The sequence below is a fragment of the Gordonia sp. (in: high G+C Gram-positive bacteria) genome, from assembly GCF_047606305.1.
GTDB lineage: Bacteria > Actinomycetota > Actinomycetes > Mycobacteriales > Mycobacteriaceae > Gordonia.
In genome coordinates this window covers 1-53,986 of record NZ_JASGER010000124.1, presented here as the reverse complement: position 1 = coordinate 53,986, position 53,986 = coordinate 1, and the positions used below count along the sequence as shown (strand labels likewise).

The 53,986-nt window shown below is 67.8% G+C and carries 68 protein-coding genes and 2 tRNA genes (1 of these 70 cut by a window edge); 8 read left to right on the top strand and 62 right to left on the bottom strand.

Annotated features, from left to right (window positions below; translation table 11 throughout):
• The 10 genes from QM634_RS16035 to QM634_RS15990 all read right to left on the bottom strand — a co-directional run.
• Positions 1-1,194, bottom strand: partial view of a cation:proton antiporter gene (locus QM634_RS16035; RefSeq protein ID WP_415043769.1) — the 5' portion only. Its footprint begins 540 nt before the window's first position; only the first 1,194 of its 1,734 coding nucleotides appear in the window; its start codon is at positions 1,192-1,194; its stop codon lies off the left edge, out of view.
• A gap of 64 nt (positions 1,195-1,258) precedes the next feature.
• A complete protein-coding gene (locus QM634_RS16030; protein ID WP_415043768.1) occupies positions 1,259-1,927 on the bottom strand; it encodes a hypothetical protein in 669 nt (222 codons plus the stop codon).
• Positions 1,928-1,944: 17 nt separating this feature from the next.
• Positions 1,945-3,333 (bottom strand): UDP-glucose dehydrogenase family protein, encoded by a 1,389-nt coding sequence (locus tag QM634_RS16025; protein WP_415043767.1) that lies wholly within the window; start codon positions 3,331-3,333, stop codon positions 1,945-1,947.
• Positions 3,334-3,455: 122 nt separating this feature from the next.
• Positions 3,456-4,823 carry an MFS transporter gene (locus QM634_RS16020; RefSeq protein WP_415043766.1) on the bottom strand — a complete coding sequence of 456 codons (1,368 nt, stop codon included), beginning with the start codon at positions 4,821-4,823 and terminating at the stop codon, positions 3,456-3,458.
• 1 nt (position 4,824) lies between these two features.
• Positions 4,825-5,391, bottom strand: coding sequence for a dCTP deaminase (gene dcd, locus QM634_RS16015; RefSeq protein WP_415043765.1), 567 nt, complete (start codon positions 5,389-5,391; stop codon positions 4,825-4,827).
• Between the two features lie 51 nt (positions 5,392-5,442).
• Complete coding sequence (locus tag QM634_RS16010; RefSeq protein ID WP_415043764.1) at positions 5,443-6,225, bottom strand: ABC transporter permease; 783 nt, start codon at positions 6,223-6,225, stop codon at positions 5,443-5,445.
• A complete protein-coding gene (locus tag QM634_RS16005) occupies positions 6,222-6,956 on the bottom strand; it encodes an ABC transporter ATP-binding protein (RefSeq protein ID WP_415043763.1) in 735 nt (244 codons plus the stop codon). The genes QM634_RS16010 and QM634_RS16005 overlap by 4 nt, the downstream gene beginning before the upstream one ends.
• The gene (locus tag QM634_RS16000) at positions 6,953-7,426 is read right to left on the bottom strand and encodes a hypothetical protein (RefSeq protein ID WP_415043762.1); all 474 of its coding nucleotides are present in this window, start codon (positions 7,424-7,426) and stop codon (positions 6,953-6,955) included. Before QM634_RS16000 ends, QM634_RS16005 begins: the two co-directional genes overlap by 4 nt.
• Before the next feature lie 13 nt (positions 7,427-7,439).
• Positions 7,440-7,922, bottom strand: coding sequence for a hypothetical protein (locus QM634_RS15995; protein WP_415043761.1), 483 nt, complete (start codon positions 7,920-7,922; stop codon positions 7,440-7,442).
• Between the two features lie 86 nt (positions 7,923-8,008).
• On the bottom strand, positions 8,009-8,488 hold the full coding sequence (locus QM634_RS15990) for a hypothetical protein (RefSeq protein WP_415043760.1): 480 nt from the start codon (positions 8,486-8,488) through the stop codon (positions 8,009-8,011).
• 97 nt (positions 8,489-8,585) lie between these two features.
• Here QM634_RS15990 and QM634_RS15985 point away from each other — a divergent pair, with 97 nt between their 5' ends.
• Positions 8,586-11,159 (top strand): ABC transporter ATP-binding protein/permease, encoded by a 2,574-nt coding sequence (locus QM634_RS15985; RefSeq protein WP_415043759.1) that lies wholly within the window; start codon positions 8,586-8,588, stop codon positions 11,157-11,159.
• On the top strand, positions 11,156-12,853 hold the full coding sequence (locus QM634_RS15980; protein WP_415043758.1) for an ABC transporter ATP-binding protein: 1,698 nt from the start codon (positions 11,156-11,158) through the stop codon (positions 12,851-12,853). Before QM634_RS15985 ends, QM634_RS15980 begins: the two co-directional genes overlap by 4 nt.
• On the opposite strand, the gene QM634_RS15975 is transcribed toward QM634_RS15980, so the two are convergent.
• Positions 12,850-13,851 (bottom strand): malate dehydrogenase, encoded by a 1,002-nt coding sequence (locus QM634_RS15975; RefSeq protein WP_415043757.1) that lies wholly within the window; start codon positions 13,849-13,851, stop codon positions 12,850-12,852. The two genes, QM634_RS15980 and QM634_RS15975, sit on opposite strands and share 4 nt — an antisense overlap.
• Positions 13,852-13,876: 25 nt before the next feature.
• Positions 13,877-14,245 carry a VOC family protein gene (locus tag QM634_RS15970; protein ID WP_415043756.1) on the bottom strand — a complete coding sequence of 123 codons (369 nt, stop codon included), beginning with the start codon at positions 14,243-14,245 and terminating at the stop codon, positions 13,877-13,879.
• 62 nt (positions 14,246-14,307) lie between these two features.
• Between QM634_RS15970 and QM634_RS15965 the strand changes: the two genes are divergently transcribed.
• A complete protein-coding gene (locus QM634_RS15965) occupies positions 14,308-14,745 on the top strand; it encodes a MarR family winged helix-turn-helix transcriptional regulator (RefSeq protein ID WP_415043755.1) in 438 nt (145 codons plus the stop codon).
• 58 nt (positions 14,746-14,803) lie between these two features.
• Positions 14,804-14,877: transfer RNA gene (locus QM634_RS15960), tRNA-Gly, on the top strand.
• Between the two features lie 272 nt (positions 14,878-15,149).
• Here QM634_RS15960 and QM634_RS15955 read toward each other — a convergent pair.
• Genes QM634_RS15955 through QM634_RS15915 form a run of 9 tightly spaced genes read right to left on the bottom strand, consistent with a single transcriptional unit; the run spans position 15,150 to position 22,252 of the window.
• Positions 15,150-15,716 (bottom strand): hypothetical protein, encoded by a 567-nt coding sequence (locus QM634_RS15955; RefSeq protein ID WP_415043754.1) that lies wholly within the window; start codon positions 15,714-15,716, stop codon positions 15,150-15,152.
• Positions 15,717-15,718: 2 nt separating this feature from the next.
• Entirely contained in the window at positions 15,719-17,479 is a 1,761-nt protein-coding gene (locus QM634_RS15950) for a hypothetical protein (protein ID WP_415043753.1), read from the bottom strand.
• Positions 17,476-17,760, bottom strand: a complete 285-nt coding sequence (locus QM634_RS15945; RefSeq protein ID WP_415043752.1) for a hypothetical protein — start codon at positions 17,758-17,760, stop codon at positions 17,476-17,478. Before QM634_RS15945 ends, QM634_RS15950 begins: the two co-directional genes overlap by 4 nt.
• Positions 17,761-19,827: a hypothetical protein gene (locus QM634_RS15940; RefSeq protein WP_415043751.1), complete on the bottom strand. Its 2,067-nt coding sequence runs from the start codon at positions 19,825-19,827 to the stop codon at positions 17,761-17,763.
• Positions 19,824-20,066 (bottom strand): hypothetical protein, encoded by a 243-nt coding sequence (locus tag QM634_RS15935; protein WP_415043750.1) that lies wholly within the window; start codon positions 20,064-20,066, stop codon positions 19,824-19,826. Before QM634_RS15935 ends, QM634_RS15940 begins: the two co-directional genes overlap by 4 nt.
• Positions 20,066-20,395, bottom strand: coding sequence for a hypothetical protein (locus QM634_RS15930; protein ID WP_415043749.1), 330 nt, complete (start codon positions 20,393-20,395; stop codon positions 20,066-20,068). The genes QM634_RS15935 and QM634_RS15930 overlap by 1 nt, the downstream gene beginning before the upstream one ends.
• Positions 20,392-20,811: a hypothetical protein gene (locus QM634_RS15925; RefSeq protein ID WP_415043748.1), complete on the bottom strand. Its 420-nt coding sequence runs from the start codon at positions 20,809-20,811 to the stop codon at positions 20,392-20,394. Before QM634_RS15925 ends, QM634_RS15930 begins: the two co-directional genes overlap by 4 nt.
• On the bottom strand, positions 20,808-21,560 hold the full coding sequence (locus QM634_RS15920) for an N-acetylmuramoyl-L-alanine amidase (RefSeq protein WP_415043747.1): 753 nt from the start codon (positions 21,558-21,560) through the stop codon (positions 20,808-20,810). Before QM634_RS15920 ends, QM634_RS15925 begins: the two co-directional genes overlap by 4 nt.
• On the bottom strand, positions 21,557-22,252 hold the full coding sequence (locus QM634_RS15915; protein ID WP_415043746.1) for a C39 family peptidase: 696 nt from the start codon (positions 22,250-22,252) through the stop codon (positions 21,557-21,559). The genes QM634_RS15920 and QM634_RS15915 overlap by 4 nt, the downstream gene beginning before the upstream one ends.
• Before the next feature lie 114 nt (positions 22,253-22,366).
• Here QM634_RS15915 and QM634_RS15910 point away from each other — a divergent pair, with 114 nt between their 5' ends.
• Both QM634_RS15910 and QM634_RS15905 read left to right on the top strand, forming a co-directional pair.
• On the top strand, positions 22,367-22,582 hold the full coding sequence (locus QM634_RS15910; RefSeq protein WP_415043745.1) for a hypothetical protein: 216 nt from the start codon (positions 22,367-22,369) through the stop codon (positions 22,580-22,582).
• Positions 22,579-22,890: a hypothetical protein gene (locus QM634_RS15905; protein WP_415043744.1), complete on the top strand. Its 312-nt coding sequence runs from the start codon at positions 22,579-22,581 to the stop codon at positions 22,888-22,890. The genes QM634_RS15910 and QM634_RS15905 overlap by 4 nt, the downstream gene beginning before the upstream one ends.
• On the opposite strand, the gene QM634_RS15900 is transcribed toward QM634_RS15905, so the two are convergent.
• From QM634_RS15900 to QM634_RS15890, 3 genes are read right to left on the bottom strand one after another with little or no spacing between them, the layout of a single operon-like run.
• Positions 22,887-23,201, bottom strand: coding sequence for a hypothetical protein (locus QM634_RS15900; protein WP_415043743.1), 315 nt, complete (start codon positions 23,199-23,201; stop codon positions 22,887-22,889). The two genes, QM634_RS15905 and QM634_RS15900, sit on opposite strands and share 4 nt — an antisense overlap.
• Positions 23,198-24,889, bottom strand: coding sequence for a hypothetical protein (locus tag QM634_RS15895; protein WP_415043742.1), 1,692 nt, complete (start codon positions 24,887-24,889; stop codon positions 23,198-23,200). Before QM634_RS15895 ends, QM634_RS15900 begins: the two co-directional genes overlap by 4 nt.
• The gene (locus QM634_RS15890) at positions 24,886-25,788 is read right to left on the bottom strand and encodes a hypothetical protein (RefSeq protein WP_415043773.1); all 903 of its coding nucleotides are present in this window, start codon (positions 25,786-25,788) and stop codon (positions 24,886-24,888) included. The genes QM634_RS15895 and QM634_RS15890 overlap by 4 nt, the downstream gene beginning before the upstream one ends.
• Positions 25,789-25,877: 89 nt before the next feature.
• On the opposite strand from QM634_RS15890, the gene QM634_RS15885 reads away from it, so the two are divergent.
• Positions 25,878-26,156 (top strand): DUF2510 domain-containing protein, encoded by a 279-nt coding sequence (locus QM634_RS15885; protein WP_415043741.1) that lies wholly within the window; start codon positions 25,878-25,880, stop codon positions 26,154-26,156.
• Here the strand turns inward: QM634_RS15885 and QM634_RS15880 are convergent, their stop codons facing one another.
• The 25 genes from QM634_RS15880 to QM634_RS15760 form a co-directional block, all read right to left on the bottom strand.
• Complete coding sequence (locus tag QM634_RS15880) at positions 26,157-30,335, bottom strand: hypothetical protein (RefSeq protein ID WP_415043740.1); 4,179 nt, start codon at positions 30,333-30,335, stop codon at positions 26,157-26,159.
• Complete coding sequence (locus QM634_RS15875; RefSeq protein ID WP_415043739.1) at positions 30,336-30,617, bottom strand: hypothetical protein; 282 nt, start codon at positions 30,615-30,617, stop codon at positions 30,336-30,338.
• Between the two features lie 152 nt (positions 30,618-30,769).
• Positions 30,770-31,249 carry a hypothetical protein gene (locus QM634_RS15870; protein WP_415043738.1) on the bottom strand — a complete coding sequence of 160 codons (480 nt, stop codon included), beginning with the start codon at positions 31,247-31,249 and terminating at the stop codon, positions 30,770-30,772.
• 112 nt (positions 31,250-31,361) lie between these two features.
• A complete protein-coding gene (locus QM634_RS15865; RefSeq protein ID WP_415043737.1) occupies positions 31,362-32,300 on the bottom strand; it encodes a hypothetical protein in 939 nt (312 codons plus the stop codon).
• Positions 32,301-32,393: 93 nt separating this feature from the next.
• Complete coding sequence (locus QM634_RS15860) at positions 32,394-32,864, bottom strand: hypothetical protein (protein ID WP_415043736.1); 471 nt, start codon at positions 32,862-32,864, stop codon at positions 32,394-32,396.
• Positions 32,865-32,866: 2 nt separating this feature from the next.
• Positions 32,867-33,193, bottom strand: coding sequence for a hypothetical protein (locus QM634_RS15855; RefSeq protein WP_415043735.1), 327 nt, complete (start codon positions 33,191-33,193; stop codon positions 32,867-32,869).
• Positions 33,186-33,533, bottom strand: a complete 348-nt coding sequence (locus QM634_RS15850) for a hypothetical protein (protein ID WP_415043734.1) — start codon at positions 33,531-33,533, stop codon at positions 33,186-33,188. The genes QM634_RS15855 and QM634_RS15850 overlap by 8 nt, the downstream gene beginning before the upstream one ends.
• On the bottom strand, positions 33,530-33,913 hold the full coding sequence (locus QM634_RS15845; protein ID WP_415043733.1) for a hypothetical protein: 384 nt from the start codon (positions 33,911-33,913) through the stop codon (positions 33,530-33,532). The genes QM634_RS15850 and QM634_RS15845 overlap by 4 nt, the downstream gene beginning before the upstream one ends.
• Positions 33,913-34,194 (bottom strand): hypothetical protein, encoded by a 282-nt coding sequence (locus QM634_RS15840; RefSeq protein WP_415043732.1) that lies wholly within the window; start codon positions 34,192-34,194, stop codon positions 33,913-33,915. The genes QM634_RS15845 and QM634_RS15840 overlap by 1 nt, the downstream gene beginning before the upstream one ends.
• Positions 34,194-35,099 carry a major capsid protein gene (locus QM634_RS15835; RefSeq protein WP_415043731.1) on the bottom strand — a complete coding sequence of 302 codons (906 nt, stop codon included), beginning with the start codon at positions 35,097-35,099 and terminating at the stop codon, positions 34,194-34,196. The genes QM634_RS15840 and QM634_RS15835 overlap by 1 nt, the downstream gene beginning before the upstream one ends.
• A gap of 10 nt (positions 35,100-35,109) precedes the next feature.
• Positions 35,110-35,484, bottom strand: a complete 375-nt coding sequence (locus tag QM634_RS15830) for a capsid cement protein (RefSeq protein WP_415043730.1) — start codon at positions 35,482-35,484, stop codon at positions 35,110-35,112.
• A 15-nt stretch (positions 35,485-35,499) separates the two neighbouring features.
• Positions 35,500-36,090, bottom strand: a complete 591-nt coding sequence (locus tag QM634_RS15825; RefSeq protein ID WP_415043729.1) for a hypothetical protein — start codon at positions 36,088-36,090, stop codon at positions 35,500-35,502.
• Between the two features lie 77 nt (positions 36,091-36,167).
• Positions 36,168-36,246 (bottom strand) — tRNA-Tyr (locus tag QM634_RS15820).
• 89 nt (positions 36,247-36,335) lie between these two features.
• Entirely contained in the window at positions 36,336-37,874 is a 1,539-nt protein-coding gene (locus QM634_RS15815; protein WP_415043728.1) for a hypothetical protein, read from the bottom strand.
• A 40-nt stretch (positions 37,875-37,914) separates the two neighbouring features.
• Entirely contained in the window at positions 37,915-39,381 is a 1,467-nt protein-coding gene (locus tag QM634_RS15810; protein ID WP_415043727.1) for a phage portal protein, read from the bottom strand.
• 10 nt (positions 39,382-39,391) lie between these two features.
• Positions 39,392-41,050, bottom strand: a complete 1,659-nt coding sequence (locus QM634_RS15805; RefSeq protein WP_415043726.1) for a terminase — start codon at positions 41,048-41,050, stop codon at positions 39,392-39,394.
• Positions 41,022-41,447, bottom strand: a complete 426-nt coding sequence (locus QM634_RS15800; protein ID WP_415043725.1) for a hypothetical protein — start codon at positions 41,445-41,447, stop codon at positions 41,022-41,024. Before QM634_RS15800 ends, QM634_RS15805 begins: the two co-directional genes overlap by 29 nt.
• Before the next feature lie 119 nt (positions 41,448-41,566).
• Positions 41,567-41,881 carry an HNH endonuclease gene (locus tag QM634_RS15795; protein WP_415043724.1) on the bottom strand — a complete coding sequence of 105 codons (315 nt, stop codon included), beginning with the start codon at positions 41,879-41,881 and terminating at the stop codon, positions 41,567-41,569.
• Positions 41,878-42,075, bottom strand: a complete 198-nt coding sequence (locus QM634_RS15790; protein ID WP_415043723.1) for a hypothetical protein — start codon at positions 42,073-42,075, stop codon at positions 41,878-41,880. The genes QM634_RS15795 and QM634_RS15790 overlap by 4 nt, the downstream gene beginning before the upstream one ends.
• 319 nt (positions 42,076-42,394) lie before the next feature.
• On the bottom strand, positions 42,395-42,820 hold the full coding sequence (locus QM634_RS15785) for a hypothetical protein (RefSeq protein ID WP_415043722.1): 426 nt from the start codon (positions 42,818-42,820) through the stop codon (positions 42,395-42,397).
• Positions 42,817-43,569, bottom strand: coding sequence for a hypothetical protein (locus QM634_RS15780; RefSeq protein WP_415043721.1), 753 nt, complete (start codon positions 43,567-43,569; stop codon positions 42,817-42,819). The genes QM634_RS15785 and QM634_RS15780 overlap by 4 nt, the downstream gene beginning before the upstream one ends.
• Positions 43,566-43,814, bottom strand: a complete 249-nt coding sequence (locus tag QM634_RS15775) for a hypothetical protein (RefSeq protein WP_415043720.1) — start codon at positions 43,812-43,814, stop codon at positions 43,566-43,568. Before QM634_RS15775 ends, QM634_RS15780 begins: the two co-directional genes overlap by 4 nt.
• Positions 43,811-44,050: a hypothetical protein gene (locus QM634_RS15770; protein WP_415043719.1), complete on the bottom strand. Its 240-nt coding sequence runs from the start codon at positions 44,048-44,050 to the stop codon at positions 43,811-43,813. Before QM634_RS15770 ends, QM634_RS15775 begins: the two co-directional genes overlap by 4 nt.
• A 1-nt stretch (position 44,051) precedes the next feature.
• Complete coding sequence (locus QM634_RS15765) at positions 44,052-44,423, bottom strand: hypothetical protein (protein WP_415043718.1); 372 nt, start codon at positions 44,421-44,423, stop codon at positions 44,052-44,054.
• A complete protein-coding gene (locus QM634_RS15760) occupies positions 44,420-44,716 on the bottom strand; it encodes a hypothetical protein (protein WP_415043772.1) in 297 nt (98 codons plus the stop codon). Before QM634_RS15760 ends, QM634_RS15765 begins: the two co-directional genes overlap by 4 nt.
• Between QM634_RS15760 and QM634_RS15755 the strand changes: the two genes are divergently transcribed.
• Positions 44,603-44,905, top strand: coding sequence for a hypothetical protein (locus QM634_RS15755; protein WP_415043774.1), 303 nt, complete (start codon positions 44,603-44,605; stop codon positions 44,903-44,905). The two genes, QM634_RS15760 and QM634_RS15755, sit on opposite strands and share 114 nt — an antisense overlap.
• Before the next feature lie 41 nt (positions 44,906-44,946).
• Here QM634_RS15755 and QM634_RS15750 read toward each other — a convergent pair whose 3' ends face one another.
• The 13 genes from QM634_RS15750 to QM634_RS15690 form a co-directional block, all read right to left on the bottom strand.
• Positions 44,947-45,369, bottom strand: coding sequence for a hypothetical protein (locus tag QM634_RS15750; RefSeq protein ID WP_415043717.1), 423 nt, complete (start codon positions 45,367-45,369; stop codon positions 44,947-44,949).
• Between the two features lie 253 nt (positions 45,370-45,622).
• The gene (locus QM634_RS15745) at positions 45,623-47,887 is read right to left on the bottom strand and encodes a bifunctional DNA primase/polymerase (RefSeq protein WP_415043716.1); all 2,265 of its coding nucleotides are present in this window, start codon (positions 47,885-47,887) and stop codon (positions 45,623-45,625) included.
• Positions 47,884-49,524 (bottom strand): DNA cytosine methyltransferase, encoded by a 1,641-nt coding sequence (locus QM634_RS15740; protein WP_415043715.1) that lies wholly within the window; start codon positions 49,522-49,524, stop codon positions 47,884-47,886. Before QM634_RS15740 ends, QM634_RS15745 begins: the two co-directional genes overlap by 4 nt.
• Positions 49,521-49,805 (bottom strand): hypothetical protein, encoded by a 285-nt coding sequence (locus tag QM634_RS15735; protein WP_415043714.1) that lies wholly within the window; start codon positions 49,803-49,805, stop codon positions 49,521-49,523. Before QM634_RS15735 ends, QM634_RS15740 begins: the two co-directional genes overlap by 4 nt.
• Positions 49,802-50,995, bottom strand: a complete 1,194-nt coding sequence (locus tag QM634_RS15730; RefSeq protein WP_415043713.1) for a hypothetical protein — start codon at positions 50,993-50,995, stop codon at positions 49,802-49,804. Before QM634_RS15730 ends, QM634_RS15735 begins: the two co-directional genes overlap by 4 nt.
• Positions 50,992-51,219, bottom strand: a complete 228-nt coding sequence (locus QM634_RS15725) for a hypothetical protein (protein ID WP_415043712.1) — start codon at positions 51,217-51,219, stop codon at positions 50,992-50,994. Before QM634_RS15725 ends, QM634_RS15730 begins: the two co-directional genes overlap by 4 nt.
• 107 nt (positions 51,220-51,326) lie before the next feature.
• Complete coding sequence (locus QM634_RS15720) at positions 51,327-51,923, bottom strand: hypothetical protein (RefSeq protein WP_415043711.1); 597 nt, start codon at positions 51,921-51,923, stop codon at positions 51,327-51,329.
• A 69-nt stretch (positions 51,924-51,992) separates the two neighbouring features.
• Complete coding sequence (locus QM634_RS15715) at positions 51,993-52,748, bottom strand: PD-(D/E)XK nuclease family protein (protein WP_415043710.1); 756 nt, start codon at positions 52,746-52,748, stop codon at positions 51,993-51,995.
• On the bottom strand, positions 52,745-53,059 hold the full coding sequence (locus tag QM634_RS15710; RefSeq protein ID WP_415043709.1) for a hypothetical protein: 315 nt from the start codon (positions 53,057-53,059) through the stop codon (positions 52,745-52,747). The genes QM634_RS15715 and QM634_RS15710 overlap by 4 nt, the downstream gene beginning before the upstream one ends.
• Positions 53,056-53,355, bottom strand: a complete 300-nt coding sequence (locus QM634_RS15705; RefSeq protein ID WP_415043708.1) for a hypothetical protein — start codon at positions 53,353-53,355, stop codon at positions 53,056-53,058. Before QM634_RS15705 ends, QM634_RS15710 begins: the two co-directional genes overlap by 4 nt.
• Positions 53,352-53,606 (bottom strand): hypothetical protein, encoded by a 255-nt coding sequence (locus QM634_RS15700; protein ID WP_415043707.1) that lies wholly within the window; start codon positions 53,604-53,606, stop codon positions 53,352-53,354. The genes QM634_RS15705 and QM634_RS15700 overlap by 4 nt, the downstream gene beginning before the upstream one ends.
• On the bottom strand, positions 53,603-53,791 hold the full coding sequence (locus QM634_RS15695) for a hypothetical protein (protein WP_415043706.1): 189 nt from the start codon (positions 53,789-53,791) through the stop codon (positions 53,603-53,605). The genes QM634_RS15700 and QM634_RS15695 overlap by 4 nt, the downstream gene beginning before the upstream one ends.
• 8 nt (positions 53,792-53,799) lie before the next feature.
• Positions 53,800-53,986: hypothetical protein (locus QM634_RS15690; protein ID WP_415043705.1), on the bottom strand; the 187-nt coding region annotated here is incomplete at its 5' end.

Genomic DNA, 53,986 nt, shown 5'->3' with positions numbered 1-53,986 from the left:
GTCCAGGTCGCGCTCGGCGTGCTGGAGGTCGCGCTCGGCGTGCTTCTCGACGCGGTCCGCCCTGCTCGACCGCCGCTTGCGGCGACCCGGTTTGCCGTCCCGACGCGACTGGATCCGCTCGAGCGCCTCCTGCCGCCCGTCGGGCGTGCTGAGCTTCTCCTGGAACCCGCTGAACTTCGGCTGCATCGCCTCGTAGCGGCGTTGCTTGCGCCGCAGGATGCCGAGCCAGGGCGCGACGTAGGCGGCGCGCACGAGCAGCGTGATCAGCAGGGCGGCGACGGCGATCAGCACGGCCAGCACGATCCCGCTGTGCTCCTCCTGCACCTTGGTGACGACGCCCTTGATCTGCAGGCCCATCGTGAGGAAGACGATCCCCTCGAGGACCAGCTCGACGGTCCGCCAGTTCTGCGAATCGGAGAGGCGGTGCTGCGGGGAGAGCTCTCGCGGCGCGCGGTACCCGGTGACGAGCCCGGCGCAGACGGCGGCCACCAGACCGGAGGCGCTGAGCAGCTCGGCGGGCACCGCGGCGATGAACGGAACGGTGAAGGAGATGACGGTGTTGACCGTCGAATCGGTCAGGCGCTTGCGCACCGCGAGGTTCGCGATGCCCACGACGATGCCGATCAGGACGGCCACGACCACCGAGTAGGCGAACGTCCCCACCGCACCCCAGAAGGAGAACGTGGCCGCCGTCGCGACGATCGCGGTGCGCAACACGACCAGGGCGGTCGCGTCGTTGAGCAGGCTTTCGCCGTCGAGGATGGCGATCGCCCGTTTGGACACCGGCGCCTGTTTGACGATCGAGGTGGCGACCGCATCGGTGGGGCTGACGATCGCCCCCAGCGCCACGCCCCAGGCGAAGCCGACCTGCGGGATGACGATCATGAAGAACAGGCCCAGGATCAGGGAGGTGGCCAGGACCAGGACCACCGACAGACCACTGATCGCGGTGAGTTCGCGGCGGAAGTTCATCGACGGGATCGAGACCGCCGACGAGTACAGCAGCGGCGGCAGCAGACCCTCGAGGATCCACTCGGGCTCGATGGTCACGCCGGAGAAGGCGGGCAGCAGACTGGCCAGCACGCCGATGGCCACGAGGAGCAGCGGGGCGGCCAGGCCGATACGCGGTCCGAGCAGTGTCGACACGCAAATGGCCAGCAACATCGTGACCATCACCACGAGCAGTTCAACCATGCTGATGAGTGTGCCGCACCGGCGGGCGGCCCGACAGGCTCACCCCCCGCCGAAGGGGTGGGAGTCAGGGCAGGGGGATGGCCGGAAGCCCGGGAATCGGGTTGGGCAGGTACCGCTTGCGCGGTGCCGGGACGCTGCGCCGGGCCCGCTGCGGCGACGTGCCGCGCTGCTGCCCGGTGCCCTGCGTCTGAACCGGCTGCGTCACCTGACGGACCGGCTCCTTGAGCGTCGGCACCGGCGCCGGGGCCGGCGGCTGTGGCTGCACGGGGGCTTGCGGGGCCTGCGTCTCCGCGGTCGCCGCCGGCTTGGGGCCGGGGGTCGCGTGCTGGGCGTCGTGATGGCCGTTCAGGAAGCCGAACAGGCCGACGCCCGCGGCGAGGGTGACGGCCAGACCGCCGAGCGGAAGCGCCCACCGCATGATGTCGTTCTGCCGCGCGGCGGCGGTGGGGACCACAGCCGGCGTGGCGGCGACGACGTCGGAGTCGTCGATGATGTCGGTGTAGGAGTCGAAGGCCTCGTGCAGCTCGAAGTAGTCCTCCCCCGGTTCGAAGGGGTGGTACTCGGAGTCCGCGTCGGCGTCGACGACCGCATGCTCGCCGGACTGCGGCGCTGCCGCATCCTCGAGTTCTTCGGCCCGGACGACCCACGGCGCCTCAGGCTGATCGGCGGTGGGCACGACCATCGGCGTCGGGGTGGCAGAGGGCCGCACAGCGGGGCTGTTCGTCGTCTGCATCGGCCTAAAATAGCATGTCAGATCAACGATTCCCGCTTCGCTGTGACTCCGCTCACATTCACCGAGGGGAGGGTAACGCCGCCGGCGGCCGAGCCGATTGCCCGATATTCCCAGCCCGCCGCGGACCACGTCGGCCCGTCCAGGCAGCGCCGCGCATCGATGATCAACTTGCGGGAAACGGTGTCCGACAGTTCGTCGGGGGCCATGTGGACGAACTCGGCCCACTCGGTGGCGACGATGACGACATCGGCGTCGCGCGCCGCCGCCGGCGCCGAATCCGCGTAGCGCAGCGTGGGGTGCACCCGCGCAGCGTTGCCCATCGCCTTCGGGTCGAACACCGTCACCCGGGCACCGCGCAGCGCCAGCTGGGCGGCGACCGCCAGCGCCGGCGAGTCGCGCACGTCGTCGCTCTCCGGCTTGAAGGCCGCCCCCAGTACCGCGATGTTGCGACCGAGCACCGATCCGTCGCAGGCCCGTTCGGCCATCGCGACGACCGCCGCCCGGCGGCGCATGTTCACCTCGTCGACCTCCCGCAGGAACGACAGCGCCTCACCGACGCCGAGTTCCTCGGCGCGCGCGGCGAAGGCCCGGATGTCCTTGGGCAGGCAGCCGCCGCCGAAGCCGACGCCGGCGTTGAGGAAGCGGCGTCCGATGCGGGTGTCGTGGCCGATCGCGTCCGCCAGCGCGGTGACGTCGCCGCCGGCGACCTCGCAGATCTCGCTGATCGCGTTGATGAAGGAGATCTTGGTGGCCAGGAAGGCGTTGGCCGAGACCTTCACCAGCTCGGCGGTGGCCCAGTCCATGGTCAGGTAGGGCGTTCCGTCCTCGAGGATGGTGCGGTAAACGTCGGCGAGCTTGTCGGCGGCGCCGGAGTCCGAGCGTCGGGGATCGGTGCCGACGACGATGCGGTCGGGCCGCAGGGTGTCGTCGACGGCAAAGCCCTCGCGCAGGAACTCGGGGTTCCAGGCGAGTTCGATCTGCGCGTGCCGGCCGAGGGCCTCGATCTCCGCGGTCAGTTCGGCGCAGGTGCCGACCGGGACGGTCGACTTGCCGACGATGAGGTGCTCGCCGCGCAGGTGGCCGACGAGCTCGCGGACCGCGGTGCGCAGGGCGGTCAGGTCGGCGGCATTCGAGGACGCCTGCTGGGGTGTGCCGACGCCGATGAAGTGCACCCGGCCGAAGCGGGCGGCCTCGGCGAAGTCGGTGGTGAAGCGCAACCGCCCGGCGGCGATGTTGCGGCGCAGCACGTCGTCCAGCCCCGGCTCGAAGAAGGGGACGGTGCCGGCGGTGAGGGATTCGATCTTGGCGGTGTCGACGTCGACCCCGAGCACCTCGTGTCCGAGTTCGGCCATGCATGCCGCGTGGGTCGCACCGAGGTAACCGCAGCCGATGACAGTCATCTTCATGACCCCATGGCTACCGGGGGCGGGCGGCGCCGCGGTGGCGACCTTCCCACCGTCGGGCTAACCGATGGTGAACATCGGGCGCCTGCTGAGATCGACACGCCTACGCCCCCGGCGTGCAGGTCTCAGTGGTTCACCTCGCCGAGCGGCCTGCCCGTCGTGCGCGGTCCGAGACTCCCGACGGCGATCGCGACCATCGCCATCGCCGCCGCGACCGCGCTGAAGAGCGCGACCGGGCCGAAATGGTCGAGGACGGGCAGGAGGAGGAACGGCATCATTGCGCTGGAGAGCCGAGAGAGCGAATACGCCCAGCTCGACGCCGTGCCGCGCACCCGTGTGGGGAAGACCTCGGCCTGATAGACGTGATAGGCGTTGGAGAAGACGTTGCTGACCGCCGTGTAGGCGAACCCGACGGCGATGATCATCGGCGCCCCGCGGGCGAAGCCGAAGGCGATCCCGAAGGCCGCCATCAGTGCCACCGAGCCGACGATCAGGTGTTTGCGCTCGACCCGGTCGATCAGCGGCAGCGACAGCAGCGATCCGACCGGGTAGCCGAGATAGGTGACGCCGAGGAACGCCAGGCTCGTCACGATGCCGTAGCCCTTGGCGGCCAGCACGATCGGCACCAGCGTGCCGAATCCGTAGTACCCCCAGGTCTGGAAGAACTGCATCACGACCATCATCGCGGTGCGGCGACGCAGGGCGGGTGCGAAGAGTTCGCGCACCACGCCGCGATCGGTGGACTCCTCGACGGCGACGGGCAGCAGCTCGGGCAGGGGCCGTCCGGTCCGAAGCGCCTCCTGCTCCATCGCCGTCACGATCGCGTCGGCCTCCTCACCCCGCCCGACCGTCGCCAGCCAGCGGGGCGACTCGGGGAGCCGGCGGCGCAGGAAGAACATGAGGACCGCGCCCGCCGAGCCGAGCAGGAACATCCACCTCCACCCCTCGATGCCCAGCGGTGCCCTCGGCACCAGGTAGTGGCCGCCGAAGCCGGCGGCCGGGACACCGAGGAAGGCGACCGTGTAGGCCCACGCGGTGAACCGACCGCGATAGCGGGCGGGCAGCATGTCGCCCAGGTAGGTGTCGCTGACGGGCGGTTCGGCGCCGATCCCCACGCCGGCGAGGAAGCGGCTCGCGACGAGCGCGCCCGCATTCGGCGCCAGCGCGCCGAGGAAGGTGAAGACCGAGTAGACCGACATGCTCAGCAGGAAAGCCGGACGGCGCCCGGCGCGATCGGAGACCCGCCCGATGAGAACGGCACCGAGGAACATGCCCAGGAACGCCGACGACAGCAGGAGCGTCAGTCCGGTGCCGCCGAGGTCGAATTTCTTCTTCAGCACCACGCCGAGCGTTCCCGCGAGGAAGACCTCGTACAGGTCGAAGAACAGGCCGAGCCCGATGATCGCGGTGACCCGGCGGTGCGTCGCGGTGATGGGCAGCCGGTCCATCCGCGCGGCGATGCTCCCCGCGGTCACGGCATCGTCGGCTCCCACGTCACTTCTGGAAGTTCAGGTACGCCTTCGACGGCGTGGGGCCGCGCTGTCCCTGGTACTTGGAGCCGACCTCGGAACTGCCGTAGGGATGCTCGGCCGGACTGGAGAGTTTGATCAGGCACAGCTGCCCGATCTTCATCCCCGGCCACAGCGTGATCGGCAGGTTCGCGACGTTGGACAGCTCCAGCGTGATGTGACCGGAGAACCCCGGGTCGATGAAGCCGGCCGTCGAGTGCGTCAGCAACCCGAGCCGGCCGAGCGACGACTTGCCCTCCAGGCGCCCGGCCAGGTCGTCGGGCAGGGAGCACACCTCCAGCGTCGAGCCGAGGACGAACTCACCCGGGTGCAGCACGAACGGCTCCCCCTCGGCGGGCTCGACGAGCGTGGTCAGCTCGTCCTGCCGCTGCGCCGGGTCGATGTGCGTGTAGCGGGTGTTGTTGAAGACGCGGAACAGGCCGTCCAGGCGCACGTCGACGCTCGACGGCTGGACCAGTTCGGGCGCGAACGGATCGATCTGGAGGCGGCCGGAATCGAGCTCGGCGCGGATATCGCGATCGGAGAGCAGCACGGTTCACCAGGCTATCGGATGGGTGGGGGACGGCAATCCCGAGTCGGAAGGTCAGTCGCCGGACACGTCGCGGAACGTCAGTCGCGCGAGCCCGACGCCGAAGACGACGACGGCGACCGCCGCGAAGTAGGCCATCGATCCGGCGGGGCCGCCGAAGAGGCTCGCGAACGTCGGCGCCTGACCGGCACCCTGCTCCCCGTTCTTGAACAGTGCGATGCGTTGCAGGAAGGTGCCGAACCCACCCGGGATGAAGCCGATGAAGACTTCCACGCCCCACTTCCACAGCACCACGATCATGATCGCCACACCGGGCCGCGGCACGAGCATCGCCACCCCAAGACCGAGCGCCACGATCAGGAACGCCAACACCGGGGTGCCGATGAGCAGATGGATCCCGTCGGCGTCGAGAGGATCCACCCGGTCCCAGATCTGGGGGAAGACCTTCGGCAGGACGGCGAGGTTGGCCAGTGTGGCCACGAAGACCGTCGCCATGGCGATCGCGCCGTAAACGGCCAGCTTGGCGACGGGCAGGCGCCACCGGGCCGGCGAGATGCCGAAGACGATGTCGGCGGTTTGGTCCTTGAGTTCGGCGCAGTAGGAGGTCACCGCACCGGCCATCACGATGAACGTGGAGAAGACGATCACCCAGTAGGCGGCGTTGTCGGTGTCCATGCCGCCGGCACCGTTGAACTTGTTCATCTGGGCGGCCGCCGCAATGGCGGCGTTGATGGCGATCGGGATGAGGATGGCCAGCGGCACCAAGGCGTACACGACGGGGCTGCGCCAGGAGATCTTCGCCAGCTCCGACCGGATCGAGCGCATCAACGACCTCACGCGTCCTCCCCGGCCACGTATTCGACGCTGTCGCGGGTGATTGCGAGATACGCCGATTCGAGCCTGCGCGGCCCGCTACCGACGGCGACGACGTCGTCGCGGCTGGTACTCGACAACACCCGCCCCTGCCCCATGATGACGATCCACGACGCGGTGATCTCCACCTCGCCGAGGCTGTGCGAGGCGACGAGCAGGGTCTTGCCCGCAGCGGCGAGCCGTCCGAACAACTCGCGCAGCCACAGCACACCCTCGACGTCGAGGCCATTGGCCGGCTCGTCGAGCACGAGGACCTTCGGGTCGCCCAGCAGCGCCGACGCGATCCCCAGGCGCTGCAGCATGCCGAGCGAGAATCCCCCGACCGGCCGGCGGGCCACTTGCTCGAGCCCCACCTCGTGGAGCACCCGTCGTGCCTCGTCGTCGCCGAGGCCGGCGAGACGAGCCTGCCAGCGCAGGTGGGTCATCGCGGTGTGATTGGGGTTGCGCGCGTGCGCACTGAGCGAGAACCCGATCTCCCGCTTCACTTCAGCGAGGTCGCGCAGCCCGCGGCCGTCGACGGTGATCGTGCCCGCGTCGGGTTTCACCAGGCCCGCGATCATCCGCATGATCGTCGTCTTGCCCGCCCCGTTGGGGCCGAGCAGATAGGTCACGCCACCGGGTTCGGCCCGCAGCGAAACGTCGTCGACCGCCAGTTTGTCCCCGTAGGACTTGGTGACTCCGTTGACCTCGATCAAACGAACTTCGCCGGCATGCCGTTGGTCTTGGCGTTCTGCTTCCAGTTGTACTTCCAGAGCTTGCCCTCGCGGACGTAGAAGTAGGTGAAGCTCTGCGCCGGGAATCCGGCCATCGTGCCGTGGAAGCGGGCGGTCATGGTGTTGCCGGTGACGTTCACCGCGACCACGTCGCCCTGCATCGAGAAGAAGTCGTACTGGCGCGACTGGTTGAGCATCCGCTGCAGTTCACCGCGGTTCTGGGCGCCGTTGACCGAGACCTCGAGCTTCGGCCCGATCGGCAGGCTCGGGTTCATGAACGCGGCGTAGGACTTCTTGACCTCGAGCTTGGACGGCTTGTCCGCCCGCATGTAGAGGTCGGCGGTCTTCGCTCCGCGGATGGTGACGTCGGCCTCCGCAGCAGGGGCGGCCACCCCGGTGGCGAGCAGCGCGGCGAACAGGGCGCCGGTGATGGTCTTCATCGTCTTGGACATGGTCGTCTCCTGATCAGTAACCGAAGTTGGGGTTGCCCTGGCACTTGAACTCCGAGCAGATGCGCTTCCAGTCGAACTTCCAGAGTCCGGCGTCGCGGAGGTAGTAGTAGCGCATGGTCTGGGCCGGGAATCCGGCCATCACTCCGTTCACCGTGACCGCCATCCGGTTGCCGTTGATGGAGATCGGACCGGTGGCGCGGCCCTGGATCGAGAAGTAGTCGTAGGTCTTCGACATACCCATGACCTGGGTCAGCGCCGGACGAGCCTTCTCGCCGCCATACGTGACGGCGACCTTCGGGTTCATCGGGATGCGCGGGTTCCAGAAGGCGGCGAACTGGCGCTCCAGTTGGGCGTTGCCCGGCTTGGCGGCACGCACATACAGGTCGGCGGTCTTGCCGTCGCGAACGGAGACATCGGCAGCGGCGGGTGCGGCCAGGCCGAGGGCCAACGATCCGGCGAGCAGGGCGCCGGCGGCAATCTTGACGGTCTTCAGCATCAGCGGCTCCTTGGCGAGCGGTTCAGGTCACCTGAACTGTAGGCAGCAGAAATTAGGTTAGTCAAACCTATCTTTCTGTCGGCTGGTCAGTACGACCAGCGCCACGCCATCTTCTTGAGCTCCGGGTTGGCGTTGACGTAGCGCTTCACGTCGAGCTTCCACAGGCCGTCCTCGCGGGCGAAGAAATATGTCGTGTCCAGTGACGGGATACCGGCCATCTTTGCCAGGAATCGCACCGACATCGCACTCCCGGCGATCTGGGGTGCGCCCGCCGCCCGGCCGGTGACCGAGAGGAGGTCGTAGGTCTTGCCCGCGGAGAACATCCGGTCGAGGTTCGCGCTCTCCTTGGCCCCGCCGCGCACGACCTTGAGCTTCTCCCCCTTGGGCACGCTCGGGTTCCAGAAGGCGAGGGCCTCACGGCCCATCTGGGTGCCCGTCGGGCGCTCGGCGCGGACGAACAGGTCGGCGGTGCGGGTCTCGCGGATGCCGATGTCCGCACTCGCGGGCGCCGCCGGTGCGCCGGTCAGCAGGGCGGCCGAGGCGGCCGCCAGGAGAAGCTTCTTCATGTCGTACTCCGATCGTCGTGGGCCGGGCGGTGGCGCCCTTACGCAACCACCCGGACGTGAGTAAGCTAAGGCTCAGCTTTGCTATGGAGGTTTGGGAATGGGCAAGGGCTTTCAGGGCGCACTTCTGCGCGCGTTCGGGGCGAAGGACCACATCGTCACGGTGACGGGCGTCGAGCAGATCACGTCGGCGGTGGTGAAGGTGTACTTCAGCAGTGACGGGCTGATCTACCCCGACGGCGAGAAGCCGACCGCGTGGGTGCGCGCGTGGTTCCCGGATCCGCAGGGCGGCACCAAGCTCCACCAGCGCGGTTACACCCTGATGGATCCCGATCCGGCCACCGGCGACTTCGCGATGGCCTTCGTGACGCACGAACCGGCCGGCCCCGCGTCGTACTGGGCGATGCACGCCGAGGTCGGCGACGAGCTGGTCGTCAACCGCCTCGGCGGCGACGGGTGGGAGCTCGACGACCCGCAGCCCGCCGGCTACCTGCTCGTCGGCGACACCGCGACCTGGCCGGCCTTCACCTCGGTCATCGCGCGGGCGGACCAGACGGTGCCGATCCGGATGTACGTCGAGTACACCCACGACGATGACAAGGACCTCCCGCTCCCCGACCATCCACAACTCGAGGTGACCTGGGTGCCGGGCACCGACGACGGTCGTGCGCTGGTCGACGCGCTCGGGGCCGAGAGCTTCCAGGGCTGGAAGTCGTACGTGGCGGCCGAGTCGACCGCCACCCGCCTGGTCCGGTCACGGTTGACGCTCGAGGACGGGCACAACAAGGGCACCATGCACGCGCAGGCGTACTGGATCCGCGGCCGCGCGATGGGCAAGGAGGCCGAGACCGCCGACATCGTCGAGGTCGCCCCTGCGACCGCGGCCGAGGGCACTGCCGAGGCCGCCGTCGCGGCACCGGCGGCCTTCGAGAGCCAGAAGGAGATGCTCAAGGCCCAGCGCGAGCGCAACCGCCGGTTCTCGGTGCTCAGCCCCGCCAAGCCCGCGTTCATCCTCAGCGCGGTCATCGCGGTGGCGCTCGCGGCCCTGTCCGTCGTGCCCCTGGTGCTGTTCGCCGAATTGGCCAAGCGCTTCGTCGAGGGCGCCGGCCGCGACGACCTGGTTCGCGTGGGAATCACCGGCGTCGCCGTGCTGGTGATCGGGGCGTTGCTGACGTCGGCGCTCATGTTCGGGCTGCACGTGTACGACCAGTACTACGCGACCGCCCTGCGCAGGCGCGTGATGGAGAAGTTCACCCGGCTGCCGCTCGGCTGGTTCCAGGGCCGTCGACAGTCCGAGGTGCGCAAGCTCGCCCAGGACGACGTCGGGGCGCTGCACTACCTGATCACCCACGCGGTGGCCGATCTCGCGACGGCCATCGTCACGCCGCTGGCCATCCTGGTCTACCTGTTCACGGTGAACTGGACGCTGGCCCTGGTCCTGCTGGTGCCGGTGATCACCTACCTGGTCATCACCATCCGGATCGCGGCCATGGACCGCGCCCGGATGACCCGCATGCTGCGATGGAACGCCACCCTGCCCGGTGACGCCGACCGGTACATCGCCGGCCAGAGCGTGAGCCGCGTCTTCGGGGACGGGGCCACCGTCGACCTGCCCGGCGAGATGTCCAAGCTGCGTGCCTTCATGAAGGACTGGCAGCTGGAGACGATCGGCGCCAAGGCCACGATGATCCAGCTCAACCGGCCGATGACGTCGACCGTCCTGATCGCCGTCGCCGGCACGCTGCTGATCACCGTCGGTTGGATGCCGGCCGTGGCCATCCTGCCGTTCCTGATCCTGGGCACCTCCCTGGGCGACCGCCTCGTCGGCGCCGGGTTCGCCGTCGGCGGACTGCGCGACGGCATGAACGCCAAGTCCAACCTCGAGTTGCTGCTCAGCACGTCGGAACTGGCCGCCGGAACCGCGGCGGCGCCGGCCGGCACGTCGCCGGCGACGCTCGCGTTCGACGACGTGTCCTTCGGGTACGTGCCCGGCCACTACGTGCTGAGCGACTTCCGCCTCACCCTGCCGCCCGGCGGCACGACCGCGATCGTGGGCCCGTCCGGCGCCGGCAAGTCGACCGTCGCCGCACTCGCCGCCCGCCTGTGGGACCCGGACAAGGGATCGGTGACACTCGACGGCACCGACCTGCGCACCATCGACGAGGACGATCTGCGCCGCCACATCGCGGTCGTCCTGCAGGACGTCCAGCTGGTCCACGGCACCGTCGCCGAGAACATCGCGCTGGGCCACCCGGAGGCGACCCGCGAGGAGATCGCCGCCGCCGCGCGCACCGCGTACATCGCCACCGAGATCGAGGCGCTGCCCGACGGGTACGACACCGTCGTCGACCGCGACAGCCTGTCCGGCGGCCAGCGCCAGCGCATCGCCATCGCCCGCGCGCTTCTCGGCAATCCGCGACTGGTGATCCTCGACGAGGCGACCGCGGCCGCCGACCCCGACTCCGAATGGGAGGTCCGGCAGGGCCTGACCAGGCTCCTGGCGGGCCGCACCGTCCTGGTGATCGCCCATCGCCTGCACACCGTCGCTCACGCCGACCAGATCGTCGTGCTCGATGAGGGGCGGATCGTCGAGCAGGGCACCCGCGAGGAATTGATGGCCAAGGGCGGCCTGTACGCCCGCATGCAGAACCAGGCGATGGAGGCACTCGCATGATCTACCACGACCTTGTGACCGTCACCGGCCCGCGGGCACGCGGTGAGCGCATCCGATTCATCGGAGCGACCGTCGTGTCCACCGCGCTTCAGGCGGCGTCGGTCATCGCCCTCGTGCCGCTGCTGCGGGCGCTCTTCGGCGACCAGCCGTCGCAGGCCTGGCCCTGGGCGGGACTTCTCCTCGTGCTCCTCCTGCTGGCGTTGACCACCGACCGGATCGCGATGTACGCCGGTCTCAAACTCGGGTTCCGCATCATCGACACCATCACCGAGGCCGGGCTGGGGGGCATCCGCCGCCTCGACCCCGGCGAACTGCGCTCCGAGCGCGCATCCAAGCTCCGCGACCTGGTGTCGGTGTCGGCGCCGGAGTCAATCTCGTCGGTGGTACTCCTCGGCTCGCCCCTGATTCACGTCGTGCTGCTCACGCCTCTGCTCGCACTGATGCTGCTGTTCGTCTCGTGGAAGCTTGCCCTCGTCGCCCTGGTCGGCGGGATTGTGATGTTCCTGGCGCTGCTGGCGTCGCAGCGCATCGTCGCGCGGTCGGAGGCGGCCTATTCGGACGCCAACCGGCAGCTCGACGACCGCGTCCTGGAGTTCGCCTGGGCACAGCCGACGCTGCGCGGTTCCGGCGCCGGCACCAAGACCGTGAACGCAGTGCTGAGCGAGTCCCGCAGCCGCGGGCTGAAGCTGCTCGCCTGGACGATTCCCGGGGAGCTGCTGTTCAGCGTCGTCCTGCAGCTCACGCTGCTCGCCTTCGGCGTGACCACCGCGTCGCTCTACCTGTCCCACGAGATCTCCGGCGTCACGGCGGCGGCGATGATCGTGGTGCTGCTGCGGATCGTCGAGGTCGTCGGTTCCCTGTCCCTGTTGGGCCCTGCGGTCGCCAACGGGTCGCGGGTGTTCCGCGAGGTGGCCGAGCTGGTCGACGAGGAGCACGCCGCCGCCGCTCCCGCCGCCAATCCGGTGACCGGGGCACCCGAGCTCACGCTCAGCGATGTCGGCTACACCTACCCGGACGGGACGCGTGCGCTCACCGGCGTCGACACGACGATTCCCGCCGGCGGCATCACCGTCGTCGTCGGCCCGTCCGGCTCGGGCAAGTCGACGCTGCTCGACGTGGTCGCCGGGTTGCGCGAGCCGACCGACGGCCGCGTCCTCGTCGGCGACGGCCCGGCGCCGGCGGCCGACCGGCTGGCCGGTTCCTCGGTGGTCTTCCAGAGCACCCAGCTGCGACCGGGCACGCTCAAGGAGAACATCGGCACCGACGACACGGCTGCACTCGCGACACTCGCCGATCGGGCGCAGCTGACCGACGTTCTCGACGCGCTGCCCGCCGGATGGGATTCGCGCGTGGGCGAGGGCGGCAACGCCCTGTCCGGCGGCGAGCGCCAGCGCGTGGGCCTGGCCCGCGCCCTCGCCAAGCCGTCGGGCCTGTTGCTCGTCGACGAGGCGACCTCGGCGCTCGACGCGATCACCGAGCGGGCAGTCGTGGACGCCCTCCAGGAGACGCGCGGTGAGCGGACGACGGTCATCGTGACCCATCGCCCGGCGCTGGTATCGCTGGCCGACCAGGTGCTCGTGCTCGACGACGGGAAGATCGTCGACTCCGGAAAGGTCGACGATCTACTCGACCGCGGCGGGGTCTTCGCCGCCCTGTGGACGCGCTGGCGCGAGTCGGAGGGCTGGCAGGTCTAAATCAGGCCCAGGTCCTCGACGGCTGCGCGCTCCTCCTGCAGCTCGGCGATCGACGCGTCGATCTTGGCGCGGGAGAAGTCGTCGAGCTCAAGACCGGTGACGACCTGCCAGTTGCCGTCGACCGGCCGCACCGGGAACGAGCTGACCAGTCCCTCCGGGACGCCGTAGGAGCCGTCGGACACCAGTGCGGCCGACGTCCAATTCTCCGGGTCGGCCAGACCGGAGCGACGGTCGTGGACGTGGTCGATGATGGCCGTCGCGGTGGAGGCCACCGACGACCCGCCGCGCGCCTCGATGATCGCGCCGCCGCGCTGGGCGACCGTCTCGATGAAGACGCCCTCGGCCCACTCGTTGCCGACCATCTCCAACGCCGGCCGACCCGCGACCGTCGCGTGCCGGATATCGGGGTACTGGGTGCGCGAGTGGTTGCCCCAGATGGTGACGCGCTTGATCTCGCGGACGTTGACGCTGGTGCGCGCCGCGAGTTGGGCGACGGCTCGATTGTGATCGAGGCGGGTGAGCGCGGTGAACCGGTCGCGCGGCACGTCCGGGGCGTGCGCGGCGGCGATCATCGCGTTGGTGTTGGCCGGGTTGCCGATCACCAGGATCCGCACGTCGTCGGCCGCACCGTCGTTGATCGCCCTTCCCTGCGGGCCGAAGATCGCGCCGTTGCTCTCCAGCAGGTCCGAGCGCTCCATGCCGGCGGTTCGCGGTCGGGCCCCGACGAGGATCGCGTGGTTGGCGCCCTCGAAGGCGACCTGCGGATCGGCGGTGACCTCGATGCCGGCCACCAGCGGCGACGCGGCGTCCTGCAACTCCATCGCCACCCCGGCCGCCGCACGGACCGCCTGCGGGGCCTCGAGCATCCGCAGGCGCACCGGGGTGTCGGGGCCGAACATCTCCCCCGCCGCGACGCGGAACAGCAGCGAGTAGCCGATCTGGCCGGCGGCGCCGGACAGGGTCAGGGTGACGGGCTTGTGCAGCTTGGTGGGTGCCATGACCCCACTGTGCCAGGCCTCAGCGCTAGCCGTCGTGCACGGTGATCGCGTAGCCGTCGGGGTCGAGGAAGGTGAATGCGACGCCGAACGGACCGGGGGCGGGATCGGCGACGATCGGGGTTCCCGCCGCCCGCAGCCGTACGTGTAGTTCGGGGGCCGACTCGCACTTGAGCCAGAGGGCGACGCCGAAGCCCGGGCGCGGACTGGCCTGGGCGAGGTCGACGCCGGGGAGGGGCTCGCGAACCGCGAACGGGATGGTCCCGGTGGCGAACACGACGGCGCCGGGCGGAGCGACAGGGGCCCGGTTGAGGCCGAGCGAGGTCTCGTAGAACGCGGCCGCGGCGTCCAGGTCGCGCACCTGCAAGGCGATGAAGTCCGGTCCGGTGACGGTCATGATGATCACTCCTCGATATATGTCAATGTCCTGACATAGCTACCGTATGTCAGAATATTGACATGGCGCAACCGGGATTCCCCTACGGCGGTTCGATCGGCTACACCCTCAAGCAGGCGCAGTCCGCATTGCGGGTGCGCATGGACGCGCAGTTGCGACCGCTGGGACTGACGACGCCGCAGTACTCGTGCCTCGAGGCGCTGCGCCGGGCACCCGGGTCGTCGAACGCCGACCTGGCCCGGGCGGTCTTCGTGACCCGTCAGTCGATGAACACGCTGCTGCGCGGTCTGCAGGACCGCGGGCTGGTCGAGCGGGCGGAGAAGGCGGACGGCGGGCGAGCCCTGCCGGCGAGGCTGACGATCGCCGGCGAGGCGATTCTGGACCGGGCCTCCGGGCTCATCCTCGAGCTCGAGGACGCGATGGCCGGTGAACTCGGCCCCCAACGACGGACGGAATTGGTCGAGAACCTGCGGGCGTGCGTCGCCGCGCTCGAGACCTGAGGGCGGCCCGCGATCGGTTTGCTAGGCTGTGTCCACACAGGTCCCTGACCTGCGAAATGCCGATGTAGTTTAGTGGTAGAACATCAGCTTCCCAAGCTGAGAGTGCGGGTTCGATTCCCGTCATCGGCTCCAGGTCAGAGCGTTTTCCGAACTTCGACTTAACCTTAAACTTAACCTTATCGGCGAAAGCGAGAAACGCCCCGCCCCTCGATTGTGAGGGACGGGGCGTTAGTCATTGAGCCGGTCTAGTTCGGTCTTGAACTCGAGCACAGCGATGATGTCTTCGAAGTCGACTACACCGTTAGGGCATTGGGCGTTGCGGTAGGCGGTGAGGGCGGCGTCCAGTTCGTCGTCATGGGTCACGTGTACTTAGACGCACGCGACAGCCGTCTGGTTCCCTCGATCTACTCGATGGAGATGGAGTCGACGGTGAAGGTGCCGCCGTCGCCGCGATGTGCCAGGGAGGCAAACGCGGGGGGCGCGGGGAGTTCCATGTCCCTGTGGGTCAACAGCGTCCAAGTGGTGCCGTCGGTGGAGCCGTAGAAGTCGACGCCGTATGGGCTGGCGTTGGTGTCGTCGTAGACGGCCCGCCACCACCACGGCAGGGCCGGCGAGTCCCAGTCCGTCCAGACGAGCTGACCGAACTCGACGTCGTCATCGACGGTGAGTTCTTGGAAGCCGTCGTAGTCGAAGTCGTTTTGCAGCAGCAGGCCGTAGCCGATGCTGCTGTATGCGCCACCGCCGCCGGACATGCACAGTGTGAGGGTTCGGCCGGTCAGCGGGATCGGCGCCCCGGCGAGGCGGACGTTGCAGTCGGGCTCGATGTGCAGTTGGCCGCCACTCACGTACGGGGTTTCCGGGTTTCCCGATGCGTCCCATTCAGTCGACAGTGCCCCGCCGTTGAAGTCGTCGTAGAAGCCCGGCCCGCCACTCGGGGCGGGTGGCGGCGGCGGCTGACTCACAATCAGCATGCCTACGCGACCGCCTTCACGTCGACGACCAGCCCGACGCCCGGGGTGGCACCAACGGCGTCGATAACAGCGGTGATCACGTCACCCGCGGCGCAGGCCACCGACAGCGGTGAGGAGGTCGCGCCGGCAACCTGGTTGGCTGCGACGACGGAGATGGCGGCACCGGAGATCCACGAGCCGTTCTTGTAGAGCCGGACGGCCAGGCTGCCCGAAGCGTCGGCGGTCAGGCATCGCACCGTCATGGCCTGGATGGTGCAGGCCCGCTGCAGCTTGATGCCGAACGGGTTGTCTCCGGTGCCGGTGGCGCGGGTGGTGTCTTTGCCGCAGACGATCATGGAGAAGTCGAACGGCACCGCGCCGGTTTGCACGGCGGTGTCGGCCTTGCCGAGGGACGTCTGCACCGCCGTCTCGAGCTTGCCCTTCGCGATCGCGGCCGAACCGCTGATGTCGGCGTTGACGATGGTGCCGTCGGCGATCTTGGCCGAGGTGACCGATCCGTCGGTGGGGACGCGTTCGTCCGACAACCGGGCATCGTTGCCCTGGCATACCTTGCCGGCGGCCGCACCGAAGTCGACGGCGAGTGCGCGGTCGTCGGTGAGGTCACCTCCTCCGGTCAGACCGGTCCCGGCGGTCACTTTGCGCGAGGTGGCGACCTTCGCGTTCAGTGCCGTTTGGGTGGCGGTGCTGACCGGCTTGCTCGCGTCGGAGGTGTTGTCGACGCTGCCTAGTCCGACGTCGCCCTTGACCAAGGTGACCGCGCCGGTCTTGCCGGCCACCGATGCGACCGGCGAGGCCGGGTAGGTGATCTGGGTCCAGTGCGTCAGGTTCGTCGGATCGGTGCCGGTGATGATCCAGTTGGTGCCGTTGTCCGAGCGGGTACACCAGTCGCCCTTCTGCCCAGACAGTGCCAGCATCGCGGTCTGGTTGGCGACGCTGCCGAGGTACTCGGTGATCGCCAGATCGGGCAGTTGTGCGGGGTCGAGCTTCCCGCCGACGAGGTCGGCCTTGCCGGTCAGCGCCGAGGCGTCGGCCTTGCCTGCGACGGCGGCGTTGGTGGCGAACTTCAGGCGGCGTGCGGTGATCGCTGCCCGGGAGCTTGAGGTGCCGGCGGTGATCTCGGCCTCGCTGATTTCGCTCAGCGCATCGTTCACCTGCATGTGGTAGCTGGTGCCGTCGTAGAGGTACAGCTGCACGGCGCCGGCCGCGAGCGCGGCGCTGAGTGCTGTCGGTGCGCTGCCGCCCATGAGGACCGGCTTGGCTCCCGTGCTGTTGACGTTCAGGGTGTGCGCGTTTGCCTGCTGCCCACTGGTGAAGGTGATGGCCAGGAAGTCGCCGGCGGCCGGGGTGCTGGTCGCGGTGACGACCTTGGCGGCTGTGGTGGCCGCGGTCGACGTCGAGGCTGCGATGTAGGACGCCCCGGTCTCCCCCTGTGGGCCTTGCGGACCTTGCGGGCCCTGCGGCCCGGTGGCACCCGTGGCGCCGGTTGGACCGGTCGGCCCAGCCTCTCCTTGCGGGCCTTGTGGACCTTGGGCGCCGCGGAACGGCACACCCTGGCCGTCGGCCGGGAAGCCGCCGTCGTAGAAGTAGAGGAGGCCGTCGGCCACGTTGATCCACGCCTGGCCGTCCACCGGGGACAGTGACGCCAGCGCCGCATAGTTCGGCACCTGACCCTCGATGTCGAGCGCCAGGCCCGGTTCTCCTTGAATGCCCTGGGGCCCGGTGGGCCCGGCAGGGCCGCGCGCATACCAACCGGGTGCGGTCACTTGGTCACCTCATCCCACTCGGCGGGCGTCAACCGTCGCAGCACCCCGGCCGACAACAGCAGGTGATCGCCGATGCCTGCGGTCACCTCGGGAGCAACCGCACCCTCGGCGTTGAGGGTGATCGTCCACTCGTAGTCGTCAGCCTCCGGTGAGGGCAGCGCCCAGTTGACGGCGCCGCGGTAGCCGCGTTCGGCCAGCTCGGTGGCGGCCTCGAACACGTCGGCCGGACTGTCGAGCGCCCACGCCTCCGGGGTGGACGCGAGTTTCACGCTGATCGCCATTTACAGGACCTCCGCATAGGTGGTGACGGCGAGCGCGGCAGGGAGCCACTGCTCGTACAGGAAGATGGGAACGACCTCGCGGGACGCGGCCTGCATGGCCTGCCCGTGCCCGCGGAACCCGCTACCGGACTTGATCGTCGAACCCGGGTCGGTGTACGACCACACCTCGACGCCGTTGCGCAGCACCTTGTAGGTGTGCAGGTTCGTGTTCCCCGGGCCGCCGCGCCGCACCGTCAGGGTTTGGCCGGCGCGCGGGTCGATCGCCGGGGACTCGGCCAGGGTCGTGACGACGCCGTTCACCACGGCCTCGATCGCCACCTTCGTGCGTCCGATGCGCAGACGGCCGTAGGAGATTTCCGACGAGCTCGACACCGAAAAGCACGGGTAGGTGTAGGCGCCCGGCGAGCCCGCGTCAGGCGGGTCGGAGGCCAACACCACCGACACCTCGCACGAGTCGGTGGTGATCTGCGACGGCGACCCCGCCGTGAGGTGCCGGTACATGCGGCCCCGGGTAGAACCACCCGAGGCCTTCCACACCATGTTCCCTTTGCCGTCGACACCGATATCGCCCGAGCCGCCAGCCCAGTTGTGGAAGTTCTGCCACGAGGCGCCCAGACCGCCGGAGGCGCGTTCGAAGTTGTCCGATAGGGTGTTTCCTGCCGACTTGAGTAGGCGAATCTCGGCCTCCATCGTCGACACCTGCGATTGGGTGGACAGGTTCATGCCCAGCAGTCCGGCGATGGTGTCGATGACATCGCCGCGGGGCCGGTTGAAGTCGAGGAGCTCACCGAGGTTGGCGAACCCGTTGAAGATGTTGTCGATGGTGTCCTGCACGCTCTGCGGGGACAGCGCATCGTGGAGTTTCGCGCCGAGGCTGGCCGGATCGAACGAGCCCGGCGACACCAGCAGCGGCGACTTGGACGACAGGCCGAACATCTTGAGCAGGTTCGTCAGGAACTTGCCGATGTCGGCCAGGGTGCCGCCGCCGATGCCGAACGCGGCGAGCAGGTCGTTCCAGTGCTCCTCGAGCTCGGACACCCAGCCCTGCGGGATCAGACCGGGCTTCTCGATGCGGATGTTGTCGAACCACACCTGACCGCCACCCATGCCGGTCACCTGCACGGCCACCGACGCCGACACCACATCGGCCGGCGCGGTCCACGACCCGCCCAGCGGTTTGGGCTGGCCGCCGGTCAGGTTCTCGTCATCGACGATCGTGGTGCTGATCTGCTCCTGGTCGTCGTTGAACCCGTACACCAGCAGTTGCGCGCGGCCGACACTCCCGGACCAGCGTGCCTCGCCCGACAGGGCGAGCTGCTGCCCGGGCTCTACAGCGACCGGCGCGTCGATCAGTTCCGGTAGTTCGCCAGCGCCGGTGATGGTCGCCGACCCCGCCCCCTTATCGGGGTCACGGAACCACGTGCCTGCCGGCGGTGCGCCGGCACCCGGGCTTTGCGGCAACGCAAAGTCGCCGTCGAAGGCCATGTTGGCGCGGGTGTTCGTCAACGCGCCGATGTCGATGTTGCCCAACAGCGACGGCCGGATCAGGCCGTTCGGGCCGAGTAGCCAAGACGCGATGTCCTGAAACAAAGTCTGGAATCCCGTGACCAATTGCCCGAGGTCGGGAACCTGGCCGGACGCGACACCCGAGATCAGCTCGAGCAGCTTGCGGAGGAGCCCGAACAGGTTCTGCACCGAGATCAGCGCGGGGTCGTCGCCGTCGTAGGTGCCGAGCATGGCGTCGGCGATCGACACGAAAATCCCAATCAGCGGCAGGCCCTCGAAGAAGTCGTGAACCAGATCGTCCAGATCCTCGGGACCGGACAGCGCGGGGGTGGTGTCGTCAACGATGTTGCCGAGGAAGTCGGCGAACAAGCCCATGACGTACTTGATGGGTGCGTCGACCAGGTCGCCGCCGAGGGTGCCGGTAAACACCTCAGGCAGGCGACTCTGCGTGGTGTCGCCGACCTTCGTCGCATTCAAGCCCTGCAGGGCGGTCCCGAGCTGGGAGGCCGTCAGGACACCTTCGGGGAGTGAGCTGGACGGGCCGAGTCCTGGCGCGGTCATTCGTACGCCTCGGTGATGTCGTCGTACAGTGCGGCCGTCCCGATGTGGGCGACACCCAGGACTGCCTGCGGCGTCGAGTTTGGGGACTGTAGGTAGCCGCGCGTGTTGCGGACCTCGCCGTCGTGGAACTGGCGGGCGAATGCCACGAACCAGTCGGTGACCATGTGCGGTTCACCGGTCACGTCGGCAAGGTGGGCGGCAATCGCGTCCTCGATGGCCTGCAACGTCTCGGCGGACATCAGACCTCGTTGCGCAGCTCGTCGGGCATCGCAGGCGGCGGGGTGCCGGGGTGGTGCTCGCGCGACCACGTCATCCACTCGCGGATGTGGATGATCGCGACGCGGAACAGGTGCTTGATGTCGTCGCGGTCCTTCTCCACCGCGGCGATCCGCGCCTCCAGTTCGGCGATCCGATCCCGGTCGAGGTCCTGTCGTTTGCGGTCTTGGGCCTGCTTGGAGGCCAGCCACGCAAGGACGCAGGACCCGATGATCGGGAAGCCGACAGCGATGATCAGGGCGATGATGTCGATGGCATCGTTGACGTCGCCGATCGGCGGCACTGTCGTCACTCGTCGACCGCCGCGTTCGGGTCGGGTTCGCCGTTGACGTTGCGGGTCCAGCTTGAGGTGACTGGGGTGTTCGCGACGGCGACACCGCCGCCGATGGCGGCCAGGAGCGCGGAGAGCAGAACGGTCCACTTGTCGGCGCCGTCGAGGATGCCGAAGCCGATGAGCACGGCTTGGGCGGCGGTGAGGATCGCGTACAGGGCGGGCCGCAGCTTCGACAGGTCCCGACTCATCCACCACGCCAGACCGGGGCCGGCGACCGCGGACACGAGCCCGACGATCAGGGCGGCCTGGTCGGTGGTGGCCACACCCCAGCCGACGAGGACGGTGGTCAGGACGGGCAGGCAGTTGTAGATGACCGCGCGCACATCAGCGGCGGTGCGGACGCCCAGGGCGGTGCTGATCTTGGTGTAGTTCACTTCTTCTCCTTGGGGTCGTAGCAGCCCGACACACCGTTCTTGGCGCACAGCGCCGCCACCGCGTCCACGAGGGTGCGGCTGCCGAGCTGCGGCCAGCCGGGGTACTTGCCGGGTTCGGGGGAGCCGGTGAGCTGGGCCTTGATGTCCTGCTCGGGGGTGAGTGCCATGAGTCCTCCTGCAATAGCGGCCGCCGCACGAACGCGGCGGATGAATTCGGTCCACGGGAAGTTGGGTTCGGGGTCGGTGTGTCCGCCGCCCCACTTCCCGAAGTCGGCGTGCCCGACGATCCCGCGGTCGGCGGGTAACGGGCCCTTGCCGCGGGTGCCGACGTACTCCATCGGGATGCCCCGCTGCTGGCAGCGCCATGCGACGAGCACGGCGGCGCAGGTGAGCATGGCGTCCTCGTTGAGCCCGTCAGACGCGTCGGTCTCAACCCACTTGGGTGGGGTCCATTCGACGAAGCTGCCGGCCAGCACGATGTGGTCGGCGCGGCGGTTGGCGTTCATCGCCGACCACGGCGAGTCGCCCCAGGGCACCACCAGCACCGTCTCGACATCGTCCACGACGGCGTTGTAGGAGACGGCGGCATTCGGGTTTCCGCCCGGGGCGGGGTTCTGCAGGTACGGCACGAGGTCGCGGGCCTTGCCGCGTCCCTGCTGGGTGTGCACGACGATCCAGTCGACGTTGCGGTTGCCGTCGGTGTACCGGTTCGGCGACAACGCGATCCGCGTGGTCGGGTCGGAGATCACGACACACCCGCCGTCTTCAGCAGCTCGCCGAGCGCATCGACGAGGGTCCGGCCGCCGAGCTGCGGCCACCCGTCGTAGGCCTTGGGGCCGACGAGCTGCACCAGTGCCTCGATGATCGGATCAGCCGGCGGCGCGGCGACGGCGGGCAGGGTACCGTAGCCCTTCGGGGTGATGTTGATGGCGAGCTTCTCCACCGGCATCCACCAGTGCTCAATGCCCGAGAAACGCGCCGAGTCGGAGATGTAGGCGCGGGTGACGTACGGGTAGCCCTTCGCGTCGCGGCGGGTCTCGTCGACCTCGACACCGACATCGGTGACGTAGTGCATGATCAGGTTGCTCGGATAGCCGGGCGGCTGGGTTGGTGCCTGCGCCCAGATGTTCACCGGCATCGCCCGCCGGTTCTGCACGACCGTCTCGTACAGCCGCGACCGCAGCGCCTCCACATCAGCGGCCGTCGGCGTCGGGGTCTTGATGTAGGCCGGCGAGTAGCGGGCGCCGGCGCGGGCGTTGACCGCGGCGAGCACGTTCACGATGTCGGGGGTGCCGTCCTGGGTGGTGTGGCAGGCCGTCGCCATCTGCTGCTCGGTGACGTCGATCCCGAACGTCGACAACACGACCTTGGCGGTCGACGGCCCGCAGGTCCATCCGGTCAGCTGGGCGTGGTACTTGTGCGGAAGGATGATCTGGGTCATTGCGGAACCTCCAGGTATGCGAAGCCCCCGACCTGGTTGGTCGGGGTGAAAACGTCACGTGATGAATAGGCGGGCCTATTGCCGTACACAAACTAGGTTGTGTACGTTGTCGATATGGACGATCCGCGGCTGGATGAGCTCGCCGACCTCGCCGCCGAGGCGGTCGAACACCAGTCGGCCTACCTCGCGGCTAAGCAGGAACGCGACATCGCAATTCGGCAGCTCATCGCCGAAGGCGTGTCGATGTACCAGATCGCGCAGACCGTCGACCTGTCCCAGCAGGCCGTTCGGAAGATTCGAGACAGCTCGCTCAACCAGGAGGAATCATGAAGAAGGCACTCATCGTCGGCGCTCTCGCTGCAGCAACAATCGGTATCGCACCCTCGGCCAACGCCACCACACCGAAGCCCGGCGGCACCTGCACCAAGGCCGAACTGTCACAGTTCCGGCAGACCGGCGCAGGCCCGGTGGTGTGCCAGGGCGTACGTGGCCAGGCGCCCTACACCTGGCAGGGTGTCGCAAGTGTCGATCCAGTGAAGCGAGCCCCCGGGTCGCCGTGCACCGGTTCCCCCTACGGTGTGGCCGTGTCACCCGCCGGTAAGGCGATGACCTGCGCCGGTTCGATGGGCTGGCGCTAAGCCTTCTTCTTCGGCTTCGGCTTCTTCGGCAGCTTCGGGGCCTTCGCCACCCGCGCCACCGGCACCTCGACCGCAGCCGGGTCAATCGGGTCACCAACCTCGATGCGCTCCGACACGGCGGCCTGCATCCACTGCGGCAACACCGGGATCTCCGCGGCCATGTCGTCGGTCTGCCGCACACCACACGCATCGAGCTGGGTGGCCCACCGCTCGATCTGCGCCATCGCCGGCATATAGGGATTCTCTCCCGATGCGGTGGCGAAGGTGAACGCCAACGCCTTCGTCAGCTTCTCGATGTTCTCTGCGGTCACCACGCCCCCAATACCTGCATGTCGGACATGAACGATTCGAGCATCTTCAAGCCCTTGGTCAGTGCGTCGGCGTTTGTGCGCAGATCCCCGAAGTCGGCCTTCCAGCCGACGGCAGTGTCGCGGCCACCGGCCAACACCAGGCGCCGGCAGCGCCGCACGTAGACGCGGGCACCGAGATACTTGTTAGTGGCGCCGACCCGGTCACCCATGAACCAGTGGCCCTTACCCTGGTCGCCGATCATCCACGGCGAGGCATCCATGACGACAAGCTCAAAACTCGTCTCCCCGTCGGTCTCGCGGCGGCGTTGCCGCAAACCGAGGGCGGCAGACAGGACGTAGGCCTGGTTGACGCCGGAGACGATGGTCTCCTGCAAGTGTGCCCATCCGTCCTCGGCGGCCCGCTGCAGCAGCGGCACGCTGTTGTAGGCGAACAGGGTGTCTTCGTAGAAGCCGTGGATGAACGCGTCGATCGCCGAGCCCAACGATCCGACGTTGACGCCGACACCGGGGACTTGGATGTTGTCGCCCAGGACGTCGCCGCAGTAGTTGACGGCGGCCTTCATCAGTTCGTTGACGAACGGTGCCGACTTGCCGCCGGTGGTGATGCGGCACGGTCCCGCGGCCTTGATGCGGAACTTCGACGTTTGGATGCCGGTGACCAGGCCGTCGCGGTAGACGACGCCCGGGTTGGCCGGGTGCGTGCCCAGGACGTTGGGCAGCAGGTCTTCGTCGGACAGGATCGGGTCACCGGTGATGAGGTCGTAGGCGTCCTCGACTTCGTTGCTGGTGACGTTCTTGACCGCCCGCGCCAGGCCGGTGGCCAGGTTCCCGCCGAAGCTGGTGCCGGTGCGGAACCCGGACTTGTCGATGATGTCGACGACGAGGGTGCCGTTGCGCAGGTTCGCGCCTTCCCACGGCTCAGGGTCGCCAGTCAGCCAGCGGCGGCACTCGACATAGAGTTCGGCGTCGTCGAGGGCGGCGGCGGCCATGTCGTGCCAGGACCCCATCTTCGAGGAGATAATGGTCCACATCGAGTTGTCGTCGAGGATGGATCCGGGCTTGACGACGATGGGCCAGTCGGAGAAGTCCAAGCCCACCCACGCGGCCGGGTTGAGCGGGTCGCTGGGGAGGGTGAAGTTGGTGACGCGCAGCCGCAGCAGGTTCAGGAACAGCGCCAGTTTCAGCGTGTGGATCGTCGGGCCGCCGAGCATGAAGATCTTCGGGAACTGGACGACGTTCAGCGGCAGGAACGGGTTCGGTGCGCAGTGGACGTTCTTGAGCTGGTCGTAGTCGCTGTCGAACGTGACCAGGACCGAGTCGCCCTTGGGGTCGCGCTCGATGACGGCTTCGTCGATGCGGCCGGACCAGCGGGCGCCGTCCTTGTCGACGGTGACATACACGCCCTTGGTGCCGCGCTTGTGCTCGGCCATGATCCAGTGCGCAAGGTAGGTGCCGCGCTTGTCGTCGTTGCTGATCGGCAGCCGCAGGTCGCCCTTGCCCGTGTCGTTGAGCTCGAACGGGAACGAGAAGTCGAGTTCACCGCCGCCGGTCTGGCCGCGGTACTTGTAGTTGCCATCCCACAGGCGGATGCGGGGGGCTTTCGCGCGGCGCCGGATGCGGTCGTTGCGGAGTTCCTCGGCCCACAGGCGGAAGTCCTCGAGGTTGTCGACGTGCTCGGCGACGCTCATGGCTGCTCCAGCCCAGCCTCAGCGGACCAGAACCGGCGCATGGTGACGGTGATCGTCGCGTCGGCCGGGCCGTTGCACACGACCGGAACCTGCAGCGGCGGCGTGTACGGCGGCACCCAGAACAGGGGCTCGACCCCGTTGAACAACGCGGACATGTCGGCGCGGGCCTCGTTGATGTAGGTGTCCATCATCGGGTCGGACATCACCGACAACTTCTTGGTGAGGATCGGGGTAACGATCATGCGGTCGTCGAACTCGTTGATCTCCCAGTCGTCGTCGATCTCCTTCTCATTGCCGAAGGAGAAGTCGGGGAACCGCCAGGAGGTGGCGGGGTCAAGCGTCCATTCGAGCCAGAGGCGTTGGTCGGTGGGGTTGGAGATCGTCACCGACCCGACGTGCTCGCCGGCCGACGGATTCGACCACGAGTCCTGGGCCATCGTCGACTCGTACATCGGGTTCAGGGCGGTCGCGGTGACCACAGCGCGGGCGAAGCCCTGCAGGTTCCAGTCCTTCTGCGGTGAGAACCCGATCTCCTTGGAGGCGTACACGTTCAGCCACCGCAGACCCGACAGCTCGGTGGTGTGCTTGAACCGCACGTTGTGCAGATCGAACGGGGCGCTGCCCCACATGCGGCGGAATCGGGAGATGGTCTCCTCGATGGTCTGAGTGTCGGTCTCGTACAGGTTGAACGGCAACGTCAACTCGCGGACCGGAACGTCGTACCCGGCTTGGCGGCCGCCGATCTGGAAGGCGCCGGAGATCGTCTTCATGGTGTAGCCGGTGGAGAACATGCCGGTCGGCGACACGTCGAGTTCGATGCCCTCGTCGCCGTAGTCGCCGTCCCGGTCGGAGACGAGTGCGGAGTCGCCGTTGTCGGATTCGATCTCGATGGTTGCCACGTACGCCAAGACGAACCTCCTCCGATATCGGGACTTGCCGGGTCAGGCGGGTCTACGCTCTTGGTCACTCGAAGAGAACGGAGTCTCCGGTGGGAACACGCAAGTTCATGTCGGTGAGCACGGCCGGGCTGGTTGACTTCCGTTCCGACAAGGAACGCACCGCCGCCTACGCGAAGGCGACCAAGAAGCAGGCCAAGGCGCAGACGAAGCTGATGGAGCAGCAGTTGCGGCTACAGCAGGCCCAAGCCGTTCCCCCGCCGCCACAGCAGTTGCCGGCCGGGTGGTATCCCGACCAGCAGCAGCCGGGCATGGTGCGCTGGTTCGACGGCCACCAGTGGACCGCGCACGTCCAGCCGCAGCAGCAGTAGCTACCAGCGGCTGATCGCGGCGGCGGCCCGCCGGTTCTGGCGGCTCTGCGCCTCCAGGAACGCGTCCTCGACGCGCGCGGTGCTGATCTGGTAGGTGATGTTGTCGCCGTACCGGTCACCCGCACCACCCGCTACCGCGCCGGCCATCGCCGGGGCGCGTTGCGGCGGCAACGCCTGCACCGCACGCTCAGCGGTCGCCCACTGCTCGGCCGTCAAGATCGCCTCCGGCTTGCGCGTCTCGTTGCGGGCCACCGTCAAACCCGGGGGCAGCCAGCCACCGGTGTCGTAGAGCTTCGTCTTGTCGACGAGTTCGGTGGCGCGCGGAATCTTCGCCGCATACCGATCGGGAAAGGCCGAGCGTTGCACGGCCTGCGCCGCCGCCCCGGGGTCCATGGAGTCCCAGCCGTTGACCTTCGCCAACGCGGTGTAGAACATGCGCGCCGACTTGTACGGGTCCATCCGATCAGCCGCGGTCCCCCACGCGCCGTTGTTGCGCTGCTGGAAGATGCCCGACGAGTCGTAGTCGGTGCTGACCGCATCGTGCGGGAACTTCATCGTCTCGGGGTCGGACTGGTTGGCGTACATCTTCGGCGGGTCGCCGGCCTCGACCAGGGTGGTCGCGTTGCCGATGATCGCGCCCTTCTTCGGCAGCCCCATGTCCTTGGCGGCCTTGGTGACCTGGAACGGGTAGTCCTTCGGGTTCGCCGGCTTGGGATCGACACCCGGCGCCATGCCAGTGTTCTTGTTCGGGCCAGCCGACGGCACGCTGGTGTTCGCACCGGGCAGCGGCGGCGGATCACCCTTCCCATCCCCGGCGCCGGCGCCGGTGTAGCTGCCGAACAGCTTCTTGCCGTCCTTGGTGACGGTGACCTGCTTGTCGAGTTCCTGAGCGCCGTGCAACCAGTTCGGGGTGTCGGAGATCCCGAGCGTGCCCAAGGTGTCCTTGGCGTAGCCCTCGGCGAAGCCCTTCGCGACGAAACCGGCCCAACCCGACAGCGACGTCGGATAGTTCTCGTTCTTCGGTGCGACCGGACTGTACTTCTGCGGGTTGCCGCGGCCGTCCTGCTGGTCCTGCGCGGCCGGGTCGTACGGCGTGTTCGTGTCGGTCTTGTTCGGATCGAACGGGGCACCGTAGGCGCCGGCGTTCGGGTTCTTGGGGTCAGGGATCGGGTTGGCCAGGTCCCGGTGCATCCACTGCTTGAAGATGCCCTGGTTGGAGCCTTCGCCGGTTCCATACTCGGCGGGCGCCCCAGTCGGGCCGTGTGACTCGAACGGCACACCGGCGAGGTGGCCGGCGGTGTGCCCGTTGGCGCCGCCGCCCTCGTCGTACCAGCCGATCGTCATGGTGTTGGAGCCGCCCTTGCCCGGCTTGAAACCGCGCGCGGCGAGCCACTGCCCCTCGTTCATGGTCGACATGTCGCGGCCACGAGCGAACGGATCCAGGCCCTGCACGACGTTGACCGCGGCACCGACCAGACCCGAGCAGTCGATGCCTGCCTTGGAGAAGCCGCCCATCTGGTAGGGAGTGCCGACCATCGTCTGCAGGAACTTCTTCGTCCCCACCAGGCCGCCGTCGGCGTAGTGGCCGGCGTTCAACTGGTCGAAGAACTGCAGGCCGTACTTGTTGACCGACGACGCCTTCATGACGTATTCGCCGTTGGACAGCATCGCGGGGATGGAGTCGGAGGTTGCCGTGCCCTCGCCGCGCACCGGGCCGCCGCTGTGCCGCAGGAGCGGAATGTCGGGGGTGTCGATGGTGATGGTCTTGTTGACCAACGGGATCTTCAGGGTCAGCGACAGTTGGTTCCACTGCTGGAACAGCCAGTTCAGCATTGCCTTGAAGGCATCCTTGATGCCGTCCCACATGCCAGATGCGGCCTGGGTGATCTTGCCCGGCATGCTCCGCACCCAGTCGACGATGCTGCCGAGCTTCTTGGACACCCAGTCGGCGAAGTCGCCGACCTTGCCGGTCAGCCACTCGAACTTGTCGGCCAACCATGTCAGGGCGGTGACCAGGAGGGGGGCGACGCGGGCCGCGAGGTCGGCGAACATCTCGATCGTGCGGGTCAGCGGCGGCAGCAGGATCGCGATGATCTTGACCAGCATCGGCAGCAGCGACGCGGCGATCTGGATGAGCGGCGGCAGCAGCGGCAGTAGCGCCAGCACCATTTTCTGCCAGGCGTCCAGCAGCGGCGGCAGGTAGGGCACGAGTACGTTGATCGACTTGACCAGGGCTTGGCCGATGATCTGCCCGACCTGCGCGAGGATCGGCGTCAGCTTCGCGATCACCGGGGTCATCGCGTTTGCGATCGTCTGGATGACCGGCGTCAACGCCTGGACGACCGACCGCAGGATCCCGACGAGCGGGGTGAGGATGGCCGACAGGACCTTCAGGAACACCGGCACCAGCGGCGACACCGCCTTGAACAGGTCGGCGATCAGCCCGACGAGTTCGGCGAAGAACGGCGACACGACCGTCAGGGCTTCGGCGAGGGTGTTGCCGAGGATCTGCAGCGCCTGTGACAGCGGCGGGATCAGCGGCTGCAGCGCGTCGCCGAGCGCACCGAGGAGTGTCGCGAGGACCGGCAGGACCGGGGCGAGGCCGACCGACAGGGCGTTGATGAAGCTCGCGAACTGCGGCAGAAGCTGGGTCAGGGATTGGCTCAAGGCGGCGCCGACGAGGCCGAGGGATGGCCCCATTGCCTTGAACGCATCGCCGATGCCCTGGAACAGCGGGCCGAGAGTGGGGGCGATGACCGCACCCATCGTGACGACCGAGTTGGTGATCCCGGTGATCATGCCCGGCACACCCTGCAAGGCTTGGCCGATGCCCTCCTTCAAGGCCGTCAGGGTGCCGCTGGCGCCGAGGTTCTTGAACTCCTGCGTCAACCCCGACAGGGTGCTCTTGATGGTGGTGTTCATGTAGCCGGCGATGTCGGACAGCCCGGACTTGAGCATGGGCAGGTTCTGGTTGGCGAACGTGGTCACCGATTCGCCGAGACCGTCGAACAGGCGATCCTGGACCGCCATCTTCAGATCGGTCCACGCCGGGCCGAGTGCCTTCACCGCGAGGACGAACGCCTGCGCGTTCGGCGACAGCTTCGCCAGGGCCTGCGCGAACTTGTCGACCCCGCCACCCTCGGCACCCTTGGCGAGTTCCTTCTGCGCCTTGTCGAGGTTGTAGATGGCGTCGGCGAGCTTGTTCTGCGAGTCGATGACCTTCTCGTCGGCGTCGCGCTTCTTCTCCTTGGCCGCCTCGACGGGCTTGGAGCCCTCGACTCCCTTGGCGTTGGCGGTGGCCACGTCGGTGCGCTTGTCGGCGGTCTCGGACCGGGCCTCCTTCAAACGCTGCTGCGCCTTGCGGACACCCTGGTTCGCCTCAAGCCGGTCGGTGCGGGTCGACTTGCGGTCCCGGAACACCTTCATCCGGTTTTCTTGCGCCCGCACCAACGCGATCTCGGCGTCCTCCTGGTTGAGCACCGAGTCGGTGAGCTCGTCGTTCAAGTCGCGCAGCGACCGACGGCCCTCTTCATACGACTTGGTCAGGTCGTCTTGGGCCTTCTTCGCGTCGCGTTGCGACTCGTTCAGATCCTTCTGCGCCTCGGCAACATCACGGGCGGCCTTCTCCACGTTGTGCTGCTTGTCGGCCAGATCGTCCGCCGCCTTACCGGCACCCTCGGCACTGTCGCCCATGGACTTGAACGCGCCGATGATGCCGCTGGAGCCGACCAGGCCGGCGGCACCGATGCCGCCGAGGACAGCACCCAGTGCACCGGCGGCACCGACAGCGCCAAGTAGGACGGGGACGAGTCCGGCGATCGCCGCGGTGATGGCACCGAACTTGACGCCGCTCATGCGGGTCAGGCCACGCTCGGCGTTCTTCGCGCCGCTGGTGGTGCGGGCCAGGCCGCCGTGATCGTCGACGTCGATGTTGACGGTACGGTCCCGCGCCAGTCGGTCCAGGCGGGCTTCGGCGGCGTCGGTGTTGACGTCCGCGTCGATGTTGACGGTCTGGTCGCGCAGCGATTGGATCTGCTGCCGGAACCGTGTCAGGTCGGCGTCGACGTCGACGGAGTAGTCGACCTGGATGCGTTCGAGGTCGGTGCGCAGCTCCTTGACGAACTTCCGCAGGTCCGGGGAGATGTCGATGCTGGCTGAGCCTGCGGCGTACGTGGGCATCTACACCTCCTTGCCGAGGGCTTTCGCGACGGTGGCGCGCAGCTTGGTCAGCCGCTTCTCCCGGTGGTACTTGTCGGCGGCGGGCTTGGGCACCCACGGTTCGATCCCGGCCTTGGACGGGTCGCCCTTGCAGGCGGCGACCAGGATCTGCTCGAGCAGGGCGATGATGCGGGCGTAGTCGTAGGAGTGCTTGTCGAACTCGCGCCACGACGGGGATTCGGCCGGCTCTGGTTGTTCACGCTTGTCCTGCGACCACTCGGCGAGTTCTTCGTCTTCCTGCAAACAGGCCACGTAGCGGGCACCCAGGGGGATTTCGTCGAGGTAGTCGATGAGGTCGCGCCAGTCGCGTTCGCCGCGCAGCCAGTCGTTGAGGTCGAGCTGGTAGTACTGGCGCAGGTCGGCGCGAACTGCTGCCCCGTAGCCTCCGATGAGGTCTACGAGGCGTTCGAGCCCCCCGGCACATCAACGACTCCCTTGCCGCCGAAGTGCTCGATGACCTTGATCGCCAGGCCGAACAGCAGCTCGTCGCTGTCGGGGAACTGGTCGAACGCGATCAGGATGCGGTGCAGGTCCATTGGCGAGGAGTAGGCGATGAGGATGTCGGGGATGACGGCCATGGCCTCGGCGTTCTGGGTCGCCAGGTTCAGGCGGGACACGTAGCTGATCATGCGGGTCAGTTCGACGCGCTCAGACAGGGTGGCGGGCACGGCGAACACGACGTCGTTTTGGTTGCCGTCGCCGATCTGGTCGGCGGTGACGATGTACGGCGGGTAGCCTTCGGCGTCTTCGTCGGCGCGAACCCCGGCGCCGTGGGCGCGGGCGCGGAACTCGTCGAATGCCTTCTGGTGGTCGGCGGCACGCTGGGTGGGGGTGCGCTTCTTCGGGGTCTTCTTCTTGGGGGCGGGTGCGGACATGGGGGTGTTCCTCTCGGGTTTGAAGATGGTCTCGGGATCTCGGGTCTCGGGGTGGAGGGGGTGGTTCCCGTCCGCGCCCCGAGAAGTACGCGGACGGGAACCGATCAGGGGGTCAGGCAGCCGCGACGGTGACCGACGGGCTGGTGCCGCCGGTGAGTCCGCTGCCGGACGCGGTGAGGGTGCCGCCGTTGGGCAGGGTGACCGTGAAGGGTCCGCCCGCCGATCCGGTGACGGTGACGTTGCCGGCGCCGACGCTGGACAGGGCCTCCAGGGCGGTCTTCACCGCCGAGTTGGTGGCGTTGTAGGCGATGCCGCTGGTGGTCTGGCCGCCGACGGTCAGGGTGAACGTGCCGCCGGACGGGGTGCCGCCGATGGTGACGGTCCACTTCGACTGGGTGCCGGCGTAGCCGAGGTCGGCGGCCATCGACGCCCAGCCGGGGCCGTCGATGCCCATGTCGTACATGTAGTCGCCGTCTTCGAGCATGGCGAGGCTGATGTCGCCCATCGACTCGGCGTCCATCGCCAGGTTGACCTCCGAGCCCTTGTCGGTGCCCGTCTTGCCGACGTGCCACCACTGCCAGATCGGCTCGCCGGTCTCGTCGTTGGAGTCCTCGCCGAGCATGAAGATCGTCCAATACTTCGGGCGGGTGCCGGCCTTCTTGGTGGCTCGCCAGCCGCCGGTCGCGGTGGTCTGGAAGGCGCCAGCGTCCCAGTTCTGCTGGATCATGTAGGCGATCTGGCGGGCTTCCTGCGGATGGAAGTTCAGGGTGCCTTCGTCGGTGTCGATCAGCCGACGCCGCGGGGCGCGGGCACCGTAGCCCTCGATCGGAGTGAGCTTGGTGTCGCTGGAGAACTTCGCGCCGTCCTTCTTCGCGATCTCGCCGACAGTGAGGAAGTCGGCGAGTGCGCCGGTGACGATGCCGTTCGCATCGAACAGCGGGTCGGGACAGGTGACGCCCTTGACCCACGGCTTGGCGAGGATCGCCAGGTCCTGTGCGACCAGTACGCCGGTGTCCTGGGCGTCCTTGTAGATCTGTGCCTGAGTGGCCATCTGAATCTCCTTCAGAGTGATGAGTTGCCCAGAGGTGGGCATGACAAAATGCCGCGGCCTCCGGGCGAGACAGCGGACAATCAGGGGTTGTGGTTAGTGGCGTTTGCCGGTGGCGAGGGTGAACGTGCCCTGCACCAGGCGGTCATCGGGATCGGTGAACACCAGCTCCTGCTGGGTCTCCGACACGTGGAAGCCGCGGATCGGGGTCGACGACCCGTCAGCGCGCGGCACCGGGCCGCCGTCGCGGTACTTTTCGCACAGCACGTCCGACAGGAACTCGAACGTCTGCATCGACACGTCTCGCCGACTGGCGAGAACTTCCAACTGGATCGGTGTGTACCGCAGCTTGCGTTCAAACAGCGCGCCGGGCATGGCATGTACACGGACGATTGCCTCGCCCCGCTCGATGCGGGCCTCGGCCCCGACCTCGCTGCCCCCGGCTCGGGGGAGCCAAGTGCAGGCGTAACCACCCGGGTTACACCGGTCGAGTTCGAGCTGCACCATGTCGACGACGACGTCCTCGGCGGGCCACCATGCGGGTTGGTAGTCGTTCGGGAACTGCACGATCAGTCCAGGTGCTTGAGGGTGTTGCGGAGTTCGTCGAACCCGTCGCGGCGCACTCCCTGCTCGGACGTGTAGCCGAACTCGTGGGATGCCGCATACGGTGCGTCGACGGTGACCCGACCGACCCAACGGTCACCCTTGGCTCCGCCGATGACGGTGGAGTGCTTGGCCGAGCGGGCGAGCCGGCCGGTGCGCTTGGCGACCAGCGCCTGGTACACCATGGCCGCCTCGCTGGCCTTCCTCGACACGAGGCGCCGGCATTCGGGGCCGGTGAGCCACTTGCCGAGTCCTTGGTAGCCGTACTTGGCTCCGACCTTCACGTCATGCACCGGACACCTCCCGCAGTCGGACGAGCTTGTAGCCGTAGTCGGTGCCGGTCATCGGATGCACCTGATCCCACATCGGCTTGCCGAGGAGGCTGAAGGTGCGCGATCCGATCTCGACCTTGTCCGAAGCGACGATGTCGGCGGCTCGTGGCACGTACAGGTCGACGTCGGTGACCTGTACGTCCTGGAACTGCTGGTTGGAGACGGTGGCATTCCAGTCGACACCGCACTGGGCGATGTCGTGGTCGGCGTCGTCTCCGATCGGGTCGCCGTGTCGGTTGGTGCCGGCGCGGCGGACCACGGTGACGGTCTCGCCGAACGGGAGGGTGAACGGGGTGCTCACATGCCCTCGCATTCCATCGACGCGGCACCGGAGGGGCGCCCGTCGAGGGCGTCGGACTCCTGGCCGGTCAGGTACAGGTTGCCCTCGGGGTTCGCGTAGGCCACCTGGTTGGTGGCGGTGAACGGCCCCATCGTCGCCGTGGACTGCTGGTTGGCTTGTCCCTCGTGCTGGTCGGCGAGCATGGCCCGCTTGACCATCGCGCACGAGATCATCGCCGGCACTCCGGCATCGACGACACCCGAGTTGATGCGGGCATCCAGGTCGGGGAACCACGTACGCAACCACAGCGCAGCATCCTCGAGGAGGACGTCGGCCAGGGCCTCGTCAGCGAGGGCCGGCCACCGCTCCTTGAGCTGTGCTGCGGTTGCGTACGCGGCCATCAGTCCTCCGACTTGCGCGGTCGACCCTGGCGACGCTTCGGCTTGTCGAGTTCAGCGTTCATCTCGGCCAACACCTCGCGGGCATCAACCACAGCCACATTCAGGTCGACCTGCGCCGACTCCTGTGCCGCCATGAGCACGTTGAACTCGTCGAACCGCTTCACATCGTCGGGATGCACCAGCACCTCGACGCCGCTGTCTGCGCGGCGGGTCCGCCCGGTCGGGTCGATGTAAGCCATCGACCCGACCGCGACGGTCCGCTTCACACCCTCGTCAGCCATCAGGCAGCGAGACCGGTGATCTTCAGCGCGTTGTACGGGTTGGTCACCGCGAACACCGGCCGGATCGACGTCTGCACGATCGTCGACTCGGTCGAGTCGTCACGGTAGGTCACCGTCTTGAGCGCCTGCTCGTAGCGGACCTGGCCGACAGTGCCCTCCTGCACCGCGTACGCGGTGCCGGCGGCGACGACGTTCGACACGGCCGACGCGAAGCCCTGCGACTGCAGCCACGCCGCGGCGTCGCCGTAGATGATCGACAGGTTCGCGTACTCCTGCGGGTTGAGGACCAGCAGGTTGTACTCCGAGCCGAGCTCGTTGACCAGACCGCGCTTGCGGATCTCGGCGAGGTCGGCGGCCGGCAGGGCTGCCTTGTTCTCGGTCGAGATCGTCAGGGCGGTGGCATCAGCCCACGAGGTGCCGGTGATCTGCACCGGCGCGCCGACGGCCGCGATGCTCGCGTCGAGCTCGGCGAGGGCACGCTGGTGCAGCCACCGCTGGACATCGTTACCGAGCTTGACACCCTCGGACTGGATGACCGACATGTCGTTGCGGTCGCGGGCCTCGTCGGTGACGCGGAACTTACCGCCGAACTTCTCGACCTGGGCGGTCTTCGGCTCAGGACGGTCGAACGTCACCTCGGGGAACTCAGCACCGGGCGCAACCTTCTGGCCCCCGCGGTTGGGGAACACGTCGTTGCTGGTGAGCTGGGTGTACACGAGGGAGCCGCCCGAGACGCCGCCGCCGTTGGCGAAGATGCGCTCGGCGAAGTAGCCCTTGAGCGCCAGGTCCGACAGGTAGGCGTTGATGCGGGTGGGTTCCTTGAGCATCAGGTCGACGGTCAGGCTGTTGCCCGACACCGACGCCGATCCCAGCGGGTACTCCTGCGAGTAGTAGGTGTTTGCCATGATCGTCTCCTCAGAGGTCCAGTGCGATCAGCACGTCGTTGTTGCTGGTGCCGGCCGAGACGGCGGTGCCGACGGGCTTGCCCGATGCGAGGGCGACGGCCTTGCCGCCTGCCCCGACCTCGACCTCTGCCCCGGCAGCGATGGTGCCGCCGGCGGTCACGTTGACGATTCCGCCACGCAGGATCGCGCCGACGTCACCGTTGGCGATGTCGCGGGCGGCGACGCCGAACGCGTGGACGCCGGCACCGGCGGGTGCGGCCTTGATCTGTCCGTCGGCGTCCGGGGTTGCCGAGACGGCGACGAACGTCTTGCCGGTCACGGCTGCGGTGGTCTTGACGGTCACGTCAGCCCCCGGCCGGAACAGCGGCTTGGCTTCGTTAGCCATGGTGTTTCCTTTCGGTTACTGCGCCTTGGGCGTGACCCAGTGCGCGGGATAGGAGTTGTCCACCGCGGGCGGTGGGGTGGGTGAAGCTCCGGGCTTCAGTGATTCCACCGGCCGCCGGGTGGGCGGTTTGGCGGGATCGTCCTCGACGGGCGTCGAGGCAGACTGCACTCGGGCGGCGAACTTCTTGGCGCGCGCTTCCTTCTCCTCGAAGGAGCCCTCGCCGATGAACTCGATGTCCTCGTCGGTGAGCTGGTAGCGGGCGGCGAGGAGTTCGGTGTCGCGTTGTGCGAGGAGTTGCTGCAGGTCTGCGTTCTCGGCCTTCTGTCGGTCGAGGTCGCTCATGTTCTTGCGTTCCGCCTCCTGGGCGGCCGCGACGAGCGGTTCCTGATCCTTGAGTCGAGAGCGGAGGTTCTGCGCCTCGCGCTGCACCTTGTCGAGCTTCTTGCGCACCCAGTCGGGCAACGCTTCCTGCTCGTCCTTGTCGGCCTCCGGGGCCGGGTCGGTCGTCGGCTGTTGCTCGTCGCCCGGGGTGGGGTCAGCGGGTGGCTGAGTCTCCTCCGGCGGGGTCGCAGTAGCGGCGGGTGCGGTGGGGTCGGGTGCGGTCATTCGGGGCCTCCTGGGCCTGTCGAGGGGGTGTTTCTCGGGTGTCCCACCGCCACCTGGGCGGGGAAGAATTCGTGGAGTGGGAGTGGCAGGGATCGAACCTGCCGTGCTTTCGCGCCGGATTTACAGTCCGGTTGACGCACCAGCGTCGTCACTCCCGCGCGTGTAGACTTGGCAGCGCAGGGTTCCCCCCCGCTTTAGCCTTGAAATAACAGGCCGTCAGAACGAGCGGGCAATGGGGCCCTGCTTCATTTCTCAAGGTCGATTTCAACCAACGACGCGCCCGAGTCAGACATGACCCACAACCTCTTGACTGCGTGGCCCGGTTGACGAACGTTGTACTTCCGGAGTTGGTCGCGGAGCTTTTCCTGCAGCTTGTGCGGGCCTAGATCAATCAGGAAGTGATCCTTCTGGATGTCTTTGCCGCCGGCGCGTGCATCTTCCGCTTGCTCCGTACTGCGCCTGAGATGGTTGCGAATTGAGGGGTACCTGGCGCGAGTCGCCTTCGTGTCGACCTCGATCCCACCCATCGAATCCCACCTGAAGTCATTGGTGGGCCGTCCACGCTCTCGGGCAAACCATTCCAAGTGCTGCTCGCGACCAGCAAGGCGTTCGAGGGTTTCGATCTCGTGTTGATACAGCTGCTCACCGTTGCGCTCGAAGGGCAGCGCTCGTTGTCGTTGTACCCGCTCCTCTTCGGACCATTTCTCCGCGCGGTGCGGATGGACGTAGCCAGGACCGTGGCCGCTCCACGGCTCGTCGGGTTCGTCGAATCCGGTGCGTCCACCGCCGCCGTCCTTGCCGCCGTCATCGCCGCCAGAGCCTCCCGCAACGCCTGCCTGCGCGCGAAACTCGTCGAGCTTCTCGCGCTGCCACTTTGCCGCCGACGAATCACCGCGGCCCTCCGCCTCGAGCTTGGCCAGCGACGCCTCGAGGACACGAACCTGGTTGGCCGCGAACGCCTCATCCGGTGCCGACCGTGCAACGCGAGTCGGCTTCCGATCAGTCTTGTTGCCGACGCTCGGCGATCCGCTCCCTTCTCGAAGGTCGTCCAGGAGTTCCTGATGGGTCCAGCCCTCACGGTCGGCGCGGTCGAGTTCTCGGCGCATCGCCCGCAGTGCCGCGTCGCCGCTGTACCCCTTGGTCGCCTCGGTCCACAGGTCCTCGGCGCGCTCACAGGCCTCGCGGCCCTCCCAGTCCTGACCCTTGCGGACCAGCACCGCCCGACAGTCGCAGAAGTCGTGGAACGACTTGCCCGACCGTGCACCCTTCGATGCGATGGTCGCGGACTTCTCTGACCGGTAGTCCGGGCCCCGGGAGGCCAGCATCACGCAGAACGCGCAGTTCTCCGCACCCGACAGGACACGCGCCCAACCAACCTCGTCGCCGTGGCGCTCGGCGGTGTCGAAGACGGCATCCCGGCCAGCAGCATCAGCATGGCGCGCCAGGCGCGCACCGAGCTGCCCGGTCACGGTCACCTTCGACCGGCGGGTCACCTGGTCGAGGTTGTCGTCAACGGTGACCCGCACCCGCGGCTTTCGCGGTTCGGTGACGTCGGCGAGGATCTGCTCGATCGCCTGCGGCGTGTACGGCCGCAGCGGCGCCGGTTCGATTCCCGGCGCGGTGTGCGCCATGTTCCGCACTGCCAGCACGTACGACTGGCGGCGGGCGTGTTCGACCTTCGGGTAGGCGATCCGCGCGAGCCGCGCACGCTCTTCCTGGGTGGCCGGCACCCCGAACTGCTGCAGCAGCGACGTCGCCAACCGCACCATCGTGCGGGTGATCAATCCCTGCGCGTACAGGTACGCGGCGAGGGACAGCCCCGCGCTACTGGCCGTTGTCGGTGTTGTCACCGGTCATCGCGACGTCGGGGACCGCAGGGGCCTCGTAGACCTGGGCGAGCGGATCGGTGTCGGCACGCATCTGCTTGGCCCGGTTCACCGTCTCCCGCGTCCAGCCCGGAATGAACTCCCACAGGAACTCGTCCGGGACGCCCAGCATCTGGCCGAGCTTGCCGAGGGCATCGACGGTCGCCGCATACGAGCGGGCAGACGCATCGCGCCACTTCACCTCCGACGCGAAATCCGACGCCGCAGCGGTGTCGCCCTCGATGAACGCGGCCAGCCGGAACGCCTGCTCGTGGGACTCGCCGAACGAGGTCGTGATCTCGTCGGACTTGCGTTCCTTCGCCGCCTCCAACGCGGCCAGAGTGGTATCGGAGATGTTCGACACCTTCGTCAAGCCGAGGGCGTGCGGCGGCAGTTGGCCGATCGCGGACATGTCGAGCAGCCCGGAGTCCTTCGACTCGATGTAGCGGGTCAGGTCCGTCTCGTTGAGCTCGCCGACCTTCACGTCGTTGTCGGCGAACGTCCAGACGTTGTTGGCCTTCATCTTCAGCGCGGTTTCTTCGGACTTGGCCGTCCAACCGATGATGTAGCGCTGCTTGAACGCGGCGAAGTACTGGGCGACCAGCATCCCGAAGGTGGTCTCGTTGATGCGTGCCTGCACCGCCAGCAGCGGTTCGATGATGCCGAGCTGCTCCTCACCGTCGAGGAGGACCCGGTCGCGGTACCGCACGATCGGGCACACGCCGATTCCGTGGTGGCGGGACTCGATGTAGCTGAAGTTCTCGGCCCGCAGGTAGCTGGGATCGGTCCAGCCGAGTGTCGAGTGGGGCTGGGACTTCACGCCGATGAAGTGGACGTCCTGCTCGTCGTAGAGCCGGATCATGTTGCCGTTGATCTCCAACGCGTGCAGCGGCCAGTCGTCGTCGATCGGGCCGCCGACCTTGGGATCCCACACCATGCGCTCGCCGTACACGGCGGTCATCTGCCGCGGCGACGCCGGATTCCAGAACACCTCGGCGCCCGTCGCCTCCTGGCCGGGAGTCAATGCCGGCAGGACGGCGGCGTAGGCGACGCCATAGTGCAGGGCCGACCGGTGCAGTCCGGTCTGCCGCGCATCCATCTGGTTGCGCTGCCACCACTTCCACGGCCCGGCATCCTTGCCGTCGGACGACAGATAGTTGTCGACCTTCATCACCTGGCTGAAGGTGTCCAACACCAGCGGCAGGAAGTTGGTCTCCGACCGGGCCGCCATCCGCTTGACCGCCGGGCGGGCATCCGAGTCGACGGGCACCGAGCACACCGACTGCTGCACCGGGATGTCCTTCTCGGTACCGGTGAACGGCATCGTCGGCGACAGCGCCGCGTTCAGGGCATCCAGTCGACGGGCCTCGAAGGCGCGAACCTGGAGCAGGTTCTGTGCGAGGTCGACGGCATCACGAGATTTCACGCGACCTCCTTCAGATCGAGAAGAACGCGGCCTCGCCGGTGCGTTCCGCGGGTTGCTTGTCGAGCGCGAGTCGGTACAGCATGCGGGCGCCGATCATGCAGACGGCGGCGTCGATCTTGGCCGGCGAGTTCGGCGACTCCTTGCGAACGCTGATCCCGTAGCGGCCGTCCCGGCGGCGCGCGTTGCCGACATGGCGCCGCAGAGCGGGGTTGCCATCGTGGCTGAACTTCGCCTCGGCGATCTCAGCCTCGACGAGCTCACAGGCCATCGTGAAGTCGTAGTCGTGCGAGCGCATGTCCCAAGCGATCGGCTCGGGCTGCTTGCCGCCCGGTACCGCCCACACCGCGAGGTCCTCACGCCACCGCTGCGGCCACGTGATCTTCGCGAACGACTCCCACTCGCGAACATCGGCGAAGAACGCGATCACCGTGAACCGGTCGAACGTCCGCTGCACTGCGGCGTCGACCGCCTCGACGTCAACCGACACGACCTCGTCGCTGTCGTGGCTGTTGCCGGGCGACCACACGCCGACGGTGAAGACGTGGCCGTCGCTCATGCAGCAGCCGACCAGCGCCGTGTCGTCGCGCGTCTTCGACCCGTCGAAGAACAGGACGACCTTCTCGCCGTCGACGAGCGGCCGGACGGGCTCGTTGCGGCCGTCAGCGGCCATCACGTCCCACGCCTCGGGTTCGCACCACGCATCCATCGGGGCGGTCGGCCGGTTCAGGTACTTGCGTTTCGAGTCGTCCAGGCGGGCGTTCTTCGACCAGATGCGGGTGATCGTCGCGTCGATGTTCGCCCACGGACAGTCGGCGTACACGAACTCCAGCGCCTGCCGCAGCGACTCCTCGTCGGCCAGGTCGGTGTCCGGCGGCGCGATCCGCGCGTCGTACAAGACCTTCTTGTCGTTGCGGGTGACGCCGTCCTCCTGGTCCACCCACGTCTCGTAGGAGTCCTGGGCGACCGATCCGACGTCGGGCTTCCACGCGTTCGACGTCTCCAGCATGCGGTTGCCCGACTTCGTCAGGTTGTCCAGCAGCGTGGCATGAAACTCGGGGCCGTTGCCCGCCGGCAACCAGTGCTCGGTCTCGTCGGCCACGATGAACGTGGCCTCCGCACCCTCGGCGGTGGCCGACGACGACGTCAACACCTGCAGCGATCCCTCGGGCAGCATGTTGTAGCGGGTGCGGCCCGGGTCGAGCTGGTAGTCGGTGACCAAGCGTGAGCCCTTGCGGGCCATCGCCCGCACCATGCGCATCGTGTTCTCGGTCTGCGCCTCGGCGACTGCGGCGATCTGCACCAGCGGCATGTTCACCGGCCGGCCGACGCATCCGCCCGGCGCCTTCGGATCGAAGTCCAAGAGGCGGACCGGTGCGCACAGCTCGACCAGCGCCGTCGCCGCAGCGAACGGCGACTTGCCTGAGCCCTTCGCCAAGCGTCGCACGCCGTGGTAGTACAGCCACGACCCATCCGGGTCGACCGCGTACCACCACAGCCAGAAGCGGGCCTGGTCCGGTGTGCACTGCCACCGCTCCCCCGAGCGGATCCCGTTCGGGTGCCGCAAGTACTTCGCGGCCCACCGCAGCGCCTCCCAGCCCAGGGTGAGTTCGGGAACTCCCTCCGGGAGGGTGACCAGGCGGCTAGCCGCCGAGTTGGCGGCGGTACTCATCGAGCGACGCCACAGCGGCGTCCTCGTCTGGATCGGTCGTCGCCTTGTTCAGCTCGATGCCGATGCGACGCTTGTCGGCCGGCGACACCAGCAACGCACCCAGCCCGGACTGGACCGCGGCCCACGCCTGCGCGCCGGGGCGGCCACGCGCGATCGTCGAGTTGATGTAGAAGCACTCCAGGCGCGCACGCTGCCAGTCGGCCGCCGAGAAGAACTTCCCCTCAACCGACGTCGACAGCGCCTCGTACAGGTCGACCACCATCTGGTGGCAGTCGTCGATGCCCAGCGGCGGAGGAGCCACAGCCTGCCCGGCCACGACCGCGTCGGCCGCGCCGTACGACTTCGGCTTGTTCGCACGACGTCGCTGCGACGCCTTCTTCGGTGCAGGTCCAGGCATGAGGCACCTCCAGGGTGATCTCGAAGTGACCAGACCGCCGGGGTCTGGGATCGACCTTGTATCCCGTAGCCGACCCCAGGCGCTATGCACACCGGGGCCGGCGAAGGCAGGGGTCGGGGTTACACCCCACCTTGGGGTTTGAGTCCGGGGTGGGGTGGGGTCGGTCGGTGTCGCCGGGCGTGGCGTGCTGCGATGCCGGCCGCGCGTTCGCGCGCGGTCTTACGGGCGTGACATGGCTGGCAGAGAGTGACGAGGTTGTCCAGGTCGTCGGCGCCGCCAGTGGCACGGTTGTGGACGTGGTCGGCGTGGAGAGTGCCATCACCTCTGGTGCCGCGATAGCCGCATCCTTGGCAGGTGTAGTGGTCGCGCTTGAAGCATGCTCGTTGTAGCCGGGCGGGGACGCTGCGGGTGTTGCTGTGGCCGTCCCAGGTCATTGGCCGTGTGCCGCCTTGACGTCGGCCAGCTCGGCGCGGCCGCGTCGGGTGTTCTTGTACGTCCAGCGTCGATGGCAGACCGGGCATCGCCAGGTGATCATGGTGCCGAGGCGTCGCATGAGGTCAGCGATCCAGTGGCCGTGGCGTGGGTCGAGGATGATGAGGGCTGCGATCGCGGCGAGTGGCCAGTGCATCGTGTTCCTCCTCGATGGCCTGGGCGTAGGCGCGGCGTGCCTGTTCGATGCGGGCTCGGCGGAAGCCGATGCGGTTGATGATCGCGAGTGCCAGGTCGATGAGGAACACAGCTGGTACCTCCCGACTGGAAGTAGGTGCCCGCGCGCACTGCCAGATCGTTCGGCTCTCAAGGTGTGCGCTGCCTGCGTAGAACCGCTTCCCCTCTGGGGCGCGCGGGCGGGGTACCCGGGGAATCAGGAGACCCGGGTACGACAAAGGGCGGGGGTGTCTTTCACACCTCTCCGCCCTAGCGGGCTTAGCTTAGCACAAGGGGGGTGGTCAGGCGGTGGTGTTGTGGCCTCGGCGTTTCCACTCGGTGATGTTCTCTTGCTCCTCGTCGCGTTGGAGCTTCTCGTTCATCCATTCGCGGCGTTGACGCTTGAACTCGGCCGGGTCGGCTATGCGTAGCTCGGCCCATCGTTGACACTGTGGGCACACGTCTGGGTCGGCGGTGTCGAAGGGCATGGGCAGGATGACGCGGACGATGCGTTCGCACAGTGCGGTGTAGGTGCCTGACCATTCCGAGAAGACCACGCTGCGATTGTTGTCGAGGTGGGCGTGACGTCGGTAGACGCGATCTGGTTCGAGGTCGAGTGCGTGAACTGGGCCAGGTTCTGCCGGGAGCACAGGGTCTAGTCCGTGGTCGACGGGGTCGCGGGCGAGGTCGTAGTGGCGCAGTGCTGCTCGTGTGTCGGGAGTCTTCACGCGGCTCCTCCTTGCCGGTTGATCAAGTCTATCGCGTCACTCATGTAGAAGCGGGGTTCCCCGACGGTGGTGGCGGGGATGAGTCTGCCGCGGCGGATCCAGTTGCGGACACGTTCGTAGGCCACTGGTTGGCGGGTGACGATAGACAGGGCTGAGGCGAGCTCGTGGGCTGGGTACAGGCGTGTGGAGATTTCGTCGCGCATCTGCTGCTGCATCTGCTGCACGTCGCATCGGATTCCGCAGCCGTCGCAGGTCTTGTGGAGTTGGCCGGGGCGGACGTAGACGCCATCGCATGCGACGCCTTGGAGGTCTGATTGGCAGGGGCCGGCGAACTCTGGTTGCTTTGCCTTGTCGACTGCGGCGATGGCGCGGTTGATCGCTTGGTCGATGTCGCGGTGCGCGCGTTGGCCTTCAGGGAGTTTGGCGAGGTCGATCAGGTGCCAGTCCAGCCACTTGGCGTAGTGGTCAGCGCGGCCGCTGCCAGGCCAGTCGAGGTTGGCTAGGGTGCAGATCTCTTCGACCCAGTAGCCGAGGGTGTCGAGGAGGTGGTGGGCTGCTTGGCTGGCTCGGTCGTTGAATACCAGGGGCGTTTCGCCGGGTGCGCGCACTGCCGCAGACTCGGACATAGCCACTTCGCGGCAGATCGCGGTATCCAACTCGGTGGTCAGCCATATAGGGATTTGGCGGAGCCGATCGGAGAGTGCTCGCCGATCGGCTCGACTCAGGAACAGGTCGTCGACTTCGGTCATCGGGTGTTCTCCTTGCGTAAGCGGCGGACTTCGGCGATGAGGTAGCGGATGAGGATTTCAGGGGTCCACTGGGTTTCGGTCAGCCATGTCCCCCACTCGTGGCAGATCTCACCGGTCGGGCCGGACAGGAACGCGAGGGTTTCCAGCAGGGTGGTCTTACCGGTCGCCTCGTCGACGTCGAGGGAGGATTCGATGGCGCCGAAGGTCAGCTCGAGGTCGAGCAGGCGAAGGTCGGTTGGGGTCATCGCGACCTCCCGGTGCGGGTGTATCCGGCTCGACGTCGGGCGGCGCGGTTCTTCATGCGGGGCCGCAGTGTCAGCCGCGCATGCCCGCGGCGGTGGCTGTCGCGGCAGAACTTGCGCCAGGTGCGGGCGTCCACGATGTAGGCGAGCACGGGCAGGTCCCAGGTGCCCGTCCATGCCGGGTTGGGTGTCACGTCCAAGGTGCACGGGGGATCGACCGACAGTTCGGTGCTGCTCATCTCAGTCCTCTTCGATTCGGTCGCCGCGCAGGATGGCGATGAACTCGCGGACGGTCATCGTCACCCACTGGTCGAGTGGGTCGCCCTTCCCGTGCCGTTTGTGCGCCACCACGCCCACAAGGGCATCGTCATTGCCGCGTTCGACCTCGGCCTCGCGCATCCATCCGGCCAGGTCGATTCGGGCGCAGTTCTTCGCTTCCACCACGATCCGCTTGCCGTGGAGCCGTAGGCCCGCGATATCGCCTCGGTCCTTGGCGCCTGAGCGGGCGCGGCGCTCGATTCTGTCGTCTTCGAGTGCTCGGGCTAGGGTCTCGGCGATTTCGCGCTCAAAACGGCTCCCAGCCGATTTGGCCGACTTGCGATTGCGGGTCATACTGGCGCACCTCCACGCTTGGCGTGACCGTGCCTCCATTGGGCGCGCAGATGATCCGCATATGCTTGATCGGTCGCCCGCCGATGCCGACGCTTGACGTTGCCTCTACGATTCCATTCCTTCATGCAGATCGAACAGCCACGACGCCCGTCGGGGCGCAAGACCAAGAACTCGGCGGAATGTCCATTGCGGCATTGACCGATGGGCCAGTCCTCGACTCCTCGTCGGGCATTCTCAAAACGGCTGAGCAGACGCAGGTGCTCTACTTCGATACATCGCCGGTTCTTGCACATGTGGTCGACGGTCTGATCATCGGGAATCGGTCCACGCTTGGCGATCCACGCGACTCGATGGCCGAGCATGACGAAATGCTCCCCGTCTTCATTCCATCCAACCTGGGAGTACCCCGCACTCATCGGGGCATATCGACTTACAAGACATCCGTCAGCGGTGCGGTCGGCGTGATCAAACAACCGATCTAGCACTCGTGCGGGGATTTTCGTTGTGACACTCATGGACGCTCCTAATAATTCGGCTGGTCGTGTTCGGTTGTCGGCGTATTCGGTTGTGGGTTCTCGTGGCCGGCCAGCGGCAGACGCAGCTGCTCGGGCCAGTCCTGGCCGCAGCGGTGCTCGGCGTGAACGGTCTCGGGTCGTTCGGGGAATGGGCCACGTCGGTGGAATTGGTCGCGGCGGCGGAAGCGGAGTTCGCGCCGGAGGTAGGTCGATAGGCCGAGCGCGGCGGCGGCCATCTCGCCGATCTCGTTGAGTGGTCGGCCGTCGAGGATGGCGAGGATGCCTTCGGTCCAGCCGATGAGGATCGGGGCGTTGCAGGTGCGGCAGGCGCCGATCTCGAAGTCGGAGTTGTGGGCCGCTCGGTTGGCGCGCTTGTGGGCCGCTGTGCGCTTGACGGTTTGGCCGCAGGTGGCGCATTTCGGGGTGCTCATAGCGCCGCGCCTGGGTGTGCAAAGTTATCCACAGGTAGGGGTCGCTCGGGGTGGTAGGACATTTGTCCTACTTGTCCTACCTGTGTTCTATCCCGGAACGCTCTCACCTGCGTATATATATTTTCTCTATAAAATAGATGACCACCCCATACTACTTTCACCTGGGCTTTTACAGATTTCCATTTTTCGGGTAGGACAGGTAGGACATTTGTCCTACCCAGGTAGGACAGGACTTCTGCCTGTGGATAACTCGTCATTTTCCGGCCTCCTTCGGCAGACTGACCCGCTTGTCGCTCGGGTCGTAGAGGACGGCCATTTCGACGATGAGCTCGCCGAGTGCGGCGGGTGCGACGTCGCGGTCGCGGGAGTTGATCCGGTTGAGGAGCTTGCCCTCGGTCATCGTCCGGCCGTCGGCGCGATCCAGGGCTCGCAGGAGGTTGCGGCGTACCCGGTCGATCTTGATGCGGTCGACGGTGGTGTCGCGGGCGTCGGCGGTGATGCCCATCTTCTTTCCGTAGGCGATCGCCTCGGCTTCGGCTGCCTTGGCGAGGTCTTGCTCGACCTGGCGTCGGGTGCGGTCCGACATTTCCATCACGACGCCCGATAAGTCCCAGTCCTCGATCGTCATGTCGCTGCGGCCTTCGAGGACGGCCAGGGCGGCGGCGACCTTCTCGCGGGTGAACAGGGCGTGCCCGTCGAGGGCGTCGCCCTCTCCCCTGGCCCGGGCGATCGCGTTGTCGCGGATGATGTCGGACACCTGATTCGGGACGTGGAACGTCGCGACAGTGTTGCCCCAGTTCTCGCGCGGCAGGAGCTGCGGCGGGAAGTCGGGCTCCTCGATCGTGATCGTCCCGATGCGCGGGTCGGTCGTCGGCAGCCACACGAAGCGCTGCGGGGTGCCGCCGTCGGCCTCGTCCAACAACGCCCTCGCGCGGCCGGGTTGCACGCCGACGTACATGGTCGCGCGGTACTGGTGGGCCGGGATGATGACGGCCTTGTTCGGGTCCGCGTAGCCGAAGCCCAACGCTTCGCCCGAGTACATCGAACGCAGCGCCGGCATGAGGGTGGAGCCGAGTCGGGATCCGAGTCCGGCGATGGTGTCGACTTCGTCGACGCCGAATACGGCGGCCTGGCGGATCAGCTCGACGTGATGGCGGCCATCCTCCTTGACCGCGCGGCCGAAGGTCTTCACCAAGCCTTCGCCGCTGCCAAGTTTGGCGGTGTGCGTCTGGGTCGGCAGCACCGCAGCCGCGACTGATGCCGACGCGCCCTTGCCCGAGCCGGACGGCCCGACGAGGGCGACGAACAGGTTCAGCGAGCCCGGGCCGCCGACGATGGGCGGCAGGGTGATCCAGGGCGGCACCGTCGCCAGTGCGCGGCACAGGACCACGCCGAGCGCTGACCAGGGCGAGGTGTAGCGGCCGTGCGCCCAGGCGTAGACCGTCGCCAGTGTTTCGCGAGCTCCCCAGAACGCGGCGTCGAGGTCGGTGAGCTCGGCGGCGCGGTCCTCGGGCGGCGGCCCGGGATCCTCGGCGGCGGGTTCTTCGCGGGCGGCGACGATCTCGCTGGCCTGATCGAGGTCGATCTCGACGCTCGGGGTGGCCTCGATGAGCTGCAGGCCGCGCTGGTTGGTGATCATGCGGACGAACTCGCTCTGCGCTTCACTAGTAGTCCGGCCCTGGCCGGGTCGGCTGACGACGTTGACGAAGGCGCCGCCGAGGGACGACAGCGCATCGGCCACGCCGGGCTCGCCCTGCTCGGCGAAGCGCAGCAGCGCGAGGGCGTGGCGCATGGTGGTGTCGTGGCGCGAGTCGGGTGTGGCCTCGAGGTCGCAAATGGCGCGGGTGAGGCGCTCGCTGACGCGGCCACTGGGCGGGCCGGCGGGCATGCGGTCGATCACTTGCTGGATGTCGATTTGGCCGGATAGCTCGACGTCGCTGCCCTTGGCCGCCAGGGCGTCGAGCCACCGCGGCGGCAGGTCGGGCAGGCCGGCGACGTTCGGCAGCTGCGCGCGCTGATCGGCCTCGTCCAGCCAGCGGTATTGCTGCCCGCTGGGGTGGATGGACGGCCAGGCGATCGCGTAGCGGTGGAAGTACTGCACGATCTCCACGTCGCCCAGGTGCTCGTCGGGAAAGCTGAGCACGGTTCGCAGTCGCGTCCCCTCGGGCACCCGGTAGAGGCGGATGCCCGACTGGTCATCGTCGCGACTGGTGGTGCGCACCGTCGCCGGGAGCTCGCCCCAGAGCTGTTCGGCGTGCTTGAGGGTGAGCCCGCCCTGCTTGCCGTCGTAGTGGTCGACGTCGATGCCGATGACGGTCGGCGGCATGCGAAGGGCGAGGTTCCCGGTTGGGTAGTCCTCGCCCCACGCGATGATGTCTGGATAGCTGGGCACTTCGCCGCTGTAGCCGGTGCGCCCTGGTGGTGGGCTTTTCTTCTGGCCGCGGGGCAGCGGGAGCGGGCATTTCCAGCCCAGGGTCCAGTATTCGAGGGCTGCGGTGCCGTATCCGTCGGTGGTCATGCCGACACCGCCACGACGAGCAGTGACCGCAACGCTGTGGCGGCCTGCTGTGGCACGACACCGTTGCCGAGGGCTTTCAACTGCTCCGCCCGCGACAAGCCAGGCACATCAGTGACCCACCCGTCGGGGAGGCCCATCATCCACTCGCAGAAGCGGGCAGACAGGCGTGGACGCCCGTTCTTGTTCGGTTCGGTCGGGTCGGGTGCGGGTCGGGTTATGGACTCCCAGCGTCGTATGGCGGGGCCGTACTTGCCCCACAGGTCGTCGTCGAGAACCGCATCAATGACCTGGTTGCTGTGCCCGATGCGACTGGCGGTGGAGCTCCACCCGCCAGTCGCATCGGATGCGTTCGGCGTGGGAAAGTGGTGAGTCACTGCGCCAAGATCGGGAGTGTGACGTGCCCGCTCAGACGGGCAGCCTGAGCGCTTGCTGTCCGATGCTTTCGGGGTAGGCAGGGTTTGCACTGCGATCGACAGCGGCATGCCCATGCCGTTGCCGTTGCCGACGCGGGCCTTCACCTCGTCGCGGCGGGCGAGCCAGGTCTCGGGGGTCTCGCCGTCGTTCGGGTTGCATGCGGCCGGGGTGGGCAACACGACTTCACCCTGGGTTCGGGCGTCGTCGATCCGTTCACCGCCGAGCGCGTACGCGGTTTCGGTGGTTGAGGCACCTCGCGCCGCCCGCGGCGTCGGTAGCAGTGTCTCGCCGACGACCTCGGACAACGAGCCATTTCCGGCGGCGACGTGCCGAGCAGCCCCCGGAGAGCCCATCGTCATTTTCGCCTCCGATGCCCGAGGGGTTGGCATGCACGGATCGGCAAGTTCGCGGACCGTGCCCGGGAGTGTCGACTGGTGTCCAGCGGCGTTGAACCGGACTACGGGAAGTGCTGCGTGACCGCCGACAGGGGTGGGCTCTTGCGGTTCGCCTGCGCCGGGTTGTCCCGCGCCTTCTCGCTGTCCGTCGCGGTCGGTGTCGGCAGCATTGCCTTCACCTCCGCGCCCAGGTTGCGGGCGTGCCCGTTCCCCGTCTCGGGCTGAGTGACCGGCGTCGGCAGGCTCGGCGATGATGAAGACGCGTTCACGGTGGTGGGGTGCGCCAATGGCGGAAGCTCGTAGAGTCGTCCACCGCGCGTCATACCCGATGTCGGCCAAGTCTCCGCATACAGCTCCCGCTGCTCGGAGAACAACAGCATCTGATCGGTCTCCCAACACATGCGGATCGGGTTCCACGTCGCTATCGGGGGGGGTCTCAGGGTCATCAGGGTTCCTCACAGCAGGGGTGGACAGGAGGCCGCGCACGTTCTCAATGACGACGTAACGGGGCCGCAGGGCAGCGATCGCCACGCGGAAGTGCGACCACAGGCCAGAGCGGGTTCCCTCGGCCATGCCGGCGCGTCGGCCGGCCGCTGAAACATCCTGGCAAGGGAAGCCGCCGCACAGGATGTCGACGGGCTCGACCTGGGACCAATCGACTGCGGTGATGTCGCCGAGGTTCGGCACACCAGGCCAGTGTGCGGCGAGCACTTTCTCGGGGCCGGGTTCAATCTCGACATGCCATGCGGTGCGCGCAGCGAACACTTCCTCCACCGCACAATCGAGACCGCCGTAACCGGAGAACAGCGACCCGAGCGTGGGCGTCATCGGCTGCCCGCCTTCGGCTCCCACACGACTAGAAGGTCACGGTCGAGGTGGTCGGCGACGTGGTCCCAGGCGTACCCGTTGACCAAGTAGGCCGAGCCGTCACGCTCGTCGACGAGGACTGTGCCGGAAGCGAGTCGCTCACGCTCGGCCGCGGTGCGGACGGTGCGCCGTGCCGTGGCTTCGCGCAGGCGCACGACTTCGCGGGCCAGGTCGTAGATCAAGCCGTCCTGCGCGGCCGCGCGGTGCTTGCGCGCGAGGAACTCGTCGTACGTGGTCGTCATCGGGCCGCCTGCCCGCTGATGCCCATGAGCAGGCACTGGATTCCCTCGTCGCCGTCGTCCCAGTTCGCATTGCAGTCGCCGACGACGGGGCTGATGTGGACCGGCTTGGTCGGGCTGTCGGTGAAGCGCAGACGGGCGGGCTCGCCGACGGTGGCGAGGATCTCGCGCAGGGCCGCCGGGTTGACGGTGAAGTCGATCCGGTCGCCGTCGAAGGCCATCGGGGCGACCTCGTCGACCAGGGCGCCGTCGACCGACAGCGAGATCGCGTCGGGCTCGAAGCGGATCCAGAGCGGCTTCTCGGCGACGGCGGCCGCTCGGCGTACCGCCTCGGCGAACGTCTCGTCGACGTCGACCGCGGTGACGTGCTGCCGCTCGAACAGATTCCGCCACGCCGGATAGGGCATATCGAAGGTGCTCACGGTCGAGGTCACGGTGATCTGGTCGCCGGTGGTCCCGGTCAGGCCGACCAGGCCGCCTTCGGTGTGGATCTCGATCGACTCGCTGCCGGACATCGGCTTGAGCACGCCGAGCAGCTCGTCGGCGATGATGCGCACGTCGAGGACGTACTGCGGCGACTTGTTGACATCCGGCGGTGCGGACGTCCATCCGACGGTCGTGGTCGCGATGACCTTGTTCTGCAGCGCGGTGATGCTGAGTCGGTCGGGGTTCTCCTCGACCAGGGAGACGCACTCCTTGATGGTGCGGGCGTTGGACTCCTTCTCGGCGGCGACCGAGATCGCCGTGACCGCGTCGATGAGCACATCGGCCCCGATCGTGCCGACGAGGTGCTCGGCCACGGCCGGGATCTTCGGGAAGTCCTCGACGTCCATGACCGGCAGCGTGAACACGGTCTTGCCCGCGCGGATCGTCATGACGGTCGATGAGATGCTCAACTCGAGCGGGGTGCTCTTGGGCGCGACCTTGACGACCTGGGCGAGGAGCTTGCCCGACACCGCGAACCGAACCGGCGCGGTGATGTGCGGCTCGGGAGCCGCGGGCAGGCCGGCGGTGGCTGTGGTCGAGCGGTCCCAGTCGTAGGTGGCCACGCTCAGGCGCTGGCCTTCGGGGTCGGCGGCGATGACCGCGGCGCCCATGATGGCGGGCTGGGGGCGGGCGGGCAGCGAGGCCAGACCCGCGCTGACGAGGTTCGCGAAGTGGGCGACCTTGATTCCTGTGGCGAAGGTGATCACTCGGCCACCCCTTCGGTGAGGCCCAGCGGGATGAGGCCGGCGGCCTGCATCTGCTCGACGGACAGGATGAACACGGGCGTGTTCGCCGTCGCGGGTGGATGGTTGCCGGTCGCGAGTGCGGTCGTGTCGATGACCACCTCGCTCGCGGTCGTGGAGCGGATGAATCCCTCGGCGAGTGCGCAGTCGCGCAGCACCGCTTCGATGGGGTCGGACGTGTTGGGCATGAGATTCCTCGGGGAAGTTGAAGGAAGTAGGGAGGGTGCAGCCGGGGCGGGCGGAAGGGAGTCAGAAAAGGACCCGCCCCGGCTGCGGTCAGGTGGTGCGCAGGTGGCTAGCCGACGGCGGCGAGGAATCCCCGCTTCTGCTCGTCGGACATGCCCGCCCACACCTGCGGGTTGGCCTTCGGCGGGCACACCGACAGATCCGGCTCACCGGCCGGAGCCGGAGCCGCGGCGACGGGGGTGGCCGAGCCGCCGAACGCGGCGGTCGCCGAGTCCAGGGCCGAGTCGATCGCGCCGCCGAGGGTGAACTCGTACTCGTAGTCCTTGTAGGTGTACGAGCCCGACGGGCCGCCCTGGCCCTCGCGCGGGCCGAGGTACTTGGCGCGCACGAGCGTGCCCGGCTTGAGGACCTCGCTGGCCTTCTTCGCCCCGGCCTTGGCGATCGCGTCGTTGAAGCGGTCGCGCTGCTTGCCCCAGGTCTTGATGTAGAGCGTGCGGATGTCGTCGTCGCCGAAACGCAGACGGATGACGATCTGCATCTTCGGGTCGCCGGACTTGAACACGGCCGGGTTGCCGGTGTCGGGATCGGTGGCCTGCTTGAGCTCGGCGTCGATGACCGGCGCCGTGTACTCCTCGCCCGGCTGGCTCTCCTTGTTGAACACGCTCTTGCCGCCGGAGAGTGCGTTGTCGATGTCGTTGAGACTCATGGCTTTTCCATTCGTTGATTCGTTGATGTGAGGTATGGAGTTGTCGGGTGTTCAGTTGTGTCGTCTGGGTCAGCCGCCGGCGCACTCGTGCGGGCCGGTCGGCTGGGGCCGATGGAACGGGCAGTACTCGCACTGCAGCGGCGTTGTCGGAAACAAGTCGAATCGCTCGGGGTGCTCGACCGCGCGCAGGTCGTCGACCATGAGCAGCAGCGCCTGGACGCGGTCGATGGCGGCCTCGGCACGGTCGCGGTCGTAGGACTCCTCCCACACGACTGCGCCAGTGGAGAATCCCGCCCGCGGCAGGAACACGATGCGGACCTTCTTCGGCTCGACGCCGAGGGTGCGCTCGCAGCCGAGTGCGTAGACGTGCGCCTGGGTCCGGTAGAGGATGCCGGGATCGTTGTCGCGGCGGACGTCGGTCATCTTCCGCGCGCCCGCAAACTTCCAGTCGATGACGGCGTCGTCGTGCAGGTCGTAGCAGTCCATCGTCCCGGCGAACGCCTCGGCCGGGTGCAGCGGCGACACCTTCTGCTCGATGAGAAAACGCTGCCCGTAGGTCTCGTTGTAGGCCGCCAGGGCCTGCTCCATCAGCGAGTGCCCCGCACTGCCGAGGAGACTGGGCAGCGGGTCGCCGGCCGAGGCGTTGCACCGCGGCGCGTCGGCCAGGGCCAGGGCCATCTTCTTGTCGCACGGGTGGCCGAGCTCGGACGGGCCGAGGCGCGTCTGCAGCGAGCGCGGCCGCGAGTCGGAGAACTCGCGCAGCATGCCGATGAGCTCGTCTTTGAAGGTCGGCGCGATCGCGGCGTCTAGGGCGTCGAGGCTCACTGCGCGTCCTTGTCGGCCTCGACGAGGCGACAGGCGAGGACCTCCGGCGGCTGCCAGCCGTGAGCTATGAGCCAGTTGGCAACCTCGACACCGCGCAGCATGTTGGCCCTGGGATTCACCGTCAGACCCGGAAGGAGTGGACTGAACTGCGAGCCGAGGTCTCGGAGGAGGATGAACACCTCTTCCTCGTCCTTCTGGCGCCCGACGTAGAGGTCGGCGATGTGCGCGAGGCCGTCGGCCTGCAGCCGCTCAATCATCGTGGCGAGCGTGTTGTGATCCGAGCCGAGTCCGTCGAGCTTGATCCGCTTCATCGCGCGTCCTTGAGGACGAAGCGACGCGTCTCGGTCGGCTTGGAGTACAGCTCGTACACGACGGGCTGAGCCTCCTTGAGTGCTCGAGCGTCCAGGCGGTTGGACTTCACGGTCTGCCAGGTGACGACCTCCTGACCGTTGACGGTGCCCGCGTCGTGTCCATCGCCGAGTTCGGCCTCGATGACCGCGCGCGCCTCGGCCTCGACGTCTTTCCAGTAGGCGAGCATGCTGCGGGCGTTGCGCAGCTTGTTGAGGGCGTTTTCGCCCTCGTCGGACAGTTCGATCGGGTTGGTCATCGCAGTCGTGCTCCTGATTCGATTCGGTTGATGACGGTGTCGATGCGGCTGGCGTACTCGTGGAGCGCACCGGCGCGGTGGAGGTAGATCGCCGACTCGGCGTCGTCGGGGTCCATTTCGGTGAACAGCTGCAGGTCCAGGCGGGCGCGGTTGCGCATCGCGTTGCGGATTGCCCTGATTTCGTCGAGCTGGTGCAGCAGGCGCGGCGCGCGTCCGCGGTGGTCGGCGAGGGGGACGACGTTGTCGCTCATCGGACGACCGCCAGCGGCTCGGTGGGCCAACGCTCCTCAACGTTGTCGAGGACGCGCCGCAGGTTCATCGACGGCCAGCGGGTGCGATCAGGGTGCGGCCGGTGCAGTCCGCGGCCACACTCGGACTTGTCGAGGTAGATGAAGACCTCGCCGGTGTTCTCGCGGATCACAGCGCCGTTAGGCATCTGCCGGGTCATCGTGCGCCTGCGATTCGCACGAGCGCGTCATCGACGGCAGCCGGGTCGATGTCGACGGGCTGGTCGCATCTGGCCAGTTCGCGCCACCGGTCAATCGCGTTGCCCGTGAATTCGATCAGCGCCAGGCCGGCGGCGGACTCGGCGGCGGACCGGGCGGCGGACTCGGCGGCGGACCGGGCGGCG

Excerpts from the sequence above, each read along its gene's own strand:
- QM634_RS15865 (WP_415043737.1), bottom strand. The coding sequence starts at position 32,300 with ATGGCCACTCAGGCACAGATCTACAAGGACGCCCAGGACACCGGCGTA.
- QM634_RS15745 (WP_415043716.1), bottom strand. The coding sequence starts at position 47,887 with ATGACCACCGACGGATACGGCACCGCAGCCCTCGAATACTGGACCCTG.
- QM634_RS15765 (WP_415043718.1), bottom strand. The coding sequence starts at position 44,423 with ATGACCCGCAATCGCAAGTCGGCCAAATCGGCTGGGAGCCGTTTTGAG.
- QM634_RS15970 (WP_415043756.1), bottom strand. The coding sequence starts at position 14,245 with ATGACCGTCACCGGACCGGACTTCATCGCCTTGCAGGTGCGCGACCTG.
- QM634_RS15720 (WP_415043711.1), bottom strand. The coding sequence starts at position 51,923 with ATGAGTCTCAACGACATCGACAACGCACTCTCCGGCGGCAAGAGCGTG.
- QM634_RS15895 (WP_415043742.1), bottom strand. The coding sequence starts at position 24,889 with ATGAGCGTCGCCGAGCACGTCGACAACCTCGAGGACTTCCGCCTGTGG.
- QM634_RS15940 (WP_415043751.1), bottom strand. The coding sequence starts at position 19,827 with ATGACCGCGCCAGGACTCGGCCCGTCCAGCTCACTCCCCGAAGGTGTC.
- QM634_RS15760 (WP_415043772.1), bottom strand. The coding sequence starts at position 44,716 with ATGTGCAAGAACCGGCGATGTATCGAAGTAGAGCACCTGCGTCTGCTC.
- QM634_RS15935 (WP_415043750.1), bottom strand. The coding sequence starts at position 20,066 with ATGTCCGCCGAGACGTTGCAGGCCATCGAGGACGCGATTGCCGCCCAC.
- QM634_RS15735 (WP_415043714.1), bottom strand. The coding sequence starts at position 49,805 with ATGACGACCACGTACGACGAGTTCCTCGCGCGCAAGCACCGCGCGGCC.
- QM634_RS15705 (WP_415043708.1), bottom strand. The coding sequence starts at position 53,355 with ATGACCAACCCGATCGAACTGTCCGACGAGGGCGAAAACGCCCTCAAC.
- QM634_RS15780 (WP_415043721.1), bottom strand. The coding sequence starts at position 43,569 with ATGACCGAAGTCGACGACCTGTTCCTGAGTCGAGCCGATCGGCGAGCA.
- QM634_RS15955 (WP_415043754.1), bottom strand. The coding sequence starts at position 15,716 with ATGCTGATTGTGAGTCAGCCGCCGCCGCCACCCGCCCCGAGTGGCGGG.
- QM634_RS15995 (WP_415043761.1), bottom strand. The coding sequence starts at position 7,922 with ATGCTGAAGACCGTCAAGATTGCCGCCGGCGCCCTGCTCGCCGGATCG.
- QM634_RS16025 (WP_415043767.1), bottom strand. The coding sequence starts at position 3,333 with ATGAAGATGACTGTCATCGGCTGCGGTTACCTCGGTGCGACCCACGCG.
- QM634_RS15980 (WP_415043758.1), top strand. The coding sequence starts at position 11,156 with ATGATCTACCACGACCTTGTGACCGTCACCGGCCCGCGGGCACGCGGT.
- QM634_RS15775 (WP_415043720.1), bottom strand. The coding sequence starts at position 43,814 with ATGACCCCAACCGACCTTCGCCTGCTCGACCTCGAGCTGACCTTCGGC.
- QM634_RS15795 (WP_415043724.1), bottom strand. The coding sequence starts at position 41,881 with ATGACCTGGGACGGCCACAGCAACACCCGCAGCGTCCCCGCCCGGCTA.
- QM634_RS15725 (WP_415043712.1), bottom strand. The coding sequence starts at position 51,219 with ATGCCCAACACGTCCGACCCCATCGAAGCGGTGCTGCGCGACTGCGCA.
- QM634_RS15880 (WP_415043740.1), bottom strand. The coding sequence starts at position 30,335 with ATGCCCACGTACGCCGCAGGCTCAGCCAGCATCGACATCTCCCCGGAC.
- QM634_RS15945 (WP_415043752.1), bottom strand. The coding sequence starts at position 17,760 with ATGGCGATCAGCGTGAAACTCGCGTCCACCCCGGAGGCGTGGGCGCTC.
- QM634_RS15915 (WP_415043746.1), bottom strand. The coding sequence starts at position 22,252 with ATGACCCAGATCATCCTTCCGCACAAGTACCACGCCCAGCTGACCGGA.
- QM634_RS15710 (WP_415043709.1), bottom strand. The coding sequence starts at position 53,059 with ATGAAGCGGATCAAGCTCGACGGACTCGGCTCGGATCACAACACGCTC.
- QM634_RS15965 (WP_415043755.1), top strand. The coding sequence starts at position 14,308 with ATGGCGCAACCGGGATTCCCCTACGGCGGTTCGATCGGCTACACCCTC.
- QM634_RS15990 (WP_415043760.1), bottom strand. The coding sequence starts at position 8,488 with ATGAAGAAGCTTCTCCTGGCGGCCGCCTCGGCCGCCCTGCTGACCGGC.
- QM634_RS15975 (WP_415043757.1), bottom strand. The coding sequence starts at position 13,851 with ATGGCACCCACCAAGCTGCACAAGCCCGTCACCCTGACCCTGTCCGGC.
- QM634_RS15845 (WP_415043733.1), bottom strand. The coding sequence starts at position 33,913 with ATGGCCGCGTACGCAACCGCAGCACAGCTCAAGGAGCGGTGGCCGGCC.
- QM634_RS15910 (WP_415043745.1), top strand. The coding sequence starts at position 22,367 with ATGGACGATCCGCGGCTGGATGAGCTCGCCGACCTCGCCGCCGAGGCG.
- QM634_RS16030 (WP_415043768.1), bottom strand. The coding sequence starts at position 1,927 with ATGCAGACGACGAACAGCCCCGCTGTGCGGCCCTCTGCCACCCCGACG.
- QM634_RS15800 (WP_415043725.1), bottom strand. The coding sequence starts at position 41,447 with ATGCCTGGACCTGCACCGAAGAAGGCGTCGCAGCGACGTCGTGCGAAC.
- QM634_RS15750 (WP_415043717.1), bottom strand. The coding sequence starts at position 45,369 with ATGAGCACCCCGAAATGCGCCACCTGCGGCCAAACCGTCAAGCGCACA.
- QM634_RS15870 (WP_415043738.1), bottom strand. The coding sequence starts at position 31,249 with ATGTCCGCACCCGCCCCCAAGAAGAAGACCCCGAAGAAGCGCACCCCC.
- QM634_RS15830 (WP_415043730.1), bottom strand. The coding sequence starts at position 35,484 with ATGGCTAACGAAGCCAAGCCGCTGTTCCGGCCGGGGGCTGACGTGACC.
- QM634_RS15905 (WP_415043744.1), top strand. The coding sequence starts at position 22,579 with ATGAAGAAGGCACTCATCGTCGGCGCTCTCGCTGCAGCAACAATCGGT.
- QM634_RS15695 (WP_415043706.1), bottom strand. The coding sequence starts at position 53,791 with ATGCCTAACGGCGCTGTGATCCGCGAGAACACCGGCGAGGTCTTCATC.
- QM634_RS15985 (WP_415043759.1), top strand. The coding sequence starts at position 8,586 with ATGGGCAAGGGCTTTCAGGGCGCACTTCTGCGCGCGTTCGGGGCGAAG.
- QM634_RS16000 (WP_415043762.1), bottom strand. The coding sequence starts at position 7,426 with ATGTCCAAGACGATGAAGACCATCACCGGCGCCCTGTTCGCCGCGCTG.
- QM634_RS15805 (WP_415043726.1), bottom strand. The coding sequence starts at position 41,050 with ATGAGTACCGCCGCCAACTCGGCGGCTAGCCGCCTGGTCACCCTCCCG.
- QM634_RS15840 (WP_415043732.1), bottom strand. The coding sequence starts at position 34,194 with ATGGCTGACGAGGGTGTGAAGCGGACCGTCGCGGTCGGGTCGATGGCT.
- QM634_RS15835 (WP_415043731.1), bottom strand. The coding sequence starts at position 35,099 with ATGGCAAACACCTACTACTCGCAGGAGTACCCGCTGGGATCGGCGTCG.
- QM634_RS15700 (WP_415043707.1), bottom strand. The coding sequence starts at position 53,606 with ATGAGCGACAACGTCGTCCCCCTCGCCGACCACCGCGGACGCGCGCCG.
- QM634_RS15790 (WP_415043723.1), bottom strand. The coding sequence starts at position 42,075 with ATGCACTGGCCACTCGCCGCGATCGCAGCCCTCATCATCCTCGACCCA.
- QM634_RS15770 (WP_415043719.1), bottom strand. The coding sequence starts at position 44,050 with ATGAGCAGCACCGAACTGTCGGTCGATCCCCCGTGCACCTTGGACGTG.
- QM634_RS15740 (WP_415043715.1), bottom strand. The coding sequence starts at position 49,524 with ATGACGCCCACGCTCGGGTCGCTGTTCTCCGGTTACGGCGGTCTCGAT.
- QM634_RS15825 (WP_415043729.1), bottom strand. The coding sequence starts at position 36,090 with ATGACCGCACCCGACCCCACCGCACCCGCCGCTACTGCGACCCCGCCG.
- QM634_RS15755 (WP_415043774.1), top strand. The coding sequence starts at position 44,603 with ATGTCCATTGCGGCATTGACCGATGGGCCAGTCCTCGACTCCTCGTCG.